Source organism: Streptomyces spirodelae (genome assembly GCF_017676385.1).
Lineage (GTDB): Bacteria > Actinomycetota > Actinomycetes > Streptomycetales > Streptomycetaceae > Streptomyces > Streptomyces spirodelae.
On record NZ_JAFFZN010000003.1, the window covers coordinates 171,984 to 227,155 of the forward strand.

Sequence of the window (55,172 nt, forward strand, 5' to 3'; positions counted from 1 at the left end):
CGTCGTCAAGATGGGCTCCGCGATCCAGGTCGTCATCGGCACCGACGCCGACCCCATCGCCGCGGAGATCGAAGACATGATGTAGCAAGAGGCACCCCCTCGTCAGCACAGCAGAGCAGGGAGAGGAAGCCCTCTATTCGGCTGAGCCACCCGGCCGGGGATACGCTCGCACGCATGTCACGTATCGACGGCCGAACGGCCGAGGAGCTGCGACCCGTCACCATCGAGCGTGGATGGAGCAAGCACGCGGAGGGCTCCGTCCTCGTCTCCTTCGGCGACACCCGGGTGCTGTGCACCGCCAGCCTGACCGAGGGCGTGCCCCGCTGGCGCAAGGGCAGCGGGGAGGGCTGGGTCACCGCTGAGTACGCCATGCTGCCCCGCGCCACCAACACCCGCGGGGACCGGGAGTCCGTGCGCGGCCGGATCGGCGGCCGCACCCACGAGATCTCCCGGCTCGTGGGGCGCTCGCTGCGCGCCGTTGTCGACCACAAGGCGCTCGGCGAGAACACCATCGTGATCGACTGCGATGTGCTCCAAGCCGACGGCGGCACCCGCACGGCGGCGATCACCGGCGCCTACGTCGCGCTCGCCGACGCCGTCGCCTGGGCGCAGGACCACAAGCTCGTCAAGGCCAAGTCCCAGCCGCTGACCGGCACCGTCTCGGCGGTCAGCGTGGGCATCATCGACGGCGTGCCGATGCTGGACCTGCGGTACGAGGAGGACGTGCGCGCCGAGACCGACATGAATGTGGTCTGCACCGGTGACGGGCGCTTCGTCGAGGTGCAGGGCACGGCCGAGGGCGCGCCCTTCGCGCGCGAGGAGCTCGACGGGCTGCTCGACCTCGCCGTCGCGGGCTGCGCGCAGCTCGACGGCCACCAGCGCACGGCGCTGGGGCGCTGAGCCGGCAGCGGTTGGCCGGAAAATCGGGCACCCCGGGGAACTTTGCCCTCGCTTTACGCGTCTGACGGGGTGCGGGCCGCACGTGTCGAACCGTGCGGCCCGACCAGTCTTGTGGAGGGGGACGTGCAGGTGTCACTCAGCCAGGTGTCACGGAGAAGGGCCGGCACCGCGGCGGCGGCCGCGGCGGCCGCCGCACTGGCGGTGCCCGTGCTGGCGGGCTGCTCGGCCGTGGACCGGGCGCTGGACTGCGCCGGCACGGCCTCGGCCGTCGCCCGGTCCGTCGACGACCTCCAGCAGGCGGTCTCCGACGCGGGTGAGGACCCGACCCGCGCTGACCAGGCGCTGGACCGGATAGACAAGAACCTCTCCAAGATCGACAAGGAGACGGACGACGGGGATGTCGGCAAGTCCGTCTCCCGGCTCCGCGAGGCGGTCGACAGCGTACGCACCGATGTGGAGGCGGGCCGCACGCCGAGCACCAAGCCGGTGGTGGAGGCCGCGGACGAGCTGACGAAGGTCTGCACCCCGGGCTGAGGGTCCGGCGCACGCCGCCCGCCGCCGGGCGTGATACTGGGGAGCCATGAGTACCCAGCGGCTGATCCTGGCCACCCGCAACGCCCACAAGGTCACCGAGCTGAAGGCGATCCTCGCCGACGCGGGCCTCGAGTTGGACCTGGTGGGCGCCGACGCCTACCCCGAGGTGCCGGACGTCAAGGAGACGGGAGTGACGTTCGCCGAGAACGCCCTCCTCAAGGCACACGCCCTCGCGCGGGCCACCTCGCTGCCCGCCGTCGCCGACGACTCCGGGCTGTGCGTGGACGTGCTCGGCGGCGCGCCCGGCATCTTCTCGGCCCGCTGGGCGGGCCGGCACGGGGACGACAGCGCCAATCTGAAGCTGCTGCTCGCCCAGCTGGCCGACATCGACTCCGCGCACCGGGGCGCGCACTTCGAATGCGCCGCCGCGCTGGCACTGCCCGACGGCACCGAACGGGTCGTCAGCGGGCAGCTGCGCGGCACCCTGCGATACGCCCCCGTCGGTGACGGGGGCTTCGGATACGACCCGATCCTCCAGCCCGAGGGCGAGACCAGGACGTGCGCCGAGCTCGGTCCTGCGGAGAAGAACGCGATCAGCCACCGGGGGAAGGCGTTCCGCGCGCTGGTGCCCGCCGTGCGGGAGTTGGTCCGCTGAGGGTGCCCCTCGCTGTGCGTTGCGACCTGCGGGTTCGTGGTGGTAGCTCGCGCCCACGCGGCGGAGCCGCACATGAACACAGTCCCGCGCCCCTTCGGGGCTCCCACCGTGCGCGAGGGGGGACTCGAACCCCCACGTCCGAAGACACCGGCACCTAAAGCCGTCCCGTCTACCAATTCCGGCACTCGCGCGCGGACGTATCGTACTGCGCCCGCCTGTCCGGGCGCCGGGCCGGGGCGGGCGTCCGGGGCCGCGGGCTGCGCCCGCCGCCCCGGCCAGGCGCGGGTCAGAAGGTCGGCTCGTTCGTCTCGGCGCGGGCCATGGCGCGCGCCTCCTCGTGGGTGCTGACCGAGGGCGGGGAGCCGGCCAGCGGCTGCCGGGCCGTCTCCTTCATGAAGGCCACCGCGACGATGCCGAGCACGGCCGCACCCGAGGCGTAGTAGGCGGGGGCCAGATTGTCGCCCGTGACGTCGACCAGGTAGGTCATCACGCCGGGCGCGGTGCCGCCGAAGGCCGCCGTCGCCACGTTGTAGCCGATGGACAGGGAGCCGTAGCGCACATCGGTGGGGAAGAGTGCGGGCAGCGTCGCCGACATCGTCCCCAGCAGGCACACCAGACAGGCGCCGAGCGCCAGCAGCCCGATCAGCACCGCGACGAAGCTGCCCCGCTGGAAGAGCGCGAAGGCGGGGACCGTCAGCAGGAGGAAGCCGACCATGCCGGTCATCAGCACGGGCTTGCGGCCGAAGCGGTCGTTGAGGCGACCGACCCGCTGGATCACCGCGGCCATCGCCACCATCGCGATGATGGCCGCGACCAGCTCCATCGAGTTCTCGTACCCGAGGGCGTCGGTCAGATAGGCGGGCATGTACGACAGGAGCATGTAGTCGGTGACGTTGTAGGCGGCCACCAGGCCGACGCACAGCAGCAGCGTGCGCCACTGCTGGGCGAAGATCGACCTGAGCTCCTTCTGCGGCACGTTCTCCGACAGCTTCGGCTCGTTCGCCTCGGCGGGGCCCGTCTCGGGGGAGGGGGACAACTGCGCCGCCCGCTTCTGGAAGGCCGGGGTCTCGTCCAGCCGCATCCGCAGATACAGACCGACGACCCCGATCGGCCCGCCGACCAGGAAGGGGATGCGCCAGCCCCAGCTCAGCATCGTGTCGTCGCCCAGCACGGTGTTCAGCACCAGCACCAGTGCGGCGGCGCCGGTGTACCCGGTGAGGGTGCCAAGCTCCAGGAAGCTGCCGAAGTAGCCGCGCCGCTTGTCGGGCGCGTACTCCGCGATGAAGGTGGCAGCCCCGCCGTACTCGCCGCCGGTGGAGAAGCCCTGCACCAGTCGGCACAGCAGCAGCAGGATCGGTGAGACCAGGCCGATGGAGCTGTAGGAGGGGATCAGGCCGATGCAGAAGGTGCCGGCCGCCATCAGCACCATCGTCAGCGCCAGCACCTTCTTGCGCCCGATGCGGTCGCCGAGCGGGCCGAAGAACAGCCCGCCCAGCGGCCGCACCAGAAAGGAAGCGGCGAAGGCGGTGAAGGAGGCCAGCAGTTGGGTGCTGCCGCCGGGGAAGAAGACCTTGCCGATGGTGACCGCGAGATAGGCGTAGATCCCGAAGTCGAACCACTCCATGGCGTTGCCGACGGCGGCGGCCTTGGTGGCGCGCTTGACCGTCGCCTCGTCCGTCACCGTGATGTCGCTACGGCGAACCCTCGGCTCCCGCCGGCGTCTGACGGCACGGAAGAGATGCCGGTGCCGCTTGAGGGCAGCCGGGTCCTGGGGCTGATCCTCATGGTCCATCCCTCATGGGTACCACCACTCCCACCTCGCCATACGCACCCCCACCGGACGCCGCCCCCGGGAGCCGGACGATCACTCCTGAGCCAGCCCCAGGTCCTTGATCAGCTTGGCGACGTGCCCGGTGGCCTTCACGTTGTACAGCGCACGCTCCACCTTGCCGTCCTCGTCCACGACGACCGTGGAGCGGATGACACCGGTGACGGTCTTGCCGTACAGCTTCTTCTCGCCGAAGGCGCCGTACGCCTCCATCGTCTCCTTGCCCGGGTCGCCCACCAGCGTGACCTTCAGCGACTCCTTCTCGCGGAACTTCGCCAGCTTCTCCGGCTTGTCCGGGGAGACGCCGATGACGTCATAGCCCTGGCCTGCCAGCAGCTGGAGGTTGTCCGTGAAGTCGCAGGCTTGCTTGGTGCACCCGGGGGTGAGCGCCGCCGGGTAGAAGTAGACGATCACCTTCCGGCCCCGGTGGGCGGAGAGCGAGACCTCCTTGCCGTCCGCGTCGGGCAGCGTGAAGTCCGGCGCTGTGTCGCCGGGCTCAAGGCGTGGGCTCATCGGGGCTCCTTCGAATCCTGTGCGTTTTCTGCGCCGGCAGCCGCGGTACCCACCGGTAGTGCTGTACTGGTGCCCAGTGGACTCGTGTGGCGGACTCGTCCGCGACGGCGGCGGGCCGACCCTGCCCGAGCGTAGCCAAAGGCCGCCGATCCGGGGTGCCATGGGGCGGCGGCACCGGTGAGCTGACAGGATGGCCGCTGACACACGGTAGGACGCAGGACTGACAGCGACGGAGGCAGCTCGGTGCCGGAAGCCAGGACCCCCGCGGACATCGAGGCGGACATCATCCGCAGGCGGCAGGATCTCGCCGCCGCGCTGGACGAGATCGCCGTACGCGTTCATCCGAAGACCATCGTCGGGGACGCCAAGGCGAGGGCGGCCGCCGCTGTGGACCGCACCGCCGGGCGCGCCTACATCGTCGCCAACCGCGCGGTCTCCGATGTGCGGGCCCAGTTCGTCAGCGAGGACGGCGCCCCCCGCCTGGAGCGGCTGGTGCCCGCGGCGGTGGTGGCCGTCGCGCTGGTGGGCGGCGTCCTGGCCCTCTCCTCCCGGCGCAAGCCGGCCGGCCGTGGCCGGGCTCGCCGCCGCCGGCACTGAGGCGCTGAGATACGGTCTTCCGGTGAGCCCAAAGACCCCTGCTTCCGCACACGATGACAAACTGCCGATCCGCATGCTGCACGATCGCGTGCTCGTGAGGACCGACAACAGCGAGGGCGAGCGCCGCTCCTCCGGCGGCATCGTGATCCCCGCCACGGCGGCCGTAGGACGCAAGCTGGACTGGGCGGAGGTCGTCGCCGTCGGCCAGAACGTACGTACGGTCGAGCCCGGGGACCGCGTGCTGTACGACCCGGAGGACCGTGCCGAGGTCGAGGTGCGCGGTATCGCCTACGTCCTGATGCGCGAGCGCGATCTGCACGCGGTCGCGGCCGAACGCCTCCAGGGCACCGACGACTCCACCGGCCTGTATCTGTAGCCCGTACCCGTAGCGCACCCGCGCCCGTAGCGCGAAACGCCCCCTCTTCCCGCCTCGCGGTGGGAAGAGGGGGCGCCGTCATTCAGGGGGACCCCCAGGGGAGAGGCCGCGTCAGGTACCGGGGCCGCCGCCGGGAGTACCTCCGGGATCGCCGCCGGTGCTGCTGTCGCCGCCGCCGGGGTCGCCGCCCGGGTCACCCCCTGGGTCGCCGCCGTCGACGCCGCCGATCTCGGGGATGCTCGGCCCGGTGCTGGTCGGCGGTGCGCTGGTCGGCGGTGCGGGGGACGAGGGCTGGTCGCTGGGCTCCTGGGACTGCGACGGCTCGTCGCTCGGCTCGTCGGACGGCGGCTCGGAGGTCGGGCCCGAGCTGGACGGCGGCTGGCTGCCGGGGATGTTGCCGGCGCCCGCCGTGTCCAGGTCGAAGTCCTTGACCGGGCGGCCCTCCAGCGCCTTCTTGGTGTAGGCGGCCCAGATCTGTGTCGGATAGCCGCCGCCGTTGACGCGCGGCTGGCCGCCGGCGCCGTACAGCGGCTCCTGCACGGCCGTCTTCGGGTGCTGGCCCATCACCGCGATGACGGTGGACAGGTCCGGGGTGTAGCCGGCGAACCAGGCGGCCTTGTCCTCCTCGGCGGTGCCGGTCTTGCCGGCCGCCGGGCGGCCTGCCGCCTGCGCCGCCGTGCCGGTGCCGCCCTGGACGACGCCGCGCATCGTGGCCGTCGTGGCGTCGGCCGCGGCCCGCGGTACGGCCTGCTTGGGATCGTGGTCGGGCAGGTTGACGACCTCGCTGCCGCGGGTGGCCTTCTGCACCATGCTGTAGTGGCCGTGCTTGCCGTGGTTGGCGAGCGTGGCGTACGCCTCGGCCATGTCCAGCGGCGAGGCCGTGGTCACACCGAGCGCGATGGAGCCGTTCTCGGCGAAGTTGGGCACCTCCCGGGGGATGCCCAGATCGATCGCGGTCTCCTTGACCTTCTTGGGGCCCACATCGATGCCCATCTGGGCGAAGACGCTGTTGACCGACTTGTCCATGGCCTCGGAGACGGGGATCTTCCCGTAGGAGTGGTGGTCCTCGTTGGCCGGCGCGTAGCCGGTGCCCTGGCCGTTGCTGACCACCTCGCGCTTGTTGGTGCCGTCGTAGACGGTGTTCGCGCGGATGGGCCGGCCGTCCTGGGTGGTGGACTTGTGCTGGATGGCAGCGGTGAACAGGAACGGCTTGAACGTGGAGCCGACCTGGTAGTCGCGGCGGGTCGCGTTGTTCGTGTACTGCTTGGTGAAGCCGATGCCGCCGTACATCGCGACGACCTTGCCGGTCTTCGGGTCCACCGAGGCACCGCCCGCGCGCACGTACCTGTCCACCTTGCGGTTCTTCTTGTCCAGCTTCGACATCAGCTTGTCGTTGACCGCGTCGCGCATGGCCTTCTGCTTCTTCGGCTGGAACGTGGTGGTGATCCGGAAGCCGCCGGCCGCGAGCCGCTGCTCGTCGATGATCTTGTTGTTGATCAGGTAGTTCCTGACCGCCCAGACCAGATAGCCGCGCTCACCCGACATGTTCCGCGGCGGCTTGACCCGGCCCGGCTCGGGGAACTTCATGTCCGCGCGCTTGCTCTTGCTCAGCCAGCCCTTCTCGACCATGCCGTCCAGCACGTAGTTCCAGCGGGCGACGGCGCGCTCCTTGTTCTCCGGGTGGGCGCGGGTGTCGTAGGCGTTGGGCGAATTGACCAGCGCCGCCAGATAGGCGCCCTCGGCCGGGGTCAGCTCGCTGACGTCCTTGTTGTAGTAGGCGTGCGCCGCCGACTGGATGCCGTAGGCGTTGCGGCCGAAGTAGCTGGTGTTGAGGTAGCCCTGGAGGATGTCGTCCTTGCTGACCTCGTTGTCCAGCTTCAGCGCGATGAAGAACTCCTTCGCCTTACGAGTGATCGTCTGGTCCTGGCTCAGGTAGTAGTTCTTCACGTACTGCTGGGTGATCGTGGAGCCGGACTGCCGCTCGCCGCCGGTGAGCATGTTCCAGCCGGCGCGTGCCATCGCCTGCGGATCGACGGCGGACTCGTTGTAGAAGTCGCGGTCCTCGGCGGCCAGCACCGCGTGCTGCGTGGCCTTCGGCACCTGGTCGAGGGTGATGTTCTCCCGGTTGATGTCGCCGTCCCTGGCGATCTGGCTGCCGTCCGCGTACAGGTAGACATTGGTCTGCGCGGCGGCGGCCTTGTTCGGAGGCGGGATGCTCACCAGCAGATAGCCGGTGACCAGCGCGCCGGAGACCAGCAGCACGATCAGCAGGACGCCGCCCAGCACCATCCGCCAGGTGGGCAGCAGTCTGCGCCAGCCGGTCCGGCGGCGCTGCTGCTTCTTCATCGCCTTCTTGGCCTTCTTGGCGGCCTTCGGGTCCTGGGGGCCCTGGGCGTCGTGCGCGGCGGAAGTGTTCTCCATGAGGCTGCCGCTCTCCTCGGGTGGGGGGCTGCCCTGCGCCGGGCCCTGCCCCACCGGCATGGCGGCCGTCGCGGCCGGTCCCTCGGGTGGTGGCGGAGCGGGCTGCGGGGGCGGGGTGGGCTCCGTCGGCGGGGCGGTCCGCCCGGGCGCGGATATCGGACCCCCGCCCGACGTGGGGGAGCCGCCGCCCGAGGCGCCGGGGCCGTTGTCGGGGGTGCCGGGGCCCTCGTCCGGGTTGCCGGTGCCGCCTGCCGGCCGCTGGGCGTCATGTCTCGCGGCGGCCTCGTCGGCGTCCCCGGGGTGCTGCCCGGCGTTCTTCGCCGTCTCCGCGGATTCCTGGGAAGCCGCTGCCCCCTCGGGAGCCCCGGCGCTCTCCTCGGGAGCCCCGGCGCTCTCCTCGGGAGCCCCGGCGCTCTCGTCGGCGGCACCGCTGCTCTGCTCAGGGGCCCCCGCGCCCTTCCCCGCGCCTTCGGCGGGCTGCCGTGCGGGGGTCTCTTCTGGCGGGCCGTCCGACTCCGGCTCCCGGCCTTCGGCGTCGCTGTTCGGCTCGTCACTCATGTCTGCAGGGACTCCTCGTCCAATGGCGGGCGATGCTGGTACGCCCCGTAGAACACTGTCGCACCCTCCGCACCGGAGACCGCCCTCGGGGCCGTAGCCCGGCCCGGTGGATATTCGATGGTCGCCCACCCGGCCCGTGAGCTAGGCTCCCTGGCTTCGCTCGCGCACGGTGCTCGTACGGAAGTGCTATTGGGAAGACGGTAGAGGGGCTCGAAAGGATGCATCTGCTCCGTCTCAATTTCGCCGTAGCCCTCAGCGGTTTCCGGCGCTACGCCACCTACCGCGTCGCCACGGCAGCCGGCGTGTTCACCAACACCGTCTTCGGCTTCATTCTCGCCTATACCTTCATCGCCCTCTGGCACACCCATCCCCACCTGGGCGGATACGACCAGAGCCAGGCGCTGACCTTCGTCTGGACCGGTCAGGCGCTGCTGGCTGCGGCCGCGCTGATGGGCGGTGGCTTCCAGGACGAATTCCACGAACGGATCAGAAACGGCGATGTCGCCATAGACCTCTACCGGCCGATCGACCTCCAGCTGTGGTGGCTCGCCTCCGACCTGGGGCGGGCCGCGTTCCAGCTGCTGGGCCGCGGTGTGGTGCCGCTGGCCGTCGGTGCCCTCGCCTTCGACCTGGCACTGCCCGCCTCTCCGCGGCGGTGGCTGCTGTTCCTGCCGTCCGTGCTGCTGGCCGTCGTCGTCAGCTTCGCACTGCGCTACCTCTTCGCGCTGTGCGGTTTCTGGCTGCTGGACGCGACAGGGCTCAACGCCCTCTCCGCCCTGCTGAGCCTCTTCTTCTCCGGGATGCTGCTGCCGCTGACCGTCTTCCCCGGCGCCCTCGGCGAGGTGGCGCGCCTGCTGCCGTGGTCGGCGACGCTCCAGGTGCCCGCCGACGTGCTGATGGGCACCCAGCCCGGCTCGGCCGGGGCGGGGCTCGCCTTCCAGGCGGGGTGGGCGCTGGTGCTGCTGACCGCCGGGCGGCTGCTGCAGACCGTCGCGACCCGCAAGGTGGTGGTCCAGGGTGGCTGACGGAAAGCCGCGCTCGCTGAGCCCAGGTCCGGGCGGTCGCCTCGGCACGCTGCTGGACGACGCGGTCTGGGGGCTGCGGGCCTACGGCTTCATCGTGGCGATGTGGGTGCGCTCGACGATGGCCTACCGCGCCTCCTTTCTGATCATGCTGGCGGCCAACTTCGCGACGGCGGGCCTCGACTTCGCCGCCATCATGATCATGTTCGCGCAGGTGGATGCGCTGGGCGGCTTCACGCTGCCCGAGGTCGCCTTCCTCTACGGCACCTCCTGCGTCGCCTTCGGCCTGTCCGACCTGCTGCTGGGCACGGCCGAGCGGGTCGGGCGCCGGGTGCGCGACGGCACCATGGACGTACTGCTGACCCGTCCCGTGCCCGTGCTCAGCCAGCTGGCTGCCGACCGCTTCGCGCTGCGCAGGCTGGGCCGGGTCATCCAGGGCTCGCTGGTGCTGGGCTGGTCCCTGACCCGGCTGGAGGTGGACTGGACGCCGGGCCGCGTCGCGCTGCTCGCCTCCATGGTGCTGTGCGGCGCCGCCATCTTCGGCTGTCTGTTCGTCGTCGGCGGTGCCTTCCAGTTCTGGGCGCAGGACGCCTCCGAGGTGCAGAACGCCTTCACCTACGGCGGAACGACGCTGCTGCAGTACCCGCCCACCGTCTTCGGCAAGGACCTGGTGCGCGGAGTGACGTTCGTGGTGCCGCTGGCCTTCGTCAACTGGCTGCCGGCCCTGCGTCTGCTGGGCCGGGACGATCCACTGGGCCTGCCGGACTGGCTCGACCTCGCCGCCCCCGCCGTGGCACTGCTGTGCTGCGCGGTGACGGGTCTGGTGTGGCGGGCGGGGCTGCGCGCGTACCGGAGCACGGGAAGCTGAACGGAAGAGAGGACAGACGAGCCGTGGACGACGCGGACGGCGCCTTCATCGACGTACGGGACCTGACCAAGACCTTCACGGTGCGCCGCCGGAGCGGCCTGCTGCGCCGGACCGCCACCCGGGTGCACGCCGTCGACGGCATCTCCTTCGTGCTCCGGCGCGGCGAGATGACCGGCTTCATCGGGCCCAACGGCGCCGGCAAGTCGACCACCGTCAAGATGCTCACCGGCATCCTCACCCCCACCTCGGGCCGGCTGCGGGTCGCGGGAGTCGACCCCTGGCGCGAACGCACCCGGCTGGTGCGGCGCATCGGTGTCGTCTTCGGCCAGCGCACCACCCTGTGGTGGGACCTGCCGCTGCGCGACTCCTACGGGCTGGTCCGCCGGATGTACCGCATCCCGCGGGCCCGGTTCGAGGAGAACCTGGCGCGCTGCGTGGAACTGCTGGAGCTGGGCGACCTGCTGGACGTGCCGGTGCGGCAGCTCTCGCTGGGGCAGCGGATGCGCGGGGACATCACCGCGGCGCTGCTGCACGACCCCGATGTGCTCTACCTGGACGAGCCGACGATCGGCCTGGACATCGTCAGCAAGGCCAGGGTCCGGCAGTTCCTGCTCACCCTCAACGCCGAGCGGGGCACCACCGTGCTGCTGACCACCCACGACCTGAGCGATATCGAGCAGTTGTGCGAGCGGGTGGTGGTCATCGACCACGGCCGGCTGATGTACGACGGGCCGCTGGCGGGCCTGCACGAGGTGGGCCGCGGGGAGCGCACCCTGGTGGTGGACCTGGAACGCGAGCTGCCGCCCATAGAGGGCATCCCCGGCGCCCGCACGGTCCGCACCGAGGGCCCCCGCCAGTGGCTGGCCTTCCCGGCCTCCGCGAGTGCCGCTCCGCTGGTCTCCCGGCTGGCGGCGGAGTACCCGCTGGTGGATCTGTCCATCCGGGAGCCGGACATCGAGGACGTCATCGCCCGGATGTACGCGGGTTGAAGCGGCCGCCCTGTCAGGGGCGCGGGCAACTGCGGACCTCAGAGCTTCGCCGGGCGGGAGCCCTTCAGCGTCTTGAGGTCCAGCGCCTGGGCCATCGCCCGGTACCCGTTGTCGCTCGGGTGCAGATGGTCCCCCGAGTCGTACGCCGCGCGCAGCCGCTGCGGATGCGCAGGATCGCGCAGGGCCGCGTCGAAGTCGACCACGTCGTCGTACACCTTCCCCTTGCGGATCTCGGCGTTGACGGCCTGTCGGACGGCCTCCATCCGGGGGGTGTACCCACGGTGCCCGCCGAACGGGGTGAGCGTGCCGCCGACGACGCGCAGTCCCCGGCTGTGCGCCTGGCGCACGAGGTCCCGCAGTCCGTTGACGATCTTCTGCGGATCGCGCTGCCGGGGCGGCTTGATGATGTCGTTGAGGCCCATCTCGACGACGACCACCTTGACGCCCGTACGCGAGAGCACGTCCCGGCTCATCCGCGTCAGCGCGCTCGGCCCGTTGTTGGGCGAGAACTTGCTGCCATCGACCAGGACCCGGTTGCCGCTGATACCGGAGTTGAGGACGCTCAGCCGGGGTGCGTCGCGTTCGGTGCGCAGCCGCTCGGCCAGGAAGTCGGTCCAGCGCCGGTTGGCGCCGGGGCTGGAGGTGATGCCGTCGGTGATCGAGTCGCCCAGCACCGCGACGGCACCCTGCGTCTCGGAGCTCCACACGTCGACGCCGGTGAGGTAGCGCCAGTACGGGCTCTGCTGGTTGAACGCGGTACCCGAGGTGTCCTCGGCGCGGTCACCCGCGGCCACATAGCTGGTCTGCCGCGCGTAGGGGTGGTAGGTCACAGGCCCTGACGGAGTGGGCGAGTAGGTGGTGACCAGCAGGTCGGCGGCGTGCGGCACGTTCAGCCGGACCGCGTCGCTGGTGACCTCTCCGCCGGCCGGGATGGTGACCGAGGTCTTGTTGCCGAAGGTGAGCCGGCGCATGCTGCCGGCCGCGGCCGTGGGGTTGCTGGGGGCCGCGGCGAGGGCGACGCTCGCGTGGGTGATGGTCAGCGGGCGGTTGCCGAACAGGTTGGAGAGCTGCACCCGGGCCTGGGTGCCGCCCACCGAGGTGTGCACGACGTTCCGTATCGACATGTTCGCGAAGCCGTCCCGGGAGTGCGGTTCGGCCGCCGCGGGGGCAGCCGCCCAGGTGCCCACCCAGTTGCCCGAGGAGGCGGGCGCCGCCGAGTTGCGTGCCTGCGGTGAGTCCTCGCCCAGCCCGCTGCCCTTGCTGCCCGCTCCGATGAATATCGCGGTCGAGACGAGGACCACGATCGCCGCCAGTCCGGCGAGCAGGGCATAGCCCATGTTCCTGGTCACGCGCGATGGTTCTCCTCGGGCTGCACGGAGCCCGCGGCTCCGGGTGGTCTGCGGTGCCATGATCCCACGATCGGGGCACGGCGCCCGCTGGGGGGCCGTACGCCGACCGGGCAGTCGACGGATCGTTCCCCCGGCACCTGGTCCTTGCTGATGGCGTTTCACTGCTGCCGCTCACACAGACGCGGAAGAGCCTCGGTCCGTTCCCCTTGATGCCTTGGGAGGGAGAATGTCCCTCCCCGCGCCGTGCGCGCACCGCGCGGAGCGGGTACCCGCCGGCTCCGGAACATCCGCCGGTGTCGAGGGCGTGGCCAGGGGCGATGCAGGGGGAGGGTGGAGCGGATGGAACCGACGACGGAGGGCCGGCGGCCCGATGGTGAGGAGGCCCACGTGAGAGCGATCACACGCGGACGGGCCGCGCCCCGGCACCTGCCCGGCGCCGGGGAGGCAACGCTGCGCCGAACGGGTGTGAAGGCGCCGGGCACCGACGCACCCGGCGGCGGAGGGCTGCGAGGGCCGGGTGGCATCGGCGGTTTCACCCCGGCCGACGAGGAGCGGCGGCGCGGCGTACGGCGGATGAAGACGATCGCGACGGGCGCCCTGCTGCTGATGGCCACGGTCTTCGTGCTGGCCAAGTGGGCGCAGCACGCGGGCGCCGGGCCCTGGACCGGCTATGTCGCGGCCGCAGCCGAGGCCGGAATGGTGGGTGCGCTCGCCGACTGGTTCGCCGTCACGGCGCTCTTCCGGCACCCGATGGGGCTGCCGATCCCGCACACGGCGATCATTCCGACCAAGAAGGACCAACTCGGCCAGAGCCTCGGAGACTTCGTCGGGGAGAACTTCCTGGCCGGTGACGTCGTACGGGACCGGCTGCGCGCCGTCGGCATCAGCAGTCGGCTCGGCGCCTGGCTCGCCCGGCCCGAGCACGCGGACCGGGTGACGGCCGAACTGGCCACGGCGCTGCGCGGGGCGCTCACCGTACTGCGCGACTCGGATGTCCAGGCGGTCGTCAGCGAGGCGATCACCCGCCGCGCCACCGCCAAGGAGGTGGCGCCCGGGCTCGGCGCGATGCTGGAGAGGATCGTCGCGGACGGCGGCCACCGCCGGGTGGTCGATCTGGTGTGCACCCGGGCCGCCGAGTGGCTGCGCGAGCACGGCGACTCGGTCATGGGCGCGGTCGCGGGGGGTGCGCCCGGCTGGACACCGAAGTTCGTGGACCGGAAGGTCGGTGAGCGCGTCTACCGCGAACTCCTGCGGTTCGTCACCGAGATGCGGGACATGCCCGACCATCCGGCGCGCGGCGCCGTCGACCGCTTCCTGACCGACTTCGCCGCCGACCTCCGGTCCGACCCGGACACCCGTGCCCGGGTGGAGCGGCTGAAGAACGACACCCTGGCCCGCGACGAGGTGCAGGACCTGATCGCCTCGGTGTGGGGCGCGGTACGGGCCATGCTGGTGGCCGCGGCCGAGGACGAGCGCAGCGAACTGCGGATTCGGGCCCGGGCCGCGCTGCTGTCGCTGGGAGGGCGGCTCGCCGCCGACGGGCGGCTGCGCTCGAAGGTGGACGGCTGGATCGAGGGCGCCGCGGTGCATCTGGTGACCACTTACCGGGACGAGATCACCTCGCTGATCTCGGAGACGGTCGCCGGCTGGGACGCCGAGCACACCTCCAGGAAGATCGAGGCCCATATCGGCCGGGACCTCCAGTTCATCCGGATCAACGGCACGGTCGTCGGCTCGCTGGCCGGTCTCACGATCTACACGGCGGCCCGGCTGTTCGGGGTCTAGGTCCGCACTGTTCCCGCCACTGATTCCGTGGCGGTCCGCAACCGATTCCGGAATCGATTCCGTGCCGCGGAAGTTACGGTCCAGTACGTGAACAGTCTCTTGTGGTTCTGAACACCCTCTTGGAGGATCAGCTGATTCGCCTGGGAGGGAGAGTCACGTGAAACTGCTCCGCGTCGGACCCGCGGGAGCCGAGCGCCCCGCGCTGCTGGACGAGGACGGAACCCTGCGCGACCTGTCGGGGATCGTCCCCGACATCGACCCCGACCTGCTCTCGGACGGCGCCGCGCTCGCACGGGTACGGGAGGCGGCCGACGCCGGGTGGCTGCCCCAGGTGGCCGCGGTCTCCGCATCCGAGGGGCCGCGCATCGGCCCCCCGCTGGGCCGGATCGGCAAGATCGTGTGCATCGGGCTGAACTTCCACGACCACGCGCGGGAGACCGGCGCCCCGGTTCCCGAGGAACCCATCGTCTTCATGAAGGCGCCCGACACCGTCGTCGGCCCCGACGACACCGTGCTGATCCCGCGTGGCAGTGAGAAGACCGACTGGGAGGTCGAACTCGCCGTCGTCATCGGCCGCACCGCGCGCTACCTGGACTCGGGCGCGGAGGCGCTCGCCCATGTCGCCGGCTACGCCGTCGCCAACGACGTCTCCGAACGCGCCTTCCAGATCGAGCGCGGCGGCCAATGGGACAAGGGTAAGAACTGCGAGACCTTCAACCCGCTGGGGCCCTGGCTGGTGACGGCCGACGAGGTACCGGACCCACAGGCGCTTCAGCTGCGCCTGTGGGTGAACGGGGTACTGCGGCAGGACGGCAGCACCGCGGATCAGATCTTCTCCGTCGCCGAAGTGGTGCGCTACCTCAGCCACTTCATGACGCTGTATCCGGGTGACGTCATCTCCACGGGTACCCCTGCCGGGGTCGCCATGGGGATGCCCGAACCGAAGCCCTATTTGCGGGACGGCGACGTGGTGGAGCTGGAGATCGCGGGGCTCGGCCGCCAACGCCAGGTCCTGAAGTCGGCGACAGCGGCCTGACCGGCCCGGCCCGGCCCCGAGCAGCGCCCCGAACAGCGACCCGAACTCATCGGCGCACAACGGAAGTTGCGTGAGACGATGTCGTCATCGGGGACTTACGGGGACGGGGGCGGGGACGTGACAGATCCGTTCGGGATGGGTGTGTTCGCTCTCAGCGGTGAGCTGCGCCGACTCGGCCCGTACCGACTGCTCGGCCAGTTGGCCACCGGCGGTATGGGGGTGATCTACCTCGGGCGGCACCCTGACACGGGCCGGATCGTCGCCGTCAAGACGCTGCTGGCGCCTGGTGGGGTGACCGAAGAGGCCCGTAAGCGCTTCGGGCGTGAGACCAGGCTCGCCCGCCGCGTCAGGAGCACGTACACCGCCCGGGTCATCGACTCCGACGTCGAAGCCGAGCGGCCCTGGATGGCCATGGAGTACGTACCGGCGCCCTCGCTGGAAGCACTCGTGGTGCAGAAGGGGCCGCTGGGGGACGAGGAGGCGGTGCGCTGGATCGCCCCCGGCATCCTGCGGGCGCTCGCGGAGCTGCACGGCAAGGGCATCGTGCACCGGGACGTGAAGCCGCTCAACATCCTGCTGACCGCACAAGGGCCGAAGGTCATCGACTTCGGTATCTCGCACGCCAGCGACCTCACCAGTACGAGGCTCACCCTCGGGACCATCGCCTTCGCCTCGCCGGAACAGGCCGAGGGGCAGGCCAGTACCTTCGCCTCCGACATCTACGCGCTCGGCGTCACCCTCTACTACGTGGCCTGCGGACGGCTGCCGTACCCGGCGACCCAGGAGCCGCTGCAGCAGCTCAACTACGTGCGGCGGGCCGCGATCGATCTGGACGGCCTGCCCGCGGGCCTCACCGGAGTGGTCGGCGACTGCCTAGCGGTGCGGCCCGACGACCGGCCGACCGCCGAGCAGCTCATCCGGCGCTTCGCCGGGGGAAGCTCCCGGGTACTGCCGAGCGGCTGGACATCGCTGATCGATCAGTACGCCGAAGAAGGCAGCCGCCTCCAGCGGGCCGCCGACCAGGCGGAGGCGGAGACGGTCACCCGCAGCTGGACCTCGGACGCTCCGGGGCACACCCGGCGCGTCACCCAGGACGGGCCGTCCGGGGCGCGGCGGCGGGCAGCGGGCGCGGGGGCGAACGACCAGCAGGGGAGCAACCGGCCGGGGAACAACCGGCAGGGGAGCAACCGATCGGGGAACAACCGGTCGGGGAGCGACCGGCCGGGGAACAACCGGCCGCCGGGCCCTGGGCGCAGCCAGGGCTCGGGCACCACCCCGCCGAGGGGCACGGGTCCGGGATCGAACGGGTCGTCGCCGGGCCGGGTCGCGGCGGGTGTCGCCACCGCGGTGGGGGCGGTGGTCCTCGCGGCACTGCTGTTGTCCGACAGGGACGATTCCCCCAGCTCGGAGACGAACTCCCAGGCGCGGCCCACCTACTCCGCCAGCCGATCCCTGCCCGACTACACCCCGAGGCCGGATTACCCCACCGCCGTCAGATCCGACGACACGGACTCGACCGACACCGGACCCGCCGAGAACGACGACGGGCCGGAGGCCGACGAGTCCTCCCGCCCGACGGCCCGCGTTCCCGACCGGACCTCTGCTCCGCCGCCCGCCCCGCCATCGAACTTCTACGGGGCCATCGCGGTGGGCCGGGACGGCAGCAACGGCAGGTCCTGGGACTACAGATCCCGGAGCGCCGCCGAGCAGGGAGCGATGTCCAGGTGCACCGGTCCCTCCTGCAAGGTCCTGGTCTCGTTCGCCAACGGCTGCGGTGCCGTCGCCTACAACCCGAACAGCAACCACTACTGGGGCGGCCATGGCAGTACGCGGGCCGCAGCCGAGCGGGCGGCGCTGGGACGCGCGGGCGGCGGGCGCACGGTCGCCTGGGCGTGCACCCGGCGCTGACGTGTCGGGCAGCGGGACGAGAAGCGCTGGTCAGGCGCCCCGCGCAAAGGAGCGGGCCGTCTCCAGTACCTGGAGCGCTGCGGCGGCCTCGTGCGCTGTGGCCGGCGGTGGCGTACCGTCGCGCAGCGCGTCGGCGACCCCGGCGTAGAACGCGGGGTAGTCGCCGTGCAGCGTGGGCACCGCCCGCAGCTCGCCGGAGGCGTCCCCGGCACCGAGGACGCCCCAGGCGTCCTCCGGCTCGACGCCCCAGGGCACGCCCTCGGCGGGACGGGCGCCCGCGCGCAGCGCGTTCTCCTGCGGGTCGAGCCCGTACTTCACATACGCGGCCGCACTGCCCAGCACCCGGAAGCGCGGCCCGAGCTGTGCCGCGGTGGCGCTCATCCACAGGTGGGAGCGGACGCCGTTCTCGTGGGTGATGGCGATGAAGGTGTCGTCGTCCGCCTCGGCGCCCGCGCGCCGTACGTCCGACTCGGCGTAGACGGAGGCGGCCGGGCCGAAGAGGGTGAGCGCCTGGTCGACCAGGTGGCTGCCCAGGTCGTAGAGGAGGCCGCCCACCTCTTCGGGGTCGCCGGACTCCCGCCAGCCGCCCTTGAGCCGGGGCCGCCAGCGTTCGAACCGGGACTCGAAGCGGAAGACCTCGCCCAGCGCGTCCTGGCCGAGCAGGGAGCGCAGGGTGAGGAAGTCGTTGTCCCAGCGGCGGTTCTGGAACGGAGCCAGCAGCAGCCCGCGTGCCTCGGCTTTCGCCGCCAGCTCGCGGGCCTCGGCGGCGGTGGGCGCGAGTGGTTTGTCCACCACGACGGGCAGTCCGGCGTCCAGGGCGCGGTGGGCCAGCGGCACGTGGGTCCGGTTGGGGGTGGCGATGACCACCAGATCGAGCCGGTCGGCGTCCGCGAACAGCTCGTCCGCCGACGCGACCGTCCGCACCGCGCCGTGCGGGCCGCCGGCTTCCCGGGCGTGCTTCTGCCGTTCCGGGTCGGAGGTGACGACGGTGTCCAGTGCGAGCCCCGGTGTGGTGCTGATCAGCGGGGCGTGGAAGGCCGATCCGGCCAGGCCGTAGCCGAGCAGCCCGACGCGGAGCGGCGTGGCGGTGGTGTCCATGCGGTTCATGCCCCCACCCTCGCAAAGCCCGTCGGCGGGGGCACGCACCCGCCCGGCGTAACCGGCCCCGCGGTATGCGGAACGGCGGGGCCGGCTACCCCGGCCGCGTACCTGACGGCTGACCTGCACCGGCCGCTGCCGTTACGCTGAGCGCGGCGGCCGGTCCGTGCCTGGTTCCAGGCGCACGTCCCCGCCGGCCGGACCACCACGACCTGGCAGGAGTCCATCCGTGGCAGAGCGCAAGCCCATCGAGTCCTGGCTCACCGACATGGACGGTGTGCTGATGCACGAGGGAATTCCCGTTCCCGGCGCCGACTCGTTCATCAAGCGGCTCAAGGAGTCGGGGCGGCCGTTCCTCGTGCTCACGAACAACTCGATGTACACCCCTCGGGATCTGCATGCCCGGCTGTCCCGTATCGGACTGAACGTGCCGACGGAGAACATCTGGACCTCCGCGCTGGCCACCGCGCAGTTCCTGGACGATCAGCGCCCGGGCGGCACCGCGTACGTCATAGGGGAGGCCGGGCTGACGACGGCCCTGCACGACATCGGGTACGTCCTCTCCGACGCCGACCCCGACTACGTCGTCCTGGGCGAGACCCGCACCTACAGCTTCGAGGCACTGACCCGGGCGATCCGCCTGATCAACGACGGCGCCCGCTTCATCGCCACCAACCCCGACGAGACCGGGCCCTCGGCCGAGGGCGCGCTGCCGGCCACCGGCTCGGTCGCTGCGCTGATCACCAAGGCGACCGGCCAGCACCCCTATTTCGTGGGCAAGCCCAATCCGCTGATGATGCGCGCCGGGCTGAACGCGATCGGGGCGCACTCCGAGACCAGCGCCATGATCGGTGACCGGATGGACACCGACGTCCGCGCGGGCATGGAGGCAGGACTGGAGACCTTCCTGGTGCTGACGGGGCTGACCCGGCCCGATGAGGTGGAGCGGTACCCCTACCGTCCCTCCAGCGTCGTCGACTCGATCGCGGACCTCGTCGACCGGGTCTGAGCGCGGACCGTCTCCGTACGGGCCGTGCCGAGCCGCCGTACGGAGTAAGCGGCTTGTCGTGCGGATGCGCGGCCGGGTCGGCTGACGGACTGTCGGAGCATCGGACCGATGCCCGGAGGCCGCCGCATGCCGCACGCCCTCGATCGCACTCCGCGGCTCAGCAGCCGCAGCCACAGCCGCAGAAGCGTATGGCAGCCGGCTGTCGCAGTGGTGTGGGTGCTGCTGATGGTTGCGCTGTGGCTGTGGGGCCATGGCCCCTCAGGCTCCGGCAGCGCGGGGCAGGGGCCGGTCCTGGGCGATGTCTCACGGGCGGGCAGTCTCGCGAGGGAGCGGCTCACTCCCCAGGCGGGGCCCCCAGCGCCGGACGCCAAGCCCACGGGCCGGAGCGCCCACCCGGCGGCCGGGCCGGCGGACGGTGAGCCGGTGCGGGTGGCCGGCGTCCGGGTCCGGCTGCGTACCGTCCAGGCGCGGGACGGCTCGGTGCTGGTGGCCACGGCCCGGACCCGCCCGGCCGTCCGGGCCCTGAGCGCGCTGGAGGAGGGCGCGCGGGTCACGGTACGGCGGACGGACGGGACGGCAGCGCGGTACCGCGTGCTCGGCACCCGCCGCAACGGCTCGGGCGCCACCGCTACCGCACGGGTCACGATGGCGCCCTGAGCCGGAGAGCCGGTGAGGCGGCGGGACGGGCGGCGCGGCGGGCGGGGGAGCGCCCGCGCCTCAGGCCGCGGTCTGCCGCGCGACGGGCTTCTCGCCGTCGGCCGGTCGCTGCTGCCCGCGCAGGGCCGGAGCCGCGAACGCGGCGCCCAGCACGGCCCACAGGACCAGATGGCCGCCCAGCGAGAGCACCCGGAAGTCCCACAGCAACGTGGCGGACACCGGTACCGCGTCCGGGTTGTCCGGGAGCAGGAAGAGCGCCGCCAGGGTGGCGACGACGGCCGCCGCGGCGCCCGACTGGCGTACCGGCAGCCCGTGCCCGGCTTGCCCGAGCCGCTGGTGCACCTGGTGCGCCAGCACCATTCCCAGTACGCCGATGACCAGTGCGGCCACCCACAGTCCCTGGCGCTCGGTGACGGTGCCGCCGTCGCCGACGCCCGGCGGGTTGGCCGGGTAGCGCAGTGCGGGGAGCAGGGACAGCGCGAGGAAGCCCGCGCCGGCCAGACCCATGGCGCGCTGCCATCCGCGGCCGTCGTCCCGGGGTGCCGAGCGGTGCACCAGGGCGTGGGCGAGGGTGAAGAACACCCCGATGGCGAGACCGGCCACCACGGCGGTGACCACCAGCCCGAGGTGCTGGGTGCTCCGGCTGAAGAGCTCCTCGGCCTCGGCGGCGTGGCTGTGCCCCGAGTGCCCGGAGTGGGTGTGCGCGGCGGTCTCGGCGGCCGCGCGTTTCTCCTCCAGCCGGATGGCCCGGTCCATCAGCGGCTCGGCGAGCAGCAGGGCGAACAGGCCCGAGGCCAGCCCCGCGATCCCGCCGGCCGCGAGACCGCGGCCGAGCATGGGCAGCAGGGGGTAGGGAGTTGGCTGTGCGGAGACGGACATGACGGGCGACCCCCGATCGGTCAGTGGCAGGGGGCGCCGAACAGGTGACGGCCGTCGTGCGAGAACTCGTGCAGATAGGAGCCGGTGGCGGAGACGAGGTTGCCGTTGTCGACGAAGACTGCGTACAGCGCGATCAGTGCGACGATCGCGGCGGCGGCGACGATGAGCCAGTCACGGGTCCTGACGGTCGCCGGGTGTGCGGCGGCGGTCTCGGGTGCGACGGTCGTGCCGGCGGTGTGCGGGGACATCCGCATGCCTCCTCCTGGGGTTTCCACGCCCCATCGGTGGAGAAGCGACAGGTCAGTTCCTGACTCCCGCGGCCGTTGGGGGCCGCGGACACAGTGGCGGGACCGTCCCGGAGTCGCACCGGGTTCCTGAGCTCTGTCGCCTCAATATGGAAGTGTGCCGTCCCGGAGGCTCCCAGCCTGACATGCGCACTGTCAATAAGGGCTCCGTCACAACGGGTGTGGTCATGGGCCGAACAAAGCCGTGCGTCAGGGGAGTTGTGACACGATAAGACCCGGTCGGAGTGGCCGGGAACACAGCTGAGTACAGCCGAAGGGGAGTGGATGTACGGCAGCGCCAACGACGGCGCGCGGGCGGCACGCGCAGCGCGCACGGCGCGCGGGGTGCGTTCGGCGCGTACGGCGTGCGCCCGCACCCGGGCCCTCGCGGGGAGCGCGCTGGCAGGAGTCCTGCTGCTGGCCGGCTGCTCGTCGTCGAGCGGTGGCCCGGACGACGGTGACACACAGCCGGGTCCCACGGTGCGGCAGCGCCCCAAGTCCGTGACCCCTTACTGGGTGGACCCGAAGAGCAACGCCGCCCGGCAGGCCAGGACCTACGCGGACGACGGCAAGTCCGCACAGGCCGCGCAGCTGAAGAAGATCGCAGCGCAGCCGGTGGCCGAGTGGATCGACGCGAAGGACCCGCGCGGCCACACGGCCCGTGTCACCGAGGCCGCGGCCGATGCGGGGCGCGAGGCGCTGCTCGTCCTCTACAACGTGCCGCACCGCGACTGCGGGCAGTACAGCAAGGGCGGCGCACAGGACGCGGCGGCGTACCGCGACTGGCTGGACGGCGTCGCCAAGGGCATCGGAGAGCGGAGCGCCACGGTGATCGTGGAGCCGGACGCGCTCGCCCACACGGTGTCCGGCGACTGCGCCTCGCCACGGCTGCGGAAGGAGCGCCTCCAGCTCCTCGACGCCGCTGTCACCAAGCTGAAGGAGCTGCCGCGGACAAAGGTCTATCTGGACGCCGGGAACCCGGACTGGGTCCGCGACCCCGGCGCGCTGGTCGAGCCGCTCAACCGCTCCGGGATCGCCGAGGCCGACGGGTTCGCGCTGAACGTCTCCAACTTCCAGACCACCGCCTCGAACATCGCCTACGGCAAACGGCTGTCCTCAATGGTCGGCGGCAAGCACTTCGTCGTCGACACCAGCCGCAACGGCAACGGGCCGCTGGAGAGCGACGCCGAGGAGAGCTGGTGCAACCCGCCTGGTCGGGCGCTGGGCGAGGCGCCCACCACCCGGACGGGGCACGAGGTGGTGGACGCCTTTCTGTGGGTCAAACGGCCCGGTGAGTCGGACGGCGAGTGCCGGGGTGGCCCCAAGGCCGGTGCCTGGTGGCCGTCCTACGCCCTGGAACTGACCCGAAACACTGAGACCTGATCCCGCGGCAGCCCCTACCAGGAACGGCTACTTCGGGTCGCCCCTGGTGACGGGGGCGTGGGCCGCGTCGGGGTCGACGCCGACGTGAACCCACTGGGCCTTCGAGGGCACACCGTCCCCGTCCACGCCGAAGACCATCCACCAGCCCGGTGTCACCAGGGAGGGATCGTCCGGAATGGTGGTGGTCACCGTTCCATCCGCCGACCGCTTCATCTTCAGAGCCACGGATGACTGCTCCACGTTCGTCACGTGTGTGAAGGAGCCGGGCCGCACCAGCCGCAGCCGCTTCAGGGAGGCGGCGTCCTTGCTCTTGAGGGAGAGCCGGGAGCCCGGCATCAGCTTCTCCGGGTTGCCGTCGGCAAGCCGCAACTGCGGCTGGGGCTTCCCCTTGTGCAGGTACGGCGGGGTGTAGATCTCGATCCGCTGGTCGAACGTGCCCGGCTTGGTGTTCGCCTTGTCGGCGTAGAGCGAGTCCGAGCCGAAGGTCATCACGCGGCCGTCGGGCAGCAGCAGCCCACCGGAGTGGTAGTTGCGGCCGACCAGCGGCGCGGCGGCCTCGGTGAACTTGTTGCTCTTCGGGTGGTAGATGGCCGCCTTGAGTACGTTGCTGTCGCTCTTGCCCCGGTACCGGCCGGAGCCGTTGGTCGTCAGCACGGTGTCGTCCGGCAGGATGACGCTGCTGGGGTAGCGGACCTTGTCGTACAGCTTGGGACCGTCGTGGAAGCGGGGGGTGTCGGAGGACAGGTCCACGATGCGGGTCTTGTCCGTGGTCTTGTCGGACTCACCGACTCCGCCGCCGCCCTGCACGATGAACTTACGGGACTGGGTGGGCGGCAGCGGCACGGACATCGCCGTCTCCAGGACGTCCGGGTCGCTCATGCCGGGGATCTTGGTGAACTTGTTCGTCTCCAGGTTCCAGATGCCGGGGGTGCGGCCCTTGTCGGCGGGGCCGTAGCCGGCGGTGGTGCCGCTGTAGAAGACTCGGTTCTCACCGATCAGGTGCAGCCCCGGGTAGGTGGGGAAGAAGCGGGTCTCGGGCATGTAGTGCCACTTCTTCGTCTTCGGGTTGAAGATCTCGTTCTTCCCGGGCACGACCTGGCCGATGTCGTCCAGTCCCGAGACGGTCATCACCCTGCCGTCCTGGAGGGTGAGCTGAGTGGGGTACCAGCGTGCCTCGTGCATCGGGTCCACGGTGATGTAGCGCTCGGCCACGGGATCGAACTCGTAGGCGTCCTTGATGCCCTGGAAGTCCTTCTTGTCGAAGGACATCTTCTGGGCGATGCCGTAGACGTTCTTCTTCCACGCGCCGGTCAGACCGGCGACCGTGTACTTGTCCTCGGTGCCCGTCTGGTACTTCCGGCCTTCCTCCGCCGCCTCGGCGTAGACCCGGGTGACGCTGTGGACGGTGTCGACCTTGCCGGTCTCCGGGTCCTTCACCTTCTTCGCGCGCGGCAGCAGGACGGTGTGCTGGGCGACGAACGTCTTGCCGCTCTTCCGCCCGGTGAAGCGGGTGCCCTTTTTGATCGTCTTCGGCCGGTCGGGGTTCTCGTTGTAGAGGAACATCAGCCCGCCGGCCTTCTTCACGTCACCCTTGAGCGTCTCGTAGCGCTGGGTGCCGCCCGCGACCAGCAGTTTCCCGTCGGGGAGCTGGTTGTGCCCCGAGCAGAACAGGTCGTTGGGGGTGGGGATGTTCTTGAAGGTGTTCTTCACCGGGTCCCACAGCACCGTGCGGAAGCTCTTGGCCTTGAAGTTCTTGGCGTCGTTGCCCGAGCCCGCCACCAGCAGCACCTTGCCGGTGTGCAGCAGCGCCGCGTGGATCGTGTTGATCCGGTACTTCTCGGGAATCTCGACGATCTGCCAGTGACCCTTCGCCGCCTTGTACTCGGGCTGGTTGATCTCGTACTCGTGGTACTTCGCCGAGGCGAAGCCGTACAGCGCCGGGCCGTTGAACCCGGCGATGAGCAGGACGACTGCCGTGGCGATGGCTATGCGCCGGGCCCGCCGCTTCCTGGCGCTCGCGGCGCGGCGGCGGCTCCGTCGGGATGTCATCTCTCGTGCCCCCCAAGCGCGGTGTGCAGGTGCTGGTCGTACAGAAGTGCGGACGGGGGCGGGGACGGGGATGCGGACTGGGACGGGGGCGCGGGTTCCGGCGCGGCGGCGGAGGGAGCGGAGGCGGACGCGGCCCTCCTCCGGCGCGCCCTGCGCGCCTTGCGGCGCCGCTGCTCGGCGCGCACGGTGGTCCGCCAGCCGACGATCGGCGCAGCCGTGATCAGCAGGGCGAGCGCGGCCCAGGTGAGCATCGCCGGATGGTCGTGGCCCAGAAAGAGGGAGCCGACGAGCGAGCCGCCGAAGACCGCGATGAAGAACAGGTGCACCCGGAAGGTGCCGAAGAGCGTGTCGGGGCTGGCCGAGTCGCCCTTGGGGGTGACGACGAACTTGCTCTTGCGGCGCAGCACCGTGTCGAAGAGGGAGCGCGCGTAGATCGGCGCCGACAGGGCGGACATCAGCATCCCCGCCAGCCCGCCGGAGCCCTCCGGCTCGTGCGGGGATACGTTGTGCCGCCGGTTCCAGATGTACAGCCCGATCTGGAGCGCGGTGGCGTTGCCGTACAGCGCCATCCAGATGGTGGGGTCGATCTGCACACCGGAGGCGCCCATGCCGAGGAAGAGGGCGCAGGAGAGCGCGGCGAGGATCCAGTTGAGCGCCGAAGCCGGGTAGAAGAGCATCAGCAGCGTGTAGTTGAACAGCTTGCCCGCCGGCATGGAGCCCAGGCCGCGCCAGTACTGCTTCAGGATCGTCTCGTAGGTGCCCCGGGACCAGCGCAGCTGCTGGGTGAAGAAGTCCGTCCAGGCATTGGGGCCCTCGCCGACGGCGAGCACGTCGGGCGTGTAGACGGAGCGCCACTTGTTGCCGGTGGCCGGGTTGCGGTGGCGGTGCATCTCGAAGCCGGTGGCCATGTCCTCCGTGATGGAGTCGTACAGGCCGCCGATGGACTTCAGCGCCGTGACGCGCACGGCGTTGCTGGTGCCGACGAACATCGGTGCGTCGTAGGCGTTGCCGGCGCGCTGGATGAGGGCGTGGAAGAGGAACTGCTGGCTCTCGGCGGCCTTGGTGACGAAGTTGTCGTAGTTGCCGTAGACCTGCGGGCCGATGACGAAGCCCACGTCCGGGTCGCGGAAGTAACCGAGCATCCGCTCCAGGTAGTTGGGCAGCGGTACGTGGTCGGTGTCGACCCCGGCGAAGAAGTCGTAGTCGTCGCCGTGCGCGTCCAGCCAGGCGTTGTAGTTGCCGTGCTTGGTCTTCGCCCGGAAGGCGCCCTTGGCGGTGTTCCAGCCGGCGACTCCCTTACGGGAGAAGTGGTGCACCCCCAGGCGCCGGCAGACCTCCTTGACCTCGGGGTCGTCGCCCTCGTCGAGCAGCCATACGTGCATGGTGCCGCGGTGCCGCACCCGTACGGCTGCCTCCAGGGTCCTGGTGACCATCTCGATCGGCTCCTTGCCGGGCACGAACGAGGTGAGGAAGGCGACGCGGGTGCCGGCCTCGGGCACCACGGGCACCGGGTCACGGGCCACCAGCGTGGCGTGCGCGTTGGACAGGACGTTGAGGGTGCGGAAGAGTTCGATCAGGCCGATCGACACGAGCATGACGACGTCCAGCTTGAGTACGAGGTCGGAGACCTCGCCTGCGTCGCGGCGCGTCCAGTGGTCGGGCTGCATCAGCCAGATCAGCAGTCCGGCGGAGAGCAGCGGGGCCAGACAGAGCAGGAAACCGGCGCGGAACCGGTGCGGCTCGTCGGCCAGCAGGCTGCGGTACCGCACCCGGTAGGGCTTGCCGGGTTCCGGCCGGGTGAGCGGGCCGGCCAGTCGGCTGTAGTGCTCGTAGTCGTAGCGGGGTGCCGCACGTTCCCAGGGGTGCTGGGAGGGTCTGCGGGAGCGGGTGCGGTGCGGGGCGAGTAAACGCTGCGAGGGTCGGCCGCCGTCGGATATCGGCGGCCTGGGTATGCGCAGCTGTGCTGTCCGCGTCGGGTCGTCCTGGTCGTCGGGCCCCTGCGGCTGCGGGCCGCTCATGCGCGGCGTGGTCATGCTTCTGTCCCCCCGCACGCTCGTATCCGGCGTGCTCTCGTGCCGAACCCGCGCCTTGTCTGCCCCCGCTCAGGGCGCGGTGTATCCGGTCTCCGTGTCCCGTGTCCCCGCAGCACGGTACGGACCGATCGGTAACCGCACGTCAGGTTCTACAACTTGACACATGAACGCAAGTGCGGAAGGGGCGGTTTAACGCCGTTGGGGCGTTATGGAAGCGGCAGATGTGATGGAGGAGTCATCAAACTGTGGCTGCCGCGTGGCGGCGTCCGAGGTGCTCGAACGGAGCCGTTCCCGGATGTTGCCGAAGTGGGCGCGGACGGCCTCTTCCGCGCGCGGCATGTCACCGTCCCGGACGGCGTCCAGGATCGCGGCGTGCTGCTGCCAGGTCATCCTCGGGTCGGGGCGCAGTTCGGCCAGATCCGTGCGCACCCGGTGGAAGGCGTCCCAGAAGGCGTCCAGCACCTCGCTCAGCAGCGAGTTGCCCAGCCCGGCGTAGAGCGCCGAGTGGAAGGCCCGGTCGGTCTCGGCCCGAACCTGCCCGTCCTCGGCCTCCTGCCGCATGCGGTCGACCAGCCGCTCCAGCTGAGCCAACTGCTCGGCTCCGGCGCCCCGTCCGCCGCGTTCGGCGGCCAGCCGCGCCATCAGCCCCGTCTCCACCGCCTCGCGCAGCTCCAGCAGTTGCAGCAGGCTGTCCTCTCCCCGGTAGTGCCCGGCGACCGTACGGAAGGACAGGCCCTCGGTCATGGGAGCCATGGACATCGCGCCCACATAGGTGCCGAAGCCGTGTCTGATCTCCACGATCCCCATGGCCTGGAGCGCCTTGAGCGCCTCGCGGACGGAGTTGCGGCTGACCTCGAGCCGCTCCATCAGCTCCGTCTCGGTGGGCATCGGGGCGCCGGGCGGCAGCCGCTCCTCGATGATCAGCCTCTTGATCCGCTCCTGGATCTCCCCGAGCCTTCCCCGGCTGCGCACCCTGTGCCTCCTTCACCCGGGCCTGCCCCCGGGCCCCGTCCCCGGGCCCGCACCGCCCTTCGGCGCCAGCCTACGCGGGCCCCTCCGGGTGGGGTGCGGCGAAGGTGACCGGGTGCGGTCCAGGGCGGCCGTCGGTGGCGAAGGCCAGCAGCCGCTCGCCCTCCTCCGCCAGCGCCTGTTCCGTCTCGTCGTCGAGCCGCCCGAAGGGGGTGAGCGTGAGGGTCGCGGCCCGGCGGCTGGTGTCCGCCTTCCAGGTGCCGCGGACCCGGCCGTCCACCAGGAAGGTGCCGGGCACCTGGCCGTTCTTGGTCGCCAGGGCGCGGCGTACCGGCTCGTCCAGGAGGCGGGTGCGGTCGGCGTGGGAGAGGATGATGTTGTCGTACTCGGCCAGGAAGCGCACCGGCAGCGGGAGTTCGGGTCCGGGCCGGGGCGCGTCGGGCAGGTCGAACAGCTCGCGGCCCGTCTCGTCGGCGAAGATCCGCAACTGGGGGCGCAGCCGCTCCAGCACCTCGCCGAGCCGGGTCAGCCCCGACCAGACCTGCGCGTCCCGTACGGAGGCGGGGCCGAAGGCGCCGAGATAGCGCAGCACCATCGTCTCCACACCCGGTTCGGCCGCCAGTGGCCGGCCCAGCCACCGTTCGACGGTGTCCACCACCGGCTGCCCCGAGCGCCCCCACAGCCCGCGCGGCGGCAGTTGCACCAGTGGCAGCAGATAGCGAGCCGTCATCGCCAGCGCGCGGGCCTCCACCCCCGGCCACCGCTCCTGGAGGCGGACGCCGAGTTCGCTGCCGGTCAACGGCTGCTCGGCGAGCAGTTCGCGGGCTGCCTCGGCCACCTGCCCGGGGTCCTCGCCGCCCAATTGTTTGACGAGGTTGGTACGTACCGCGGCATCGTGCAGCGGCTGGGTGAGGGCGCGCAACTGGAGCGCGTCGCGGTCGCTGACCAGGTGGACGGTGCCGCGCATCACGCTGAGCCGCACCAGTTCGCGGCTCTCCAGCAGCAGCGAGAGCTCCTGCGGGTCGAAGCCGTCCAGCCTGCTCCACAGCGCGAAGTAGGGCGGCTTGGGCGCCTGTGCCTGGATGCCGACCAGGTGCTCGACCGCCTCCCGCACCGGCATCTTGGCGCGTTCGGCGAGAAGTTGGCGTGCGAGCAGGGCGCGGCCCAGGGCCGGACGGGTCAGGAGTTCGGGCATGGCCATGAGTCTGGCCGATGGCGCCCTTCCGCGCCATGCGACGCCGCGGTACGGCGCGCCCGGAACCCCAACGGCGGGGGATGAAGCGGCTGATGCGGTATGGATGGAGGCTCTTGCTCCCAAAGGGATCGATAAGGGAATGCATTCCATGTCGTCCATGCACCACGCAACCCCCGGCGCCGGCGGCCGCGGCGCGCTCACGCCCGGCACTCTCGCGCTCGTCGTGGGGGTGCTCGCCGTCCAGCTGGGCTTTCTGCTCTCCTACATCGGCTCCTTCCACCACCCCCGGCCACAGGGCATCCCGGTCGCCGTCGTCGCGCCCCAGAAGGCCGCCGACCGGCTCGACCGGCTGCCCGGGGACCCGCTGTCGGTCACCGTCGTCGACGACGAGCGGGCGGCCCGCGAACGCGTCCGGAAGCGCGAGGCGGAGGGCGCCTATCTGATGGACCCGAGCGGCGCCCGTGACACCCTGCTGGTCGCCTCCGGCGCGGGCGGCCCGCAGGCCCAAGCGCTGCGCAGGGTCGGCGAGCGGGTGGCCGCCGAGCAGGACAGGCGGCTGAAGATGGTCGACATCGCGCCGGCGGGCGAGCAGGACTACGAGAGTCTGACCCCCTTCTACCTCATCGTCGGCTGGCTCGTGGGCGGCTATCTGCTGGCGTCGCTGATGGGGGTGCTGGCCGGGACCCGCCCGGCCCGTCCGGAGCTGGGCGCGCTGCGGCTGGCGGGCGCGGCGGCGTACGCCGTCCTCTCGGGGCTCGGCGGAGCGATCATCGTGGACCCGGTGCTGCACGCGCTGCCCGGGCACTTCGTGGCGCTGTGGTGGGTCGGCGCGCTGCTGGTCTTCGGCACCGCGGCGTGCACGCTGGCGCTGGAGGCGTTCCTGGGGATCGTGGGTATCGGGGTGGCGGTGCTGATCTTCGTGGTGCTGGGCAACCCCAGCGCGGGCGGCGCCTTCCAGGAGCACCTGATCCCCTCGTTCTGGCGGGCCATCGGCGACTGGATTCCCACGGGCGCCGGGACCACTGCCGTACGCAACATCGTCTATTTCTCCGGCAACGCGCTCGGCACTCCGCTGCTGGTGCTCGGCGGCTGGGCGCTGGCGGGCGCCGTACTGCTGCTGGCGGGCTCGCTGCGGCGCAGGGAACCCGGCCTGACGCTCCCGCTGTGAGACGGGCGCTGTGAGACGGGCGCTGTGAGACGGGCGCTGTGAGACGGACGTTGTGAGACAGGTCACAGCGGGGCACGCCGTGCGCGGGGCCGCCGGCGGTGGTCACCAGCACCCTCTCGGAGGGGGTAGTATTTCTTCTCGTCAGCCGGAAACGGCGACGGGCGCCGCTAGCTCAGTTGGTTAGAGCAGCTGACTCTTAATCAGCGGGTCCGGGGTTCGAGTCCCTGGCGGCGTACAGATGACAGTGGCCTCCTTGGTTCCCAAGGGGGCCACTGTCGTATGCGCCCGCCGCGAGCACGCGAGGGCCTCAGATCGCCAGCGACAGCATCACCGGTGCCGCCCGCCGGCTCAGCTCCTCCGCGGCTCTGCGCAGCCGGTGCGCCTGGGCGACGGGGAGGGAGAGCGCCAGACAGCTCACCGCGGAGCCAGCGGTGACCGGAACCGCCGCACAGACCGTGCCCACGGCGTACTCCTGGAGGTCGAGCACCGGAACGGTCGGTGGCTGCCGGTCCAGCGCCGTCAGCAGCAGCCGCTCGTCGGTGATCGTCCGCGAGGTGAGGCGCGGGGTCTTGTGCCGGGAGAGGTGGTCGAGTCTGCGGTCGTGGTCGAGCTGGCTGAGCAGGCACTTTCCGATCGCGGTCGCATGCGCGGCCGAGCGGAAGTCCACCCACTGGTTGACCGCCGGGGTCGTGGGGCCGTCGGCGACCTGGGTGCTCTCCAGCTCGCCGTCCTGATAGCGGCCGAAATAGACGGCAGCACCCACGGTGTCGCGCAGCTCGTCCAGGGTGGCCTGGAGCCGTTCGCGCAGCGCACGGGCCCGGCCCACACCCGAGCCCAGCAGCACCAGAGCCTCCCCGACGACATAGGAGCCGTCCTCGAGCCGGGCCAGATAGCCCTCGCGGCACAGCATCCGCAGCAGCTGGTCCAACTGGCCGGCCGGCAGTTGGGTCCGGCGCGCTATCGCGTCCTCGTCGATGCCGTCCCGGTACCGGGAGACCGTCTCCAGCACCCGCAGGGCGTGCCGCACCGAGCCGAAGGCTGTGACCGGCTCCCGACCGGGCTCCTCGGACGGGCCTGAGGGTGGTTGGAGTGGCGTCACGGTGTCCCCCTGGAGGTTGTGACTGTTGGTACCGTTACCGCTTCGTGCGGTCACGGCTTCATATCTCACGATAGCGGTCAACCCGATCCCGGAACGGGGCTGTTACCGCTATCGGCATATGCCAGACGGCTGGATGCGCCCCCTGGCGCGCCCCCGGATGCGCCCCCCGCCGGGCTTTCCGGGCGTTTCCGGCACCGAGCCCGCACCGCGAGTGCGGTGCGGGCTCGGAGTACGGCCGTGGGGGGCGGTGGGGGGTGGGGGGCGACCGGGAACACCGGCTCACCGGTCACAGGACGGCGCTGAGGAACTCCCTGGTCCGCTCGTGCTCCGGGTCGGTGAAGATCTTCTCCGGGGCGCCGGACTCGATGACCCGGCCCGCGTCGAACATCAGCACGTCGTCGGAGATGTCCCGCGCGAAGTTCATCTCGTGCGTGACGCAGAGCATGGTGATGTCCGTGGAGTGGGCGATGTCCCGCAGCACGTCCAGCACCCCGGCCACCAGCTCCGGGTCGAGCGCGGAGGTGACCTCGTCCAGCAGCAGCACCTGCGGACGCATCGCGAGCGCGCGGGCGATGGCCACCCGCTGCTGCTGACCGCCGGAGAGCTGGCTGGGGTACTTGTCGATGTGGTCGGTCAGACCCACCATCTCCAGCAGCTCACGGGCGCGCTGCTCGGCCTCGTCCTTGCCCAGCCCCAGCACATGCACCGGCGCCTCGGTGATGTTGCGCAGCACCTTCATGTTGGGGAAGAGGTTGAACTGCTGGAAGACCATGCCGATGTTCTTGCGCACCTCGCGCTGGTGCCGCTCGCCCGCCGGCACGAGCTTGCCGTTCTTCTCCTCGTGGGAGAGGTAGTCGCCCGCCACCTTGATGGTGCCCTCGTCGGGCTTCACCAGGGTCATCAGCAGCCGCAGGATCGTGGTCTTGCCGGAGCCGGAGGGGCCGATGAGGGTGACGTGCTTGCCGGACGACACGTCGAAACACAGGTTGTCCAGCACCACGTTGCTGCCGTAGCGCTTGGTCACGTTGTCGAACTTGATCAGTTCGCTGCCGTCGACGGCGGGGTTGGTACCGCCGTTCGCGGTCGTGCTCGGGTTCTTCTCAGCGGACAAGACGACGCTCCAGGGCTCGCATCAGCAGGGAAGCCGGGTAGGCGATGAGGATGAAGGCGATACCGACCACGGTGATGGGTTCGGTCGGCTGGAAGGTGGACGCGGTGAACTGCCGGGCCTGGCCGAGCATTTCGAGCGCGCCGATCACCGCGATCATCGGCGAGTCCTTCAGCATCGCGATCACGTAGTTGCCCAGCGCGGGGACCACGCGCCGGATCGCCTGCGGCAGGATGACGGCGCCCCAGGTGCGGCTGCGCGGCAGGCTCAGTGCCGTGCACGCCTCCCACTGGCCCACCGGGACCCCGTCGATACCGGCGCGGTAGACCTCGGCGGTGTACGTCGAGTAGTGCAGACCGAGGCCGACGACACCGGTGGTGAGCGCGGACAGCGTCACGCCCCACTCCGGCAGTACGTAGAACAGGAAGAAGAGCTGCACCAGCAGCGGTGTGTTGCGGATGAACTCGGTGACGGCCACGACGGGCCAGCGCACCACCTTCAGCGGCGAGCGCTGGGCCATCGCCCATATCAGGCCGAGGGCGAAGGCTATGAGGGAGCCGAGTACCAGCGCCTGGAGCGTGACGAGCACGCCGTCCCAGAAGCGCGGCATGAAGTCACCGACAGCGGACCAGTCCCACGTCATCAGGCACCTCCCGCACTGGAGAAGTCGCCGGACGTCTCCGTCTGCTGCCGGATGTTGAGCTTGCGCAGCACACCTACGCCCTTCTCCGGGGCCTGGCCGATGCCCGCCTTGGCCTTCCGCTCCACGGCGCGCATCACACGCGTCAGCAGGAACGCCAGGATGAAGTACATGACCAGGATGATCGTGTAGACCGGGGCGCTCTCACCCAGCGCGTTGCGCACCAGAGCGGCCCCGAAGGTGATGTCGCCGACGCCCAGCACGGACACCAGGGCGGTGCCCTTGAGCAGTTCGATCAGCAGGTTGTTGGCGGGCGGGATCATCTCCGGCCACGCCTGCGGAAGCAGGATCTTCGTCAGCCGCTGCCAGGGCGAGAAGCTGAGCGCGATCCCCGCCTCCTGCTGAGCGGGCGCCACGGCAGCCAGCGCGCCGCGCACGATCTCCGAGCCGTAGGCGCCGTACGACAGGCCGAGCGCGAGCACCGCGGCCCACATCGGCACCAACTGCCAGCCGAAGGCCATCGGCAGCACGAAGAAGATCCAGAACATCAGTACCAGGGCCGAGGTGCCCCGGAATATCTCCATGTAGAGGCCGGAGAGGAACCGGACGATCCACAGCCGGTGCGTCCTGGCGACGCCCACCACGAAGGCGACGAACGCGCCCAGCGCCGCGCTGAAGACGGTGAGCTGGACGGTGACCCAGACGCCCTCAAGGAGCAGTCCCCACAAGCCCGCGGTGAGGTCCGTCATGCGCAACGCTCCTTCGCGGTCTTTTCGGTCATCTCGTCCTCCAGGAAGCCGAAGGGCTTCATGAGGCGGAGGAGTTCACCGCTCTTCTTCATCTTGCGCAGCTCACGGTTGAACGCGTCCCGGAGTTCTGTTTCCGTCTTACGGAACGCGAACGCGCCCGTGCCGAGGTCGGGCTTTCCGTCCAGTTTCGGTGTGAAAGCGTCGGTGAACTCGGCCTTCCGGCTCTTGGTCTGCCTGACGACGTTGCGAACAGTGACAGCCGTACCGGCGAATACATCGGCGCGGCCCTGTTCCACGGCAAGGAGTCCGGCGAGCTGGTCGGGCAGCAGAAGAATTTCCGACTCCTTGATGCCCACCTCGGCCGCGTACGCGATTTCCGCGTACCCGGTGCCGGTGGCCATCTTGGCGCCGCTCTTCTTGATGTCCTCGTAGTTGTGCAGGTCCTTCGGATTCCCCTTGCGCACGATAAACGCGTCGCGCATCTCGTACTCGGGGTCGGCGAACAGGACCTGCTTGCACCGATCGGGCGTAATGTACATACCCGCCGCGACCACGTCGAACTGCTGCGAGTTGAGACCCGGGATCAGCGAGTTGAACTCGGTCGGGAAGGGTTGGACGTGCTCGACACCCAGCCTCTTGAAGATGGTGCGCGCGATCGCCGGCGATGACCCCGTCAGCTCGCCGTCCTTGTCGATGTAGCTGTACGGCTGTTCACCGGCGAGGCCCAGTTTCACCGTTCCCTGGGCCCTCAGCCGCTCCAGAAGATCTCCCCCGTTCTCGGTGTCCGCGCTGGACACCCGGCTGCATGCGGTCGTTGCGCCGAGCGCACTCACCGCACTCAAGGACGCCGCTCCAGCGAGCAGCGACCGACGGCTCAAACGTCTCCCGGCACCTGCCGTGTTGTTCCTCAGTGGTGGAGCCATGGGCGCGCGCATACCCAGCCGTGCTGAAGATATGCGGATATTTTCAAGCCGTTATGGGGTCGCGCTCGGGGTGACATCTGCGTCACCATTAGCGGGTAAATGACCACCCTGGTGCGGAGGCACGATGGCTGAGCGCTTCATTGAAGTGTCGTTGGACAAGCGGGGAGTGAGCTGCACGGCAAAGCTGCTCGACGACCGCGCACCGATCACTTGCGCGGCGGTGTGGGACGCACTGCCGCTGGGCGGCGATGTCTACCACGCGAAGTACGCGCGTAACGAGATCTATGCCCTCATTCCCCCCTTCGCCCCCCAGGAGCCGCCGCTGGAGAATCCGACCATTACCCCCATCCCAGGTGACCTCTGCTATTTCACCTTCACCAGCACCCAGCTGGCGACTCCGGGATACGGGTACGAGGCCGCGGCGGAACAGCAAGGGGCGCAGGCGGCACATGTCGAGCACTCCACCGTCGTCGACCTGGCGCTCTTCTACGAGCGCAACAACCTGCTGATCAACGGCGACGCCGGATGGGTCCCCGGCATCGTCTGGGGCCAGATCGTCGAGGGACTCGACGACATGGCCGAGGCGTGCCAGGACCTGTGGCGCTCCGGCGCCGTCGGCGAGACGCTCAACTTCCGACGCGCCTGAATGCGTTGACCGGCCGGCCGAGCTGATCGGCCGACCGGCGCAGCCCGTTGGGGGGCAGCCCCCCAACGGGCCCGGAATCCACCGACGGGCCCGGAAGCCCGAGGCCGGTGGCTCAGCCCAGCGCCGAGGGCACCCGCGCCGTGACCCCCGCCTCGTACAGCGCGTGCGAAGCGCTCAGCACCAAGGCGTCCGCGTGCCGGGGCCCCACCAGCTGGACCCCGATCGGCAGACCCGCCTCGTCCACGCCGCACGGTACGGAGGCGGCCGGCTGCTGCGTCATGTTGAACGGGTAGGAGAACGGCGTCCAGCCGGTCCACCGCTGCAGCCCGGAGCCCTCCGGCACCTCGACCCCCGCCTCGAAGGCGGTGATCGGCATCGTCGGCGTCACCAGCAGGTCGTACCGCTCGTGGAAGGCGCCCATCAGCCGGCCCAGGTCCATCCGCTCGTCCACGGCGGCCAGGTAGTCGAGCGCGCTGCGGGACGCGCCGTCCGCGCAGATCTCCTGCAGACCCGGGTCCAGAGACTTGCGCTGATCTTGGCTGAAAGCTTGTGTGACCCGCGCCGCACCGCTGAACCACAGTGTGTGGAAGGACTCCACGGGATCGGCGAAGCCGGGATCGGCCTCCTCCACGACAGCGCCCAGCTCCTCCAGCTTCGCCACCGCCGTCCGTACCGCCGCCGCGACCTGCGGCTCGACCCGCACCCGGCCGCCGAAGTCGGGCGAGAAGGCCACCCGCAGCCCGCGCACCCCCTCGGCTCCGGCGGCCAGCGCGCCGCGGAAGCTGTGCGGCACAGGGCCCAGGTGCGACCAGTCGCGCGGGTCCGGCGCGCTGATCACGTCCATCAGCAGCGCCGCGTCCTCCGCGTCCCGCGTCATCGGGCCGACGTGGGCCAGGGTGCCGAAAGCGCTGGCCGGGTAGATGGGCACCCGCCCGTAGGTGGGCTTCAGCGCGAAGATCCCGCAGAACGAGGCGGGGATGCGGACCGACCCGCCGCCGTCGGTGCCCAGCGACAGCGGCCCGGCCCCGGTGGCGACGGCTGCCGCGCTGCCCCCGCTGGAGCCGCCGGCTGTGCGGTCCGGCGCGTACGGGTTGCCGGTGACGCCGTGCCGGGGGCTGTCGGTGACGCCCTTCCAGCCGAACTCGGGCGTCGTCGTCTTGCCCAGGAAGACGGCGCCGCTCTCCCGCAGCCTGGCCACCGAGGGCGCGTCCTCCTCCCAGGGCCCGGCCTCGTCCACCGCCCAGGAACCCTTGAAGGTGGGTCCGCCGCGCTGGAGCAGGATGTCCTTCACGGTCACCGGCACCCCGTCCACCGGACCCGCCGGCTCGCCGCGCCGCCAGCGCCCCGCGGACTCCTCGGCCTGCCGCAGCGCGTCCTCGTCGTCGATACGGACGAAGGCGTTGACCCGCTCCTGGGTCTGCGCCGCGCGCTCCAGCGCCGCCCGGGTGACCTCCACGGGGGTGAAGTCCCCCGTTTCGTACCCCGCCACGAGTTGGGTCGCGGTCAGGGCGTTGAGATCGGACATGACGAAACCTCCCGAGAGACCAGGGCACCCGCGAGGCGGACTGCCACAGGACGACGAGCCCCGGGCCCGCACCGCACCCAAGGCGTGAAGAACGACCCGGTGCCACGCGACCCGGCCGGAGCCGGTGCCAGGTGGCCCGGAGGAGAGCCCGGTGCGAACCGGGGAAGAACCGAACGGATGAGGACCGCGGGCGGGGGGCCGGTGACCCGTGACCCCGCATGGGTGAGACCGGCGCACCCCCGTACGAGGAGCGCGCCCCGGACCCAGGTCCGGGCACCGGGAACCGGACCCGGCCCCCGGTGCCCGGAGCGCGCCCCGGTGCCGGAGGCACGTCCTCGTTGCCCGGTGCCGGGCGCGTTCCCGCGCCCGCCGCCGGGACGTGGCCCGGTGGGCTGCCGGTGGGGCCGGACGGGACACCGGGGTGCCCCCGTCCGGCCCGCCGGCGCCCTGGGCCGGGTCAGTTCGGCGGTGCCGCCGGGGACGTCGGCACGTAGCCGAGGTGCTTGTCGACGACGTTGAGCAGTGGCTCGCCCGCCTCCCAGCGGTCGAAGTTGTCGAGGAACTGCTCCGCGAGGTCGTCGCGCCAGCCGACCGTGTCGCCGCTCATGTGCGGCGAGATGAGCAGCCCGGGAACGTCCCACAGCTTGCTGTCGGCAGGCAGCGGCTCCTCGGCGAAGACATCCAGCGCCGCGCCCTTGATCCGGTGCTCGAGCAGCGCGTCCACCAGGTCCTCCTCGACCACGTGCGCCCCTCTGCCGACGTTCACGAAGTGCGCTTCGGGCTTCATCCGAGCAAACATCCCGGCGTTGAACATGCCCGTCGACTCCTGGGTCAGCGGGGCCACGCACACGACCCAGTCGGCCTCGCCGAGCAGCCCGGGCAGCGCGGCGGTGGCGTGGACCTGCCCGAATTCCGGGTCGGTGTCGCGGGCCGTCCGGCCGACGAGGTCGACTTTGACACCGAGTGCCAGCAGCGCGCGCCCGATTTCCCGGCCGATCGGCCCGGACCCGACGACCGTGGCGCGACTTCCGCCGACCCGGAATGTCTCCCGGTGCCGCCAGCGCCGCTGTCGTTGCAATTCCCATGTGCCACGGAAGTCCTTGGCCATGGCCAGTACGAGCCCGAGGACGTATTCGGCAATGGGCCGGTCGAAGACCCCTCGTGCATTCGTGATGACGGTGTCCCGGCCGTCGGCGAGCTCCGGGAGCAGCCGGTCGACTCCGGCGCTGGGCGTATGCACCCAGCGCGGCCTCGGGCCGTCTCCCGGCCATGCCTCGCGCACCGCGTCGGAGAGGAAGTCCCAGACCAACAGGACGTCGGCCTCGGGTAGTTGGTCGGCGAGAGTCTTCTCGTCGGCATGGACGACGCGCGCGCGTCCCGCGAGTCGGTCGAGCCGGGGAAGCGGCTCGGCGTCGAGGACAAGAACGCAGGTTTCGGACATAGGCAGGAAACCGTTTCGAAACGCAGGGACGGTTGGCTGAACGAGTGAGCCGGGGGAGGGACGGGAACCAGCCTCATTGGCGGGATTGACCACGGTAGGGAGCAGAAACTACCTTCGTCAACAAAGACATCTGTCCCGGCGTCCCGGCTTCTGACCGGCTTTGCTTTTCCTCTGACTTCCCTTGACTCAGGGGCCTTCTGGCCATGAGCCTTCCCCTCCGTTCTTTTGGGGCCCGAAATGGACGTCTCCTTCCTCGGCGGACCGTTGCCGCAGCGCGGCGTGGGAATCGTCGCTCCCTTCGACTTCGCACTGGACCGTGAGCTCTGGCGCTGGGTGCCGGACGACGTGTCCTTGCATCTGACTCGAACTCCCTTCGTTCCCGTGGAGGTCAGCCTGGACCTCGCCCGCCTGGTCAGCGAGCACGAGACGCTGCGCGAGGCGGTACGGGCACTGACGGCGGTGGCTCCCGAGGTGGTGGCCTACGCCTGCACGTCGGGCAGTTTCGTGGGCGGTACGGCCGGCGAGCGGGCCATGGCGGCGGCCATGGCCGAGGCCGGTGATGTACCGGCGCTCACCACCTCGGGTGCGCTCCTGGACGCGCTGCGTGAGATCGACGCGCGGCGCATCGCCATCGTCACCCCGTACACCAAGTCGGTCACCGACTCCCTCGAGGAGTACCTGGACGAGGCCGGCATCGGCATCACCGGGCGCTGCTACATGGGACTCACCCGGGAGATCTGGCGGGTCGCCTACCGGGACGTGGTCGACATGGCGCGGGAGGCGGTGGTGGACGCGCCGGACGCGCTGTTCATCTCCTGTACCAACCTGCCGACCTACGACGTGATCCCGCAGCTGGAGGCCGAGTTGCGGATGCCGGTGCTCTCGGCCAACCAGGTCACCATGTGGGCGGCGCTGCGGTCGGTCGGCAAACAGGCGGTCGGCCCCTACCAGGCGCTCCTCGACCCGGTCGCCCGACGCGGCCCGGCCGCCATGACGTCCACCACCGGCAGCCAGCCGGTGGCTCATGAGACGGACGGCCTGGTCGAGCCGGAGGAGCAGCAGAAGCACGAGCCGGAGGCCGCGCTGGCGGGCGCCGGCACCGAGTCGGCCGAGCCGCTGGAAGGCACCTCGGAGCTCGGCTACGGGCAGCCCGGTCATCCGGAGGAGTGGGGCGGCCCCCAGCCCCCGGCCTGAGCCGCACCCCGCTCCCGTCCTTCCGGTCTTCCGTCCTTTCCGAACGACCCGACCGCACGACTCAACCGCCGTACCGCCACCGGCAGTTCGGCGGTCCAGGTACGCGCGTACGCCAGGTGCGCGCGTGCCCGGTCCTCCCTCACACACCCGGCACACACACCCCCACCACCCAGCTCTGAGCACGCACAGGAGGCGTAGATGGCACAGGCGGCATCGGCACCGGCGGTCGGATTCCTCTACCCCGGCTACTCGGCCGAGGACGACTACCCGAGGCTGGAGCGCATCCTCGCCGAGGCGGGCGCCGAGGTACGGCTGCCGCTCGTGCACACCGACATCGGCGAGGACGCCCACCGGGTGGACGCGCTGCTGGAGATGGGCTCGGCCGCGCGGCTCGCCGCCAAGGTGGAGGAGGTCAAGGGCCACGACATCCAGGCCGTGGTCTGGGCCTGCACCAGCGCCAGCTTCGTCTTCGGCTGGGAGGGCGCGCACGAGCAGGTGCGCGAGCTGGGGGAGACGGCCGGGCTGCCCGCCTCCAGCACATCCTTCGCCTTCGCCCACGCCGTACGCGACCTCGGCGTCGAACGCGTCAGCATCGCCGCGACCTACCCGGAGGACGTCGCCGAGCTGTTCACCGGCTTCCTCAAGGCGGCGGGCGCCGAGGTGGTCGCCATGCGTGGCAGCGGCATCATCACCGCGGCCGAGGTGGGCACCTGGGGCGAGGAGGAGGTGCTGGCCCTGGCCCGCGGCGGTGACCACCCCGACGCGCAGGCGGTGCTGCTGCCGGACACCGCGCTGCACACCGCCGCGTACATCCCGGCCCTGGAGGCCGAGCTGGGCAAGCCCGTGCTGACCGCCAACCAGGTCACCGCCAAGGAGGGGCTGCGGCTGCTGGACCTGAAGGTCCACTGCCCAGCACTGGGAGCCCTCTTCTCTTGAGGCAGTTCCCCGCGCCCCGCAAGGGGCGCGGGGAACTGCTCCCCCAGCCTCCGGCCGGGAAGACAGCGGGCCCCTGACGCGTTGAACCGGCTCGTGGCCCTGCCCCGCACTCCGGGGGTCGGGGCCGCGTACCGGAACGCGGGAGAAGGGCGAAGCCATCGTGAGCCAGCCGGACGAGGACGCACAGGGCGCCGAGACACAGGCCGCGGGCGCGCGGCCCAGCGGGGAGCCGACGACCGGGACCATCCGGGGCACGGCGCGGGGCACGGCCCCCGTGCCGCTCTCCGTCCTCGATCTGGTGAACGTGGGCGAGGGATACACGGCAGGGGACGCGCTGGCGGCCTCGACCCGGATGGCCGCGCTGGCCGACAGCCGCGGCTTCACCCGCTACTGGGTGGCCGAGCACCACTCCATGCCGGGCGTCGCCAGCTCCTCGCCCGCGGTGATCCTCGCCCACCTCGCCGCGCACACCGGCCGTATCCGGCTGGGCTCCGGCGGGGTCATGCTGCCCAACCACGCGCCGCTGGTGATCGCCGAGCAGTTCGGCACGCTGGAGGCGCTGGCGCCGGGCCGGATCGACCTGGGTCTGGGCCGCGCTCCGGGCACCGACGGGGCGACGGCGGCCGCCCTGCGCCGCACCGAGAGACTGCGCGAGGGCGCCGAGGACTTTCCGCAGCAGCTCGCCGAGCTGGTCAGGTTCCTGGACGACGACTTCCCCGACGGCCACCGCTACGCCCGTATCCACGCCGTTCCCGGGCCTGTTCAGGCACGCGGTACAGCGGCGAAGGCGGCCGCGCACCGGCCGCCGGTGTGGCTGCTGGGCTCCTCCGGGTTCAGCGCCCAGCTCGCCGGGCAGCTGGGCCTCCCGTTCGCCTTCGCGCACCACTTCTCGGCCGCCAACACGCTGCCGGCCCTCGACCTCTACCGCGAGACGTTCCGGCCTTCAGCGGTGCTGGACGAGCCGTACGCGCTCATCGGCGCCGCAGCGCTGGCCGCCGAGGACGAGAAGGAGGCCCACCGCCAGGTGCTGACGGGGGCCCTGTCCATGGTGCGACTGCGCACCGGTCGGCCGGGGCTGATCCCCACCCCTGAGGAGGCCGAGGCGTACCCCTTCAGCCCCGTGGAGCGCGACTTCGTCGACAGCTGGCTCGGCAACGTCACCTACGGCACCCCCGACGCCGTACGCGAGGGCCTGGACGCGCTGGTCAAGCGCACCGGCGCCGACGAGCTGATGCTCACAGCCAACGCCCATACGCCCGAGGTCCGGGTGCGCTCCCTGGAGCTGATAGCCGACGCCTACGGCCTGTGAGGGCCGCTGCCGGGCCGTTGCGAACGGCCCGGCAGGTCAGGCGCTCCCCGCCGCCGGCGGGGACCACACCAGCAGCTCCGAGATGCGGTCGGCCTCCATGGGTTTGGCGTAGTGCCAGCCCTGGCCGGTGTCGCAGCCGATCCTGCGCAACCGTTCGGCCTGGGCCGGGCCCTCCACGCACTCGGCTGTGACGGTCAGGCCCAGCTTGTGGGCGAGCTGGACCAGGGCCGTCACGATCGTCTCGTCCGCGGGATTGTGGTGCCGGGCCGTACGGAAGCCGCGGACGAAGGTGCCGTCGAGCTTGAGCGCGCGTACCGGGAGGCGGCTGAGGTAGGCGAGGTTGGAGTAGCCGGTGCCGAAGTCGTCGATGGCGATCCGCACACCCATCTCCGACAGCGCCTGGAGCGCCTGGAGGGGCCGCCCGGCCGAGCCCATCACCGCCGACTCGGTCAGCTCCAGCTGGAGCAGCCCGGCGGGCAGACCGGTCTTCTCCAGGATGTCGGCCACGTCCCGCACCAGGTCGGAGTCCCACACCTGGCGTACCGCGACATTGACGCTCACATACAGCGGCGGCCCCGGATGCTGCCGCATCCAGCGCCGGGCCTGGCGGCAGGACTCCTCCAGCACCCAGCGGCCCAGCGGCACGATGGCGCCGTTCTCCTCGGCGAGGCCGATGAACCGGTCAGGTCCCAGCGTGCCGAACTGCGGGTGCCGCCAGCGCACCAGCGCCTCGACTCCGCGCAGCATGTCGTCGGCGAAGCCCACGATCGGCTGGTACTCCAGCACGAACTCGCCGCGCTCCACGGCCCGGCGCAGGGTGGAGGAGAGGGCCTGCCGGGTCATCCGGTGCGCGTTGCGCTCGGGGTCGAAGAGGGTCCAGCGTGCCTTGCCGTCGGCCTTGGCCCAGTAGAGCGTGGTGTCGGCCGCCTGCATCAGCTCGGTGGGTGTGGTGCCCGCCGTCTCGCGCTCGACGACGCCGATGCTGGCGGAGACCGCCAGCCGCTGTCCGGCCAGGTCGAACGGGCGCTGGAGCGCGGCGAGCACGGACTGGGCGAGCTGGGTGAGCTGCTCGGTCCCGGTGGAGGACTCGACCAGCAGCGCGAACTCGTCGCCGCCGAGCCGGGCGACCAGATGGCCGCCGCACTCCTCGCCGCCGGCCTCGGCGCACTGGGTCAGCCGCTGCGCCACCGCGTCCAGCAGGCTGTCGCCGATGCGGTGTCCGAGGGTGTCGTTGACGGCCTTGAAGCCGTCCAGGTCGATGTAGCACAGCCCGGTCCTGCCGGTCGCCGATTCGGCCAGCGCTCCGGCCAGCCGTTCGAAGAAGAGGGTCCGGTTGGGCAGCCTGGTGACCGGGTCGTGCATCTGGAGGTGGCGCAGCCGCTCCTGGAGGTCGCGGCGCTCGCTGATGTCCGCGATGGACAGCAGGGCCTCGCCGCCGCGCGAGGTGGGGGTCACGGTGATCTCGGCCCACAGGGTGTGGCCGTCCGCGTGTTTGAGCCTGCGGGTACAGGACATCCGGTCGGTGCGGCCCTGCAGCGCCTCGTGGTAGGCGCTGCGTACCCGCCCGTCCAGGCCGAGCCCTGCCAGTTCGGCGATGGGCCGGCCGGTCAGCCGGTGCGCCTCGGCGCCGAGCAGGGCGCCCAGGGCGCGGTTGGCCGTCAGTACCCGGCCGTTGGGGTCGACGATGGCCATCGGTAGCTGTGCCGCGTGGAAGGCGGCCCGGAAGTCGCTCTCGCTGTGCCCGTTGTGTGCGCGCCGTCGCCAGCGCTTGTGGTTACTTTCCGTGATGGTTTGGGGTTGGGTTACGAGGGCTTCGCCGGAGTCTTTGCCCGGTCCTTCGAGGGGTCCGTTCACCGATCGCTCCGCGGGGGGCTCGTCTCGTGCGGATCGGTCGGCCGGCTGCCGTGGGCCGCCCAGAGGAGGATCCGCGCTGGAAATGTGCCGATCATAGAGGTTGGCGCAAGAGCGGAGCCAGTGTCTCCGCTGGGGCTTCCGGTCGGCCGGGCGGCCGGTGGGCCGGCTCGCGCGCGAGGGTGACCGTTTCTGCTCCAGGGCTGAGAGCGCCATGACCGCTAACGACCGACTGTTACTGGGAGTAGTCATATTGCGGTTGACTCATCCGGTCTACTGAAACAGGGCAAAGCCGGACATACGGGGTGAGCCTGGGGAGGGTCCGCCCCTCCTCTTCCGGTGAGGTCTTCGCGTGGTGCGTGTGTCGGAACACGGGGGAGTTGAAAACCTTCCCCCGCGTCGCCCCGGGCGCGGCGCGAACTGCCTCGGGCCCGGTGTCCGGCACCGGGTGGGGGCCGTCGTGATGGCGCTGACCGCCTTCATGGGCTTCGGGCTCGTGGCCGGCCCCGTACATTCCGTTGCGGCGGACATGTCGTGCGCTCTGCCTCGCACCGACGCGCACCACTCGCTGGGTTTGGACACCTGGAACGCCTCCTATCCGCGCCCCGAGGGGACGCTCGATGCCGCCCTTCTCTTTCTCTCTTTCCCCGATGCGACCCCCATGGCCACCCCTCGCGAGCTTGTGAACGACCATTTCCCTGCCACATCCGACTTTTTCGAGCGGGCGAGTTACGGAAAGTTCCGGTTGCGGCCACGCCCTGTGGGCCGCTGGATCGAACTGCCCCGGCCCGCCACGGCGTACGGCATGGAGCGGGACTGGGACTCCGACCTGCGCGACTCCTACCTGAGGGACGCCGTGGCGGCCGCCGACCCGCAGGTGGACTTCAGCCGCTACGACGTCGTCTACCTCATCGCGGACCCGGACGCGCCCGGGGTGGACCCGGACGCCACAAAAGTCGTCAACCTCGACGAGCCGCTCACCGCGGACGGGACGGAACTCCGCCGTCTGGTCACCGTGTTCGAACAGAGTCCACCGGACCGCAACGTCCTCGCCCACGAGACCGGACACCTCTTCGACCTGCCCGACCTCTACCAGCGCCCCTCGGACGGCAAGGCCGACTGGGACACCAGGGTCGGCGACTGGGATCTGATGGGCAGCCAGTTCGGTCTGTCGCCCGAGCCCTTCGGCTGGCACAAGTGGAAGCTGGGCTGGCTGGCGCGGTCCAACGTGGCCTGCCTCCCGCTGACCGGGGACGCGGCGGGCCCCGAGGCCCGTGCGGCCGGGGGCGGGCCGCCACGCTCCGAGTACACCCTGCGGCCGCTGACGGCGCCCGCGCGCCGGGCGCCGCTCCACCGGGTGGTGCGGCGCCCCGCGGCGGCACCCGCCGCCGCGGAGCCCGACGGTGTCCGGCTCCTGGTCCTGCGCACCGGCGCGCAGCACGCGCTGGCCATGGAGGTCCGCGAGCGCACCGGCAACGACCGGGGTTCGTGCGCCCAGGGCCTGCTGATCTACCGCGTCCACAGCGACACCCCCTCCACCCACGGCCCGGTGGAGGTGATCGACGGGCACCCGGGAACCTCCCGCTGCCGGGAGACCTCCGTGCACAGCCGGCTCGCCGACGCGCCGCTCGGTGTCGGCGAGAGCTGGTCCGACCGTCGCGACGCGCTCCGCATCCAGGTCACCGGCCGCACGGCGGAGGGCGACTGGGAGGTACGGCTCACGAGGGAGTGAGGTCCTACTCGAAGAGCCGTCCTGAGCGGTGGACCTGGGCCAGCCGGCGCAGTGCGGCGAGCAGGGCGTCGCCCAGGATGTTGCCGAGAATCACCGCCTCGGCCATGGAGTCGGCGTCCGGCCGCTTGCGGACGATCTCCAGATCGGTGGCGGCCACGGCGTCCGCCGCGCGGGCGTAGGCGTCGAGCCGGTCGGCGAAGTCGTCCTGGCCCAGTCGCCGCAGGGCACCCAGCACCTCGGCCGCGGCAGTCAGCGCAGGGCTGTGTTCGGAGACCGTCCAGCCCTGCCGCTCGACCAGCGCCCGGATCTCGGCGACCGCTTCCTGGTGGCACGGCTCGTCGTGGTGGCCGGCGACCCCGGTGGCGGTGACGGTCTGCTGGGCCGCGCCGAGCACCTTGTGGGTGCCGGTCTCCGGGCTGTCCAGTGCGGCGATGACATCGCGTACGGCGGCGACCGAGAGGCCGCCCACCTCCAGCAGGGCACGGATGAGCCGGAGCCTGGTCACGTGCCGCTCGTCGTACTGCGCCTGGTTGCGGCTGGTGCGCTCGCCGGGCGCCAGCAGTGACTCCCGTACGTAGTACTTGATCGTCGGCGCGGGCACCCCGCTGAGTCGGCTCAGCTCCGCGATGCGCATCCGTTTCCCTTCTCCACTCTGCAGGACGGCACTTGCACCCTCCCTCAATCATGATAGATAGTCCAACTATCAGTAGTGACGCTATCCACTATCTACTTTCTCGGGAGGACGTATGTCCACGCCGCGGCCGCCCGCACCACTCACCCCCTCAGCCTCATACGCCCCGGCAGTCGGCAGTTTGCGTCTGGCCGCGCTGGGTACGGAGCCTCGCCGATGACACGCGACACCCTCGTCTTCGTCCGCGCATTCCTCACCGCCGCCCGCACCACGGGTGCCATAGCCCCCAGCGGCAACGCCCTCTCCCGTGCCCTGACCCACCACGTTCGCCCCGGTGGCCCCGACCAGCCCCGTACGGTCCTGGAGGTCGGGCCGGGGACCGGGGCCGTCACCCGGCACCTGGTCCGCCGCCTGGGGCCGCGCGACGCCCTCGATCTGGTCGAGTCCAGCCCCGGTTTCGTCACCCGGCTCGGCAGAGCCCTGCGCACCGACCCGGCGCTGGCCCCGGTCGCCGACCGCACCCGGCTGTGGCACGGAAAGATCGAGGAGCGGGAGCTGGGGGAGTACGACACGATCGTGTGCGGCCTCCCGTTCGCGAACTTCCCTCCGGAGGCGGTGACAGCCGTCTTCTCGCGGATGCTGGCCGCGCTGCGGCCCGGCGGCACCCTCTCCTTCTTCAGCTACGCGGGCGGACGGGCCCTCAAGGGCGCCGACCCGCGCAGAACCGCCGCGCGCCGCGCCGTGCGCGCCGCCATCGAGCCCTGGCTGCTGGAGGAGCGGCTGATCCTGTCCAACCTGCCGCCGGCCCGCGTCCACCACCTCGGCGCCCCCGCCACGGTGGGCGCCCTCGAGGCCACGGTGCCGCTCACCCCCTAGCGCGTCCGGACACACCGGAGGCCCCCCGCTTTCGCGAGGGGCCTCCGATTGTCTGTGCGCCGCCAGGGACTCGAACCCCGGACCCGCTGATTAAGAGTCAGCTGCTCTAACCAACTGAGCTAGCGGCGCCTGCTGACGTCCTAGACCTTAACACCACGATCCGGTGAAGCGAAAATCGATATTCCGGACGCCACCCCTGCGACCTGCACTCTCAGTGCTGAGGCGGTGGCTGGGTGCCCGGCACCCGGTCCTTGAGCAGATCCCGGCCGAACTCGATCATCTTGCGCGCGTACTCCTCGCTCCAGCCGCCGCGGTCGGCGATCGCGGCGTCCGGCAGCTTGTCGAAGCTCTTGGGGTCGGCGAGCTGCGCGGCGGCAGCCGCCTGATACTCCTGCGCCCGGTCGGCTGCCCCCCGGAAGGCGTGCACCAGCTCCGTCGCGCGGTCCAGCAACTCCTTGGGGTCGGTGAGGGACTCCAGCCCGAAGAAGTGCTCGTCGTCGGGGGCCGCCTCGGTCGGCTCGAACAGCAGCGGCGCGGGGCGGCGGTAGTGCGGGCCACCGGCACCGCTCTCCTGGGCTGAGGAGCGCGAAGGGTCCGGAGCCGAGTGCGGCTCAGCCATGTGTCCATACCTCCAAGGTCGTGGGCCGCCCCCCATTGTGCGCTCCGTACCCCCACGCCCGCACGGGCTGCGAGGCGCCGACGGACCGGCCGTCCGACGGCCCGGCAGTCCGGCGGCTCACTCCAGCCGCACCCGGTGCCGCGCCAGCCGGGCCAGCACCGCCTGGTGGGCCTCCCAGCCGTCCGGCGCGAGTGAGACCGCACCGAGCCGCACCGGCTCGGTCGCCGGATGGTCGTCCAGCAGTTCGGCGACCCCCTCCCGGCACACCACGAGACATGCGTGCCGGTGCCGGGACGCCAGCACACACAGCCGGCCGGTCTCCAGATGGAACTCGGTCGCGTCCGGCCGCCCGGACAGCGGGTGCAGCACCACCGTCACATCGAACTCCCGGCCCTGGAGCCGGTTCGCGGTGTCGACGGTGACCTGCGCCGCGGGGCCCTCCGGTCCGCCCACCTCGGCCAGCGCCTGCCGCACCGCCGCCGCCTGGTCGCGGTGCGCCGTGCCCACGGCGATCCGGTCGGCGGACAGCGGCGCCCCCCGGCCGTCGTCGCCGCTGTCCCGTTCGCTGTGCGTGCGGCCCTGCCGCTCCAGCATCCGGTGCACCAGCCGCGCGATTGCCGCCACGGCCTCCGGGTCCGTACGGGGCGTACGGGCCGCCGGCAGCTCCAGCAGTCCCCAGCCCGCCCCGGCGGCCTCGTCCAGCACCGCGTCGAGGGGCGAACCGTCGGCCGGGGCCGAGAAGGCCAGCCGCCGCTCGCCGGGGCCGGTGCCGCTGCGGAACGGCGTGTACGGATAGAACGCGTCCGAGACCAGCTCGGCCGCCGAGGCGGGCAGCCGCCAGGAGACCGGCAGCCGGTGCTGCGGCAGCCCCGGGTTGTGCGCCAGCAGCGTGCCGACCGCGCTGGCCGAGGGATCGTGCGGCTGGCCCGCCCACTGCTCCACGCCGACCTGGCTGAACGGGTCGAGCTGGCCGGGGTCGCCCACGAACAGCGCCCGCTCGAACAGCCCCGCCACGGCCAGCAGCGCGTCCGAGCGCATCTGGTACGCCTCGTCCACGATCGCGTGCCGCCACGGCTCGTCCGGGCTCACCCACGCCCACTTGGCCGCCGTGGAGACCACGATGTCCAGCCCGGCCAGCTCGGCGGGCTTGGCGGACGTCCGCACCGAGGGGTGCCGGTCCAGCACCGGGTCGTACGGATGGGGCTCGCTGCTGTGCAGCCGCCCGACCGGCAGCTCGGGGTCGGCCGTCGCCAGCCGGTCCACCAGGTCGTCCACCTGCGCGTTCGTCTGCGCGATGACCATCAGCTGATGCCCGGCGGCAGCCAGCTCGCGCGCCGCGCGTACCACGAGCGTCGACTTTCCGGCGCCGGGCGGCGAGTCCACCACAACGCCCCGGTGCGCGCCGCCCAGCGTGTCGGCCAGGATCGCCTCGGTGGCCGCGGCAGCCGCCGACGCGGGGGTCGGGCCGCTGCCCGGCGGCCGCTCCGGTGACTCCACACCCGCCGTCACAGCACGTCCTCCGCGGTCACCGGGTCGGGCAGCTCGGCGCTCGGCTCACCCGGCGGACCGCCGTGTGTCCAGGGCGTCTCCTCCGGCTCCGGCAGCCCGGGGCCACCGCGCGGCGCGTGTTCGAACAGCGTCCAGCACACCAGGTCGCCCTTCTGCGGCACCGTCCCCTCCGCCGGCTCCTTGGCCCGGCCCATCCCGCTGACCAGCCGCAGCACGTACTCCCCGGGGCCTGCCAGCTCCGCCAGCTCGGCCCGCTGCTGGGTGCCGGTGGGCAGCTGCCGGTGCAGCTTGTCACCGTCGGAGAGCAGCGGGGTGTCCTGGGTGTGCACCGTCACCAGCGGGCGGGGCGAGGGCCGCTTGCCCTCCGAGTACGCCATCTCCACCTCCAGCACCTCCGCCAGGAACGCCTCGCCCGCCAGCCGCCGTACGGCCATCACCAGCGGGTCGTCCAGCGCCTCCTGCGCGTCCAGCTCCGCCTGCCGCTGCTCGCGCATGGCCAGCTTGCGCGCGGCGGTCACCGCGTCGTCCCGGCGCGGCTGCGGCGGCTCGCCGGCCCGCAGCCGGTCCCGGTGGTGGGTGTAGGACTGGCGGTCGCGCCGCCATCTGTCGGGCGCGTGCGCCGCCTCGGGCAGGGCCCGCAGCAGCTCGACGCCCTGCCACATCGCCTCCCAGGTGGGGCGCAGCTGCGCGGCCACCAGTTCGTGCACCTCCCGCGCCGCGCCCGGCACCCCTTTGTCGTACCGCGCGATGGCCGGGGCCAGTAGATCGTTGTCGAACGCCGGGTCGGTCGCCGGGCCCGCCGGAGGCACCAGCAGTTGTCCGCGCGCGTCCCGGCCCAGCTCGGCCCGGAGCGCCGCCTGGGCCCCGTCGAGTCCGTCCGGCGGCGCGAGCCACGCCAGCAGCGCTCCCAGATGCTGGTCCTCCAGCCGACTCTGGCCCGTGGCCCAGTGCCGCGACAGCAGCCCCGTCATCGACAGCAGCAGCGAGGAGCCCGGCACCCGGGCGCGCTCGCCGTAGTGGGTCAGCCAGCGGCCCAGCAGCGGCACCCGGGGCGGCACCGGGTGCTCGGCGCCCGGGTCCTCCTCGGCGGTGCGCCGGAACCGCATCGAGCGCCCCAGCAGCCGTACGAAATCCACGCCGGGTCCGGTAGGCACCAGGACCTGCGGCGCGTCGGCGCACAGCTCCGCCTCGACGGTGACGCGCTTGCCGGTCTCCGGGTCGGTCTCCTTGCGCTCGACCAGTTCCACCTCGTCCTGGCAGGACTCCAGATGCGGCAGCATCGCCTCGGCCAGCCGTCCCAGGAACGCGAACCGCAGGTCGCGGTCCCTGGGCTGCGGCACGGTGAAGATCTCGGGGGCCGACCGGTCGGTGCCCAGCATCGCCCCCAGGGGCGCTCCGTTCTCACCGGCCGTCGTCAACGGGACCAGCACCAGCGGGCGTTCGGCCAGATGCCGGTGGCGCACGGTCGCCACCGGCCGCGCGCGCCCGCAGGCGGCGGCCTCCATCCGCGCCAGCGCGCTCAGCAGCGACATCAGCGCGCCTCCGTCCCCGCCGGGCGCGCCGACGGAGCGGCAGACGTGGCTGCCGCGGCCTGTGCTGCCGGGGTGGCGTGGTCTGCCGGGGTGGCCTGTTCCGGCGCCGCGACGTGCGCTGCCGCGACGTGCGCTGCCGCGACGTGCGCTGCCGCGGCGTGCGCTGCCGCGGCGTGCGCTGCCGCGGCGGCCTCTGCGTCCTGTCGGGCCTGTGCGTCGTGTGCGGCCTCCAGGGCCTCGGCGCGCAGTGCGGCGGCCCTGCGCAGTGCCGTGGCGGCCGGGTCGTGCGCGGCCGGGCTCTCCGGGTCGCCGGAGGCCGCCGCGAGCACATCCGAGACCGTCGTCAGCCCGCCCAGCTCGCCGCGCACCGAGCGGCCCAGCGCCACCACGTCGCCCGACTCCCGGGCCCGGTCGCGGCAGTGGAAGGCCAGCTCGCAGGTGGACAGGCACTCCGGCGCGTAGCTGGCGGGCACCGACTCGACGGCCGCCGTCAGCGCGGCGGGCTCCTGGTCCGGCGCGAAGTGGACGCCTTCGGGCAGCCCGGCGGCGATCTCCTCCAGCCGGGTCAGCCGTCTCAGCTGGCGCCGGGTCGCGGCGATCTGTTTGCGCAGCGGCAGCAGCCCAGCGGTGGGCAGGTTGGAGAAGTCCTTGGGGCACACCAGCAGCGCACTCTCGCGCACCGTACGCACATCCTCCAGCGCGAGCGCGTAGACAGCCGCCTGCCGCGCTGCGGCGCCGACCTTCACCGGGTCGGCGGAACCGTCCAGGATCGCGAAGGACTTGATCTCGATGATGGTCACGGTGCCGTCCGGATGGACGGCCAGCGCGTCCGGCTCCAGATACGCCGTCGAGCCGGCCACCTGGAGCGACAGCAGCGGATGGTCCAGCAGGGTCCATCCGCCCTCCGCCGCCTCTGCCAGCGCCTGCCGGGTGCGGAAGGCGCGCCCGGCCGGGCCGTCGGCGGTCAGCTGGGGGACGGCGACCTCGGCCGGGTCAGGCGGGGTCGTGCCGGTGTGCTCGCACAGCAGCGCGAGCAGCACCTCGCCGCCGTCCGCCTTCACCCGCGCCTCGAACGCGTTGCCCCGCACCAGCGCGAACTGCGACTGCCCGAACGGCGCCGGAGAGCCCAGGGCATCGGCCACCGCTCCCTTGTCGACACCCGCGCCGTCCAGCAGCGCACGGCGCCGGCAGCCGGGGTTGGCGGCCAGCGCGGCAAGCGCCCGCGCGTCGAGGGGGCGCTGCTGCACATCGGGCCCGCCGCGCAGCTCGGCGAGCCGCTGCGCCGTGGCCTGCCGGCCGTCCGGCCCGGCGGCCGGTGCGGTGCCCTGCGGCGGGGTCTGCTTCGGTAGCGAGGAGCTAGTCATCGGCTGTGGCCTCGGGGGAGGGTGCGGTACCCGCCGAAGTCTCGCATCCTCCGCTGACAACGCGCCTCCCGTTGCCGAAACGTGCCCCCGCCCGGTCGCGCCGGCGCGGCCTGCGCGAAGATGGATCGGTGGGTTCCGGACACACCGGAGCACCCTCGAGCACGTCCGAGAGGTCCCTATGGCAGCGCGCATCCTTCTCGTCCGGCACGGTCAGACCGAGTGGTCGGTGACCGGACAGCACACCGGCCGGACCGATGTACCGCTGCTGGAAGAGGGCCGGCGGATGGCGAAGCTGCTCGGCGAGCGGCTGCACCGCGCGCCGTGGAACGGGCTGCCAGGCGCCGAGGTGCGCACCAGTCCGCTCGTCCGCGCCGCCGAGACCTGCGAACTGGCGGGCTTCGAGGGCGCCCAGCAGTGGGACGCGCTGATGGAGTGGGACTACGGCGACTACGAGGGCCTCACCACCCAGGCGATCCGGGAGCGCGCCGGGGACGACTGGTTCATCTGGCGGGACGGGGTGACAGGCGGCGAGGGCCTGGCCGAGGTCGCCGCCCGCGCCGACGAGGTGGTGCGGTGGGCGCGGTCGGCCGACCGCGACGTCCTCGTTTTCGCCCACGGCCACATCCTGCGGGTGCTGGGCGCCCGCTGGCTGGGCTACGACCCCTCCTTCGCGGCCCGCCTCCGCCTGGACCCCGCCTCGCTGTCCGTTCTCGGCTGGGCGTACGGGGACCCGGCCGTCGAGCGCTGGAACGACACAGGCCACTTGGACTGACCGCTTGCTGTGAACTGCGCTTGGGCAGTCTGCGCCTGGGGGTACCGCCCGGACGGAGTCCGGGGGAGCAGGGTGGGCAGGCGCAGCCCCCTTGCGGGTACGCGATATCCGGCCTCAGGGCGTTGCCGCGTGCCGGGAGAGGAAGGCTGCGACCCCCGGGGCCCTGCGGAAACCCCGCAACCGCTTCGCCGCCGCGTCCAACATGGTGCTGATCCGCGTCGACTGGACCGGTCCCAGGAAGTCGAGCGCTCGCGACCCCGCGGAGGCCGCCTCCTCCGGCTTGCCCTGCGCTGCGAGGTCACCCGCGAGTTCCGCGGTGAACAGGGCGCGGTTCCGGGTGAAGTGCGGGTTCTGCAGCCGTACGGCCCGCTCCGCGTGCTCGGCGGCGCGGTCCCACAGGCCCAGCGCCGACCAGCACTGGGCCTCCAGCCCTTCCAACTCGGCCTCGCCGAAGAAGCTCATCCATTCCGGATCGCTGTCGCACGGCCCTTTGGCGAACAGTTGGTGCGCCCGCGCCAGCGCCTGCCGGCAGCCCGCGCGGTCACCGAGCCCCGCCCAGCCGCCCGCCTCGCGCAGCGCGAGCAGCGACAGCAGGTGCGGGGAGCCCAGGTGTTTGGCGGCGTGCCGGCCCGCCTGCGCGGCGCGTACGGCCTCGCGGGGGCGGCCCGCATCCCGGGCGAGGAAGGCGGTGTTGCAGAAGGCGTGCGCCTCCAGGGCCGGGTCCTGCGCCACCCGTGCGGTGGCCAGCGCTTCGGCGTAGTGGGAGCGTGCGTCGCTGTAGCGGCCCGAGTCGTGGGCCAGCCAGCCCACGGAGATGGCGAGTTCACCCGCGCCCGAGTGCAGTCTGTCCGTCACCGACTGGCGGTGGGCGCCGGTGTCCAGCAGGCCGTAGGCGGCGCGCAGGGAGCCGGTGGCCTGCCCGTAGAGCCCGGCCCCGCCGTGCCGGTCGTCGAGCAGCCGGATTCGGCGTACGGCGTTCTCGACGGCACTGGCCTCGGTGTCTCCCACGTGTGCGTGGGCGGGGGCGGCCGGGGGTGCCGGGTGGGCGGCCCAGGCGCTGGGCGCGGCGCCGCCCAGCGAGGCGGTGGCAAGGGCGGCCGGGCCGCCCGTCATGAAAGCGCGACGTAGCACGTCGCTCTCCTCGTCGTACTCGGGACAGTTGGGGAATGCGGTGAGACCGGGGCTGTCGGGATGGTCGGTGAACGGGGGCAGTTGGGGTAGTGCGGGGCCGTCACAGCGCGCGGTGGACTGCTGAGGCGCTTGTCCATCGCTGCGCGCCCCGCGAGCGCGCGCCGCACGACCGCGTACGGACTCCCGGGGTGCGAAGCCCATGTCCGTGAGCGAGTAGCCCGGAAACATGTGCAGAAACACCCGCTCGTAGGCGTAGTTGGGGCACCTGATCTCACCGGACTCGACGCGGCCGATGTAGCGCGCGTCGCACGAGACCTGTTCGCCGATCTCGCGAGCCGAACGGCGCACGTTCGCCGCGAACTCCCCCGGGGAGAGATGCCCCCTCAGTGCCCGGAAAGCCGTGTTGGGGCGGTGCTGCGGTGCTGGTGACGTTGAGGGTGACGACGCCATGGCTGAAACGTACCGGCTGTGACGGGTCCGACACCCAGTGTTTGGCTACAAACGGGATATCTCACCCTGCTTCTGCCATGAAACGCCATCCAATGCGCTGGTTCGCCACCGTAGCCGTTGACAAGGACAGCCGTTGAACGATGCACAGCGACCGCGAGGAGGGGTCTGAGTTGTTGGACACTGGCGTAGGCAACAGCACTCCGGCCGGGCGCGTTCCCGGCCCCTGCGACCTGGTGACCGTGCCCGCCCGGCACGGGCTCGAGGCCGTGGACATCCTCCGGCTCCGCGACGGCGTCGGCCCGGTGCTGCACGACCGCGCGGGTGACACCCTCGGCTTCCTCGTCCCGCCCGGCACGGCCGACTGCTGGGATCTGCCCGGCAGCGCCTGCACGCAGACGTGCGAGACGGTCGCGGGCTCCAACGGGCAAGGGGCACGCAGCGCTTCGGGCGAGCCGCCGGTGGCGGGCACCGGGTGGCTGGTGCCGCCGGAGGGTGCCTACGCGCGCGCCACCGAGCCCGCCGAACTTCGCGCGGCCCTCGGTGAGGCGGCCCGCACCATCGCCGCGGCCGGCCGGGTGCAGCCGGCGCCGTAGCGGGGGCCGGTGCGGCACACCGAAGGGCTGCCCAGCGCCCTGTGCGGGAGAACGCTCGGCAGCCCCGGTCCCACGGGTCGGCTCAGCGGCCGAACGCGCCGCCGCGCAGCGCCCTGGTGCCCGACGGGCACACGAGGGTCACGCGCTTGCTGCCGGACAGCACGGGTGTGACGTAGCGGACGCGGTTGGAGCAGTCCACGAAGACCCGGAAAGCCGATCCCGAGCAGGAGACCGCGAAGACCCGTCCCCTCAGGTAGGGGCTCCAGCAGCGCAGCGAGGCGCGCGCCGGGGGTCGTGCCTGCCCGGCCTTGCCCGCAGGTGTTGCTTTTCCGGTCTTCGTACGGCCGTTCTTCAGATCCTTGCTCTTGTAGTCGGCGTTCGCCGCCACGTCGGTCACCGGGGTGCCGGGGGTGGCCGCTTGGGCGGCGGGAGCCACAGCGCCGCCGACGCCGAGCGCGAGCACCGCGCTCATACCCAGC

Annotated in this window: 50 protein-coding genes, 3 tRNA genes and 1 riboswitch (2 of these 54 cut by a window edge); of the genes, 25 read left to right on the plus strand and 28 right to left on the minus strand. The window is 71.7% G+C overall.

What is annotated here, in order from left to right; all coding sequences use genetic code 11:
• From JW592_RS04945 to rdgB, 4 genes are all read left to right on the plus strand, one after another.
• Positions 1–85: the end of a PTS sugar transporter subunit IIB gene (locus tag JW592_RS04945; RefSeq protein WP_307805301.1), read on the plus strand. It extends 164 nt beyond the left edge of the window; only the last 85 of its 249 coding nucleotides appear in the window; its start codon lies off the left edge, out of view; the stop codon is at positions 83–85.
• A gap of 89 nt (positions 86–174) precedes the next feature.
• Complete coding sequence (rph, locus tag JW592_RS04950) at positions 175–900, plus strand: ribonuclease PH (protein ID WP_209263630.1); 726 nt, start codon at positions 175–177, stop codon at positions 898–900.
• 144 nt (positions 901–1,044) lie between these two features.
• Positions 1,045–1,434 carry a hypothetical protein gene (locus JW592_RS04955; protein ID WP_307805292.1) on the plus strand — a complete coding sequence of 130 codons (390 nt, stop codon included), beginning with the start codon at positions 1,045–1,047 and terminating at the stop codon, positions 1,432–1,434.
• A 46-nt stretch (positions 1,435–1,480) separates the two neighbouring features.
• Positions 1,481–2,089, plus strand: coding sequence for an RdgB/HAM1 family non-canonical purine NTP pyrophosphatase (gene rdgB / locus JW592_RS04960; RefSeq protein ID WP_209263631.1), 609 nt, complete (start codon positions 1,481–1,483; stop codon positions 2,087–2,089).
• 109 nt (positions 2,090–2,198) lie between these two features.
• On the opposite strand, the gene JW592_RS04965 is transcribed toward rdgB, so the two are convergent.
• The 3 genes from JW592_RS04965 to bcp form a co-directional block, all read right to left on the minus strand.
• Positions 2,199–2,280 (minus strand) — tRNA-Leu (locus JW592_RS04965).
• Between the two features lie 95 nt (positions 2,281–2,375).
• The gene (locus JW592_RS04970) at positions 2,376–3,881 is read right to left on the minus strand and encodes an MFS transporter (protein WP_209263632.1); all 1,506 of its coding nucleotides are present in this window, start codon (positions 3,879–3,881) and stop codon (positions 2,376–2,378) included.
• Between the two features lie 72 nt (positions 3,882–3,953).
• Complete coding sequence (gene bcp, locus JW592_RS04975) at positions 3,954–4,430, minus strand: thioredoxin-dependent thiol peroxidase (protein WP_209263633.1); 477 nt, start codon at positions 4,428–4,430, stop codon at positions 3,954–3,956.
• A gap of 243 nt (positions 4,431–4,673) precedes the next feature.
• On the opposite strand from bcp, the gene JW592_RS04980 reads away from it, so the two are divergent.
• On the plus strand, positions 4,674–5,027 hold the full coding sequence (locus JW592_RS04980) for a DUF3618 domain-containing protein (RefSeq protein ID WP_209263634.1): 354 nt from the start codon (positions 4,674–4,676) through the stop codon (positions 5,025–5,027).
• 73 nt (positions 5,028–5,100) lie between these two features.
• The gene (locus tag JW592_RS04985; RefSeq protein WP_209263806.1) at positions 5,101–5,403 is read left to right on the plus strand and encodes a GroES family chaperonin; all 303 of its coding nucleotides are present in this window, start codon (positions 5,101–5,103) and stop codon (positions 5,401–5,403) included.
• A gap of 111 nt (positions 5,404–5,514) precedes the next feature.
• On the opposite strand, the gene JW592_RS04990 is transcribed toward JW592_RS04985, so the two are convergent.
• Positions 5,515–8,382, minus strand: a complete 2,868-nt coding sequence (locus tag JW592_RS04990; RefSeq protein ID WP_209263635.1) for a transglycosylase domain-containing protein — start codon at positions 8,380–8,382, stop codon at positions 5,515–5,517.
• Between the two features lie 218 nt (positions 8,383–8,600).
• Here JW592_RS04990 and JW592_RS04995 point away from each other — a divergent pair, with 218 nt between their 5' ends.
• The 3 genes from JW592_RS04995 to JW592_RS05005 all read left to right on the plus strand — a co-directional run bounded on the left by JW592_RS04995 (position 8,601) and on the right by JW592_RS05005 (position 11,261).
• Positions 8,601–9,407: an ABC transporter permease gene (locus JW592_RS04995; protein WP_209263636.1), complete on the plus strand. Its 807-nt coding sequence runs from the start codon at positions 8,601–8,603 to the stop codon at positions 9,405–9,407.
• 100 nt (positions 9,408–9,507) lie between these two features.
• Complete coding sequence (locus JW592_RS05000) at positions 9,508–10,272, plus strand: ABC transporter permease (protein WP_209263807.1); 765 nt, start codon at positions 9,508–9,510, stop codon at positions 10,270–10,272.
• A 23-nt stretch (positions 10,273–10,295) separates the two neighbouring features.
• The gene (locus tag JW592_RS05005; protein ID WP_209263637.1) at positions 10,296–11,261 is read left to right on the plus strand and encodes an ABC transporter ATP-binding protein; all 966 of its coding nucleotides are present in this window, start codon (positions 10,296–10,298) and stop codon (positions 11,259–11,261) included.
• A gap of 38 nt (positions 11,262–11,299) precedes the next feature.
• On the opposite strand, the gene JW592_RS05010 is transcribed toward JW592_RS05005, so the two are convergent.
• Positions 11,300–12,598, minus strand: coding sequence for an SGNH/GDSL hydrolase family protein (locus JW592_RS05010; protein WP_209263808.1), 1,299 nt, complete (start codon positions 12,596–12,598; stop codon positions 11,300–11,302).
• 351 nt (positions 12,599–12,949) lie between these two features.
• Between JW592_RS05010 and JW592_RS05015 the strand changes: the two genes are divergently transcribed.
• From JW592_RS05015 to JW592_RS05025, 3 genes are all read left to right on the plus strand, one after another.
• Positions 12,950–14,395 carry a DUF445 domain-containing protein gene (locus JW592_RS05015; RefSeq protein ID WP_209263638.1) on the plus strand — a complete coding sequence of 482 codons (1,446 nt, stop codon included), beginning with the start codon at positions 12,950–12,952 and terminating at the stop codon, positions 14,393–14,395.
• A gap of 157 nt (positions 14,396–14,552) precedes the next feature.
• On the plus strand, positions 14,553–15,431 hold the full coding sequence (locus JW592_RS05020; protein ID WP_209263639.1) for a fumarylacetoacetate hydrolase family protein: 879 nt from the start codon (positions 14,553–14,555) through the stop codon (positions 15,429–15,431).
• Between the two features lie 117 nt (positions 15,432–15,548).
• On the plus strand, positions 15,549–17,339 hold the full coding sequence (locus JW592_RS05025) for a protein kinase domain-containing protein (RefSeq protein ID WP_209263640.1): 1,791 nt from the start codon (positions 15,549–15,551) through the stop codon (positions 17,337–17,339).
• Between the two features lie 30 nt (positions 17,340–17,369).
• Here JW592_RS05025 and JW592_RS05030 read toward each other — a convergent pair whose 3' ends face one another.
• Positions 17,370–18,446 (minus strand): Gfo/Idh/MocA family protein, encoded by a 1,077-nt coding sequence (locus JW592_RS05030; RefSeq protein ID WP_209263641.1) that lies wholly within the window; start codon positions 18,444–18,446, stop codon positions 17,370–17,372.
• 220 nt (positions 18,447–18,666) lie between these two features.
• Here JW592_RS05030 and JW592_RS05035 point away from each other — a divergent pair, with 220 nt between their 5' ends.
• Together JW592_RS05035 and JW592_RS05040 are read left to right on the plus strand one after the other, a co-directional pair.
• Positions 18,667–19,446, plus strand: coding sequence for an HAD-IIA family hydrolase (locus JW592_RS05035; protein ID WP_209263642.1), 780 nt, complete (start codon positions 18,667–18,669; stop codon positions 19,444–19,446).
• Positions 19,447–19,554: 108 nt separating this feature from the next.
• Complete coding sequence (locus JW592_RS05040; RefSeq protein WP_209263643.1) at positions 19,555–20,103, plus strand: hypothetical protein; 549 nt, start codon at positions 19,555–19,557, stop codon at positions 20,101–20,103.
• Between the two features lie 60 nt (positions 20,104–20,163).
• On the opposite strand, the gene JW592_RS05045 is transcribed toward JW592_RS05040, so the two are convergent.
• On the minus strand, positions 20,164–20,982 hold the full coding sequence (locus tag JW592_RS05045; protein ID WP_209263644.1) for a CbtA family protein: 819 nt from the start codon (positions 20,980–20,982) through the stop codon (positions 20,164–20,166).
• 20 nt (positions 20,983–21,002) lie between these two features.
• Complete coding sequence (locus JW592_RS05050) at positions 21,003–21,230, minus strand: CbtB-domain containing protein (RefSeq protein WP_209263645.1); 228 nt, start codon at positions 21,228–21,230, stop codon at positions 21,003–21,005.
• 4 nt (positions 21,231–21,234) lie between these two features.
• Positions 21,235–21,386, minus strand: a riboswitch (adenosylcobalamin (AdoCbl) riboswitch).
• A 165-nt stretch (positions 21,387–21,551) separates the two neighbouring features.
• Between JW592_RS05050 and JW592_RS05055 the strand changes: the two genes are divergently transcribed.
• Positions 21,552–22,649, plus strand: coding sequence for a glycoside hydrolase family 6 protein (locus JW592_RS05055; RefSeq protein ID WP_209263646.1), 1,098 nt, complete (start codon positions 21,552–21,554; stop codon positions 22,647–22,649).
• 27 nt (positions 22,650–22,676) lie between these two features.
• On the opposite strand, the gene glxA is transcribed toward JW592_RS05055, so the two are convergent.
• The 4 genes from glxA to JW592_RS05075 all read right to left on the minus strand — a co-directional run bounded on the left by glxA (position 22,677) and on the right by JW592_RS05075 (position 28,895).
• Positions 22,677–24,698 (minus strand): radical copper oxidase GlxA, encoded by a 2,022-nt coding sequence (glxA, locus tag JW592_RS05060; RefSeq protein ID WP_209263647.1) that lies wholly within the window; start codon positions 24,696–24,698, stop codon positions 22,677–22,679.
• A complete protein-coding gene (locus JW592_RS05065) occupies positions 24,695–26,731 on the minus strand; it encodes a glycosyltransferase family 2 protein (protein WP_209263648.1) in 2,037 nt (678 codons plus the stop codon). The genes glxA and JW592_RS05065 overlap by 4 nt, the downstream gene beginning before the upstream one ends.
• 189 nt (positions 26,732–26,920) lie before the next feature.
• Positions 26,921–27,703, minus strand: a complete 783-nt coding sequence (locus tag JW592_RS05070; RefSeq protein ID WP_307805293.1) for a FadR/GntR family transcriptional regulator — start codon at positions 27,701–27,703, stop codon at positions 26,921–26,923.
• 70 nt (positions 27,704–27,773) lie between these two features.
• Complete coding sequence (locus JW592_RS05075) at positions 27,774–28,895, minus strand: winged helix DNA-binding domain-containing protein (RefSeq protein ID WP_209263649.1); 1,122 nt, start codon at positions 28,893–28,895, stop codon at positions 27,774–27,776.
• A gap of 157 nt (positions 28,896–29,052) precedes the next feature.
• On the opposite strand from JW592_RS05075, the gene JW592_RS05080 reads away from it, so the two are divergent.
• Positions 29,053–30,063 (plus strand): ABC-2 transporter permease, encoded by a 1,011-nt coding sequence (locus JW592_RS05080; RefSeq protein WP_209263650.1) that lies wholly within the window; start codon positions 29,053–29,055, stop codon positions 30,061–30,063.
• Between the two features lie 161 nt (positions 30,064–30,224).
• Positions 30,225–30,298: transfer RNA gene (locus tag JW592_RS05085), tRNA-Lys, on the plus strand.
• 72 nt (positions 30,299–30,370) lie between these two features.
• Here JW592_RS05085 and JW592_RS05090 read toward each other — a convergent pair.
• The 5 genes from JW592_RS05090 to ehuB all read right to left on the minus strand — a co-directional run bounded on the left by JW592_RS05090 (position 30,371) and on the right by ehuB (position 34,582).
• On the minus strand, positions 30,371–31,162 hold the full coding sequence (locus JW592_RS05090; protein WP_209263651.1) for an IclR family transcriptional regulator: 792 nt from the start codon (positions 31,160–31,162) through the stop codon (positions 30,371–30,373).
• Between the two features lie 286 nt (positions 31,163–31,448).
• On the minus strand, positions 31,449–32,273 hold the full coding sequence (ehuA, locus tag JW592_RS05095) for an ectoine/hydroxyectoine ABC transporter ATP-binding protein EhuA (RefSeq protein WP_209263652.1): 825 nt from the start codon (positions 32,271–32,273) through the stop codon (positions 31,449–31,451).
• Positions 32,263–32,913, minus strand: a complete 651-nt coding sequence (ehuD, locus tag JW592_RS05100; protein ID WP_209263653.1) for an ectoine/hydroxyectoine ABC transporter permease subunit EhuD — start codon at positions 32,911–32,913, stop codon at positions 32,263–32,265. The genes ehuA and ehuD overlap by 11 nt, the downstream gene beginning before the upstream one ends.
• Entirely contained in the window at positions 32,913–33,659 is a 747-nt protein-coding gene (gene ehuC / locus JW592_RS05105; protein WP_209263654.1) for an ectoine/hydroxyectoine ABC transporter permease subunit EhuC, read from the minus strand. Before ehuC ends, ehuD begins: the two co-directional genes overlap by 1 nt.
• Complete coding sequence (ehuB, locus tag JW592_RS05110) at positions 33,656–34,582, minus strand: ectoine/hydroxyectoine ABC transporter substrate-binding protein EhuB (RefSeq protein WP_209263809.1); 927 nt, start codon at positions 34,580–34,582, stop codon at positions 33,656–33,658. Before ehuB ends, ehuC begins: the two co-directional genes overlap by 4 nt.
• A gap of 124 nt (positions 34,583–34,706) precedes the next feature.
• Here ehuB and JW592_RS05115 point away from each other — a divergent pair, with 124 nt between their 5' ends.
• The gene (locus JW592_RS05115; RefSeq protein WP_209263655.1) at positions 34,707–35,228 is read left to right on the plus strand and encodes a DUF3830 family protein; all 522 of its coding nucleotides are present in this window, start codon (positions 34,707–34,709) and stop codon (positions 35,226–35,228) included.
• Between the two features lie 112 nt (positions 35,229–35,340).
• Here the strand turns inward: JW592_RS05115 and JW592_RS05120 are convergent, their stop codons facing one another.
• Together JW592_RS05120 and JW592_RS05125 are read right to left on the minus strand one after the other, a co-directional pair.
• Positions 35,341–36,753 (minus strand): amidase, encoded by a 1,413-nt coding sequence (locus tag JW592_RS05120; RefSeq protein ID WP_209263656.1) that lies wholly within the window; start codon positions 36,751–36,753, stop codon positions 35,341–35,343.
• A gap of 457 nt (positions 36,754–37,210) precedes the next feature.
• On the minus strand, positions 37,211–38,194 hold the full coding sequence (locus JW592_RS05125) for a D-2-hydroxyacid dehydrogenase (RefSeq protein ID WP_209263657.1): 984 nt from the start codon (positions 38,192–38,194) through the stop codon (positions 37,211–37,213).
• Between the two features lie 237 nt (positions 38,195–38,431).
• Between JW592_RS05125 and JW592_RS05130 the strand changes: the two genes are divergently transcribed.
• From JW592_RS05130 to JW592_RS05140, 3 genes are all read left to right on the plus strand, one after another.
• On the plus strand, positions 38,432–39,388 hold the full coding sequence (locus tag JW592_RS05130) for a maleate cis-trans isomerase family protein (RefSeq protein WP_209263658.1): 957 nt from the start codon (positions 38,432–38,434) through the stop codon (positions 39,386–39,388).
• A 198-nt stretch (positions 39,389–39,586) separates the two neighbouring features.
• Positions 39,587–40,324 carry a maleate cis-trans isomerase family protein gene (locus JW592_RS05135; protein WP_209263659.1) on the plus strand — a complete coding sequence of 246 codons (738 nt, stop codon included), beginning with the start codon at positions 39,587–39,589 and terminating at the stop codon, positions 40,322–40,324.
• 244 nt (positions 40,325–40,568) lie between these two features.
• On the plus strand, positions 40,569–41,633 hold the full coding sequence (locus JW592_RS05140) for an LLM class flavin-dependent oxidoreductase (protein ID WP_209263810.1): 1,065 nt from the start codon (positions 40,569–40,571) through the stop codon (positions 41,631–41,633).
• Between the two features lie 36 nt (positions 41,634–41,669).
• Here the strand turns inward: JW592_RS05140 and JW592_RS05145 are convergent, their stop codons facing one another.
• Positions 41,670–43,487: a putative bifunctional diguanylate cyclase/phosphodiesterase gene (locus JW592_RS05145; protein WP_209263660.1), complete on the minus strand. Its 1,818-nt coding sequence runs from the start codon at positions 43,485–43,487 to the stop codon at positions 41,670–41,672.
• 460 nt (positions 43,488–43,947) lie between these two features.
• On the opposite strand from JW592_RS05145, the gene JW592_RS05150 reads away from it, so the two are divergent.
• Complete coding sequence (locus tag JW592_RS05150) at positions 43,948–45,216, plus strand: M6 family metalloprotease domain-containing protein (protein ID WP_209263811.1); 1,269 nt, start codon at positions 43,948–43,950, stop codon at positions 45,214–45,216.
• Between the two features lie 4 nt (positions 45,217–45,220).
• On the opposite strand, the gene JW592_RS05155 is transcribed toward JW592_RS05150, so the two are convergent.
• Positions 45,221–45,850: a MerR family transcriptional regulator gene (locus tag JW592_RS05155; protein WP_209263661.1), complete on the minus strand. Its 630-nt coding sequence runs from the start codon at positions 45,848–45,850 to the stop codon at positions 45,221–45,223.
• 213 nt (positions 45,851–46,063) lie between these two features.
• Between JW592_RS05155 and JW592_RS05160 the strand changes: the two genes are divergently transcribed.
• Positions 46,064–46,723, plus strand: a complete 660-nt coding sequence (locus JW592_RS05160; RefSeq protein WP_209263662.1) for a class I SAM-dependent methyltransferase — start codon at positions 46,064–46,066, stop codon at positions 46,721–46,723.
• A 55-nt stretch (positions 46,724–46,778) separates the two neighbouring features.
• Here JW592_RS05160 and JW592_RS05165 read toward each other — a convergent pair.
• The 5 genes from JW592_RS05165 to JW592_RS05185 form a co-directional block, all read right to left on the minus strand.
• A tRNA-Lys gene (locus JW592_RS05165) sits at positions 46,779–46,852 on the minus strand.
• 82 nt (positions 46,853–46,934) lie between these two features.
• A complete protein-coding gene (locus tag JW592_RS05170; protein ID WP_209263663.1) occupies positions 46,935–47,342 on the minus strand; it encodes a DUF8844 domain-containing protein in 408 nt (135 codons plus the stop codon).
• Between the two features lie 117 nt (positions 47,343–47,459).
• Positions 47,460–48,851, minus strand: coding sequence for an AAA family ATPase (locus JW592_RS33135; protein ID WP_307805294.1), 1,392 nt, complete (start codon positions 48,849–48,851; stop codon positions 47,460–47,462).
• Positions 48,848–50,383, minus strand: coding sequence for a hypothetical protein (locus tag JW592_RS05180; RefSeq protein WP_209263664.1), 1,536 nt, complete (start codon positions 50,381–50,383; stop codon positions 48,848–48,850). The genes JW592_RS33135 and JW592_RS05180 overlap by 4 nt, the downstream gene beginning before the upstream one ends.
• Positions 50,383–51,747, minus strand: a complete 1,365-nt coding sequence (locus JW592_RS05185) for a hypothetical protein (protein ID WP_229375201.1) — start codon at positions 51,745–51,747, stop codon at positions 50,383–50,385. Before JW592_RS05185 ends, JW592_RS05180 begins: the two co-directional genes overlap by 1 nt.
• Before the next feature lie 178 nt (positions 51,748–51,925).
• Between JW592_RS05185 and JW592_RS05190 the strand changes: the two genes are divergently transcribed.
• Positions 51,926–52,519 carry a histidine phosphatase family protein gene (locus JW592_RS05190; RefSeq protein WP_209263665.1) on the plus strand — a complete coding sequence of 198 codons (594 nt, stop codon included), beginning with the start codon at positions 51,926–51,928 and terminating at the stop codon, positions 52,517–52,519.
• Positions 52,520–52,633: 114 nt separating this feature from the next.
• Here JW592_RS05190 and JW592_RS05195 read toward each other — a convergent pair whose 3' ends face one another.
• A complete protein-coding gene (locus JW592_RS05195) occupies positions 52,634–54,100 on the minus strand; it encodes an NsdA family TPR-like regulatory protein (RefSeq protein WP_209263666.1) in 1,467 nt (488 codons plus the stop codon).
• A 140-nt stretch (positions 54,101–54,240) separates the two neighbouring features.
• On the opposite strand from JW592_RS05195, the gene JW592_RS05200 reads away from it, so the two are divergent.
• A complete protein-coding gene (locus tag JW592_RS05200) occupies positions 54,241–54,693 on the plus strand; it encodes a hypothetical protein (protein WP_229375202.1) in 453 nt (150 codons plus the stop codon).
• An 82-nt stretch (positions 54,694–54,775) separates the two neighbouring features.
• On the opposite strand, the gene JW592_RS05205 is transcribed toward JW592_RS05200, so the two are convergent.
• A protein-coding gene (locus JW592_RS05205) for a hypothetical protein (RefSeq protein WP_229375203.1) crosses the window boundary here: on the minus strand, positions 54,776–55,172 show its 3' portion. It continues 26 nt past the right edge of the window; the window shows 397 of its 423 coding nt (coding positions 27–423); the start codon falls outside the window, past its right edge — the gene reads right to left on this strand; the stop codon is at positions 54,776–54,778.

Excerpts from the sequence above, each read along its gene's own strand:
- rph (WP_209263630.1), top strand. The coding sequence starts at position 175 with ATGTCACGTATCGACGGCCGAACGGCCGAGGAGCTGCGACCCGTCACC.
- rdgB (WP_209263631.1), top strand. The coding sequence starts at position 1,481 with ATGAGTACCCAGCGGCTGATCCTGGCCACCCGCAACGCCCACAAGGTC.
- JW592_RS04970 (WP_209263632.1), bottom strand. The coding sequence starts at position 3,881 with ATGGACCATGAGGATCAGCCCCAGGACCCGGCTGCCCTCAAGCGGCAC.
- bcp (WP_209263633.1), bottom strand. The coding sequence starts at position 4,430 with ATGAGCCCACGCCTTGAGCCCGGCGACACAGCGCCGGACTTCACGCTG.
- JW592_RS04985 (WP_209263806.1), top strand. The coding sequence starts at position 5,101 with ATGCTGCACGATCGCGTGCTCGTGAGGACCGACAACAGCGAGGGCGAG.
- JW592_RS04990 (WP_209263635.1), bottom strand. The coding sequence starts at position 8,382 with ATGAGTGACGAGCCGAACAGCGACGCCGAAGGCCGGGAGCCGGAGTCG.
- JW592_RS04995 (WP_209263636.1), top strand. The coding sequence starts at position 8,601 with ATGCATCTGCTCCGTCTCAATTTCGCCGTAGCCCTCAGCGGTTTCCGG.
- JW592_RS05000 (WP_209263807.1), top strand. The coding sequence starts at position 9,508 with ATGTGGGTGCGCTCGACGATGGCCTACCGCGCCTCCTTTCTGATCATG.
- JW592_RS05010 (WP_209263808.1), bottom strand. The coding sequence starts at position 12,598 with ATGGGCTATGCCCTGCTCGCCGGACTGGCGGCGATCGTGGTCCTCGTC.
- JW592_RS05015 (WP_209263638.1), top strand. The coding sequence starts at position 12,950 with ATGGAACCGACGACGGAGGGCCGGCGGCCCGATGGTGAGGAGGCCCAC.
- JW592_RS05030 (WP_209263641.1), bottom strand. The coding sequence starts at position 18,446 with ATGAACCGCATGGACACCACCGCCACGCCGCTCCGCGTCGGGCTGCTC.
- JW592_RS05040 (WP_209263643.1), top strand. The coding sequence starts at position 19,555 with ATGCCCGGAGGCCGCCGCATGCCGCACGCCCTCGATCGCACTCCGCGG.
- JW592_RS05045 (WP_209263644.1), bottom strand. The coding sequence starts at position 20,982 with ATGTCCGTCTCCGCACAGCCAACTCCCTACCCCCTGCTGCCCATGCTC.
- JW592_RS05050 (WP_209263645.1), bottom strand. The coding sequence starts at position 21,230 with ATGTCCCCGCACACCGCCGGCACGACCGTCGCACCCGAGACCGCCGCC.
- JW592_RS05055 (WP_209263646.1), top strand. The coding sequence starts at position 21,552 with ATGTACGGCAGCGCCAACGACGGCGCGCGGGCGGCACGCGCAGCGCGC.
- glxA (WP_209263647.1), bottom strand. The coding sequence starts at position 24,698 with ATGACATCCCGACGGAGCCGCCGCCGCGCCGCGAGCGCCAGGAAGCGG.
- JW592_RS05065 (WP_209263648.1), bottom strand. The coding sequence starts at position 26,731 with ATGACCACGCCGCGCATGAGCGGCCCGCAGCCGCAGGGGCCCGACGAC.
- JW592_RS05075 (WP_209263649.1), bottom strand. The coding sequence starts at position 28,895 with ATGCCCGAACTCCTGACCCGTCCGGCCCTGGGCCGCGCCCTGCTCGCA.
- JW592_RS05080 (WP_209263650.1), top strand. The coding sequence starts at position 29,053 with ATGCACCACGCAACCCCCGGCGCCGGCGGCCGCGGCGCGCTCACGCCC.
- ehuD (WP_209263653.1), bottom strand. The coding sequence starts at position 32,913 with ATGACGTGGGACTGGTCCGCTGTCGGTGACTTCATGCCGCGCTTCTGG.
- ehuC (WP_209263654.1), bottom strand. The coding sequence starts at position 33,659 with ATGACGGACCTCACCGCGGGCTTGTGGGGACTGCTCCTTGAGGGCGTC.
- ehuB (WP_209263809.1), bottom strand. The coding sequence starts at position 34,582 with ATGGCTCCACCACTGAGGAACAACACGGCAGGTGCCGGGAGACGTTTG.
- JW592_RS05115 (WP_209263655.1), top strand. The coding sequence starts at position 34,707 with ATGGCTGAGCGCTTCATTGAAGTGTCGTTGGACAAGCGGGGAGTGAGC.
- JW592_RS05120 (WP_209263656.1), bottom strand. The coding sequence starts at position 36,753 with ATGTCCGATCTCAACGCCCTGACCGCGACCCAACTCGTGGCGGGGTAC.
- JW592_RS05125 (WP_209263657.1), bottom strand. The coding sequence starts at position 38,194 with ATGTCCGAAACCTGCGTTCTTGTCCTCGACGCCGAGCCGCTTCCCCGG.
- JW592_RS05130 (WP_209263658.1), top strand. The coding sequence starts at position 38,432 with ATGGACGTCTCCTTCCTCGGCGGACCGTTGCCGCAGCGCGGCGTGGGA.
- JW592_RS05135 (WP_209263659.1), top strand. The coding sequence starts at position 39,587 with ATGGCACAGGCGGCATCGGCACCGGCGGTCGGATTCCTCTACCCCGGC.
- JW592_RS05150 (WP_209263811.1), top strand. The coding sequence starts at position 43,948 with ATGGCGCTGACCGCCTTCATGGGCTTCGGGCTCGTGGCCGGCCCCGTA.
- JW592_RS05155 (WP_209263661.1), bottom strand. The coding sequence starts at position 45,850 with ATGCGCATCGCGGAGCTGAGCCGACTCAGCGGGGTGCCCGCGCCGACG.
- JW592_RS05160 (WP_209263662.1), top strand. The coding sequence starts at position 46,064 with ATGACACGCGACACCCTCGTCTTCGTCCGCGCATTCCTCACCGCCGCC.
- JW592_RS05170 (WP_209263663.1), bottom strand. The coding sequence starts at position 47,342 with ATGGCTGAGCCGCACTCGGCTCCGGACCCTTCGCGCTCCTCAGCCCAG.
- JW592_RS05180 (WP_209263664.1), bottom strand. The coding sequence starts at position 50,383 with ATGTCGCTGCTGAGCGCGCTGGCGCGGATGGAGGCCGCCGCCTGCGGG.
- JW592_RS05185 (WP_229375201.1), bottom strand. The coding sequence starts at position 51,747 with ATGACTAGCTCCTCGCTACCGAAGCAGACCCCGCCGCAGGGCACCGCA.
- JW592_RS05190 (WP_209263665.1), top strand. The coding sequence starts at position 51,926 with ATGGCAGCGCGCATCCTTCTCGTCCGGCACGGTCAGACCGAGTGGTCG.
- JW592_RS05195 (WP_209263666.1), bottom strand. The coding sequence starts at position 54,100 with ATGGCGTCGTCACCCTCAACGTCACCAGCACCGCAGCACCGCCCCAAC.
- JW592_RS05200 (WP_229375202.1), top strand. The coding sequence starts at position 54,241 with ATGCACAGCGACCGCGAGGAGGGGTCTGAGTTGTTGGACACTGGCGTA.